Source organism: Stutzerimonas zhaodongensis (genome assembly GCF_003696365.1).
Lineage (GTDB): Bacteria > Pseudomonadota > Gammaproteobacteria > Pseudomonadales > Pseudomonadaceae > Stutzerimonas > Stutzerimonas zhaodongensis.
The window spans coordinates 1712187-1769409 of the sequence record NZ_RFFM01000001.1 but is presented as its reverse complement, the minus strand read 5'-3'; the positions used below and the strand labels follow the sequence as shown (position 1 = coordinate 1769409).

Sequence of the window (57223 nt, the reverse complement as noted above, 5' to 3'; positions counted from 1 at the left end):
CCTGACGTGCCTTTGCGGGTGACGCCTCGGGAGTGGCTCGGCCAACTACGACTCACTACCGAGGTGACAATGATCGAATGCCATGGTTTGCAATGGGGTGCTGGCGGGCGCGCCCTTACACCACGGCTGGACCTGCGGCTGACGGTTGGCAGCCTGACCGCTGTGATCGGCAGCAATGGCTCGGGCAAGAGCAGCCTGCTCAAGGTGTTGGCCGGGTTGGATCGTCCGCTGGCTGGGCGGGTCGATGTGGGCGTACCGCGCATGGGCGGGGTGGCTTATCTACCGCAACAGCAACATGTGGATCGGCAGTTCCCCATTCGCCTGGCGGAATTGGTCGCTGCGGGGTTCTGGCGCAGCCGGCTCGGGCGTAGCGAGCGGCAGGCGCGGATGCGACAGACCCTGAAGGACTGGGGGCTGCTCGAACTGCAAACCCAGGGGCTGCATGCACTGTCCGGCGGCGAGCTGCAGCGCGCATTACTGGCAAGGCTGAGCCTGACCGATGCCAAGGTGCTGTTGCTCGACGAGCCCGAGGCGGCGCTGGACGATGTTGGCCTGGATCTGCTTTGGCAACACATCGAGCGTTGGCAGCGCGAAGGAAGGACGCTGGTACTGGTCAGCCATAACCTCGCCGGGTTGAGCCAACACAACTGTGACGGGTTGTTGATCGCTCGCAGCGGCTGCATCAGGGCGCCGATCCGGCAGTTCGCAGCCGAGCGCCAAGGGCTCGGGCAGGTCGCGTGACACCGGATATTCTCTGGGCGCCTTTCATCGAATTTGCATTCATGCGCCGGGCGCTGTTCGGCAGTGTTGCGCTGGCTTGCAGCGCCGGGCCGTTGGGCGTCTTTCTGATTCTGCGTCGAATGAGCCTGATGGGGGATGCCATCGCCCACGGCATCCTGCCTGGTGCAGCGCTGGCATTCTGGCTGTTCGGCCTGAGCCTGCCAGCGCTGACTGCTGGCGGTCTGGTGGCTGGACTCGGCATGGCTGGCGCGGCGGCGTGGGTCACCCGACGCACCGGGCTACGCGAGGACGCCAGCCTGGCCGCGCTGTATCCCATATCTCTGGCCAGCGGCGTACTGCTACTCGGGCTGGCCGGGCGAAAGCTGGATCTGTTGCACCTGTTGTTCGGCTCGGCGCTGGCTGTCGATACGACCACGCTGTACGGCATGCTCGGTACTGCAGGGTTCAGCTTGTTAGTGCTTCTGGTGATCTTTCGCGCCTTGGCGCTCGACAGTCTAGATCCGCTTTTTCTGCGAAGTATCAGCCGTTTCGGTCCGTTGGCGCACGCCGCGTTTCTGACGCTGGTGGTACTCAATCTGGTGATCGGCTTTCAGGCCATCGGCGCGCTGATGGTGGTGGGGCTGATGATGCTGCCCGCTGCCGCAGCTCGCTTCTGGAGTCGTCGATTGCCGGTCCTGCTACCGCTCGCTGCGCTGATCGGCGCGGTGTGTGTATGGCTGGGGTTGCTGCTTTCCTTCTACGCAAGTTTGCCCAGCGGGCCGTGCATCGTGCTTTTGGCTGGCGCTTTCTATCTTTTCTCGTTGGTAGCCGGCCCGGTTCACGGCCTGTTGCGCTCGACGTCTTTTCCAATGACCGTTTGAGGTGTTGATCATGCGTTACCTGCTTTTCGCGCTCGCTTTATGGCTCCCGCTCTCACTGCATGCGGCTGACAAGCTCAACGTGGTGACGAGCTTCAGCATCCTGGCGGACCTGACCCGCGAGGTCGGTGGTGATCGTATCGAGCTCACCAATCTGGTCGGTGCTGACGCCGACGCTCACCTCTACGAGCCCAGCCCGGACGATGCCAAGGCGCTGCTGCGTGCCGACCTGATCATCGCCAACGGATTGGGTTTCGAGCCTTGGCTGGAGCGCGTACTTGCCAGCAGCGAGCCCAAGGGCAAGCGCATCAATGCCAGTGCGGGTGTGGTTCCGTTGATGCTGGATGAGGACGGTGAGCGAGTACCCGATCCGCACGCCTGGCAGAGCCTGACCAATGCCGAGATCTACGTGCGCAACATTGCCAAGGCACTCAGCGAACTGGACCCGGCCAATGTCGATGCTTACAACCAGCGCCGCGACGCTTACCTGACCCGTCTGCATGCGCTGCTGAAAAAAGCGGACGCCCAGATTGCTGGTTTGCCCGCAAGCCAGCGCAAGGTTGTCACCAGCCATGATGCATTTGGTTATCTGGGGCAGGCCTGGCAGCTGAGCTTCATCGCACCGCAAGGGCTATCCACCCATGACGAACCTTCTGCGGCTGAAGTCGCGGCCTTGATTCGGCAGATACGCAGCGAAGGGGTACGGGCGGTTTTCGTCGAGAACATTCGCGACCCGCGACTGATCCAGCAAATAGCCGACGAGGCCGGCGCCAAGGTCGGCGGCACGTTGTATTCGGATGCGCTGGCCAGCGAAGGGCCGGCCAGTACCTATCTCGGCATGTTCGAGCACAACCTGGAAACGCTGATGGCCGCGCTCAAGCCGTAAAGTCGAGCGCGAGTCATTGATCGCTGCTCACCAAGCTCCGTGCGATCCGGCGGTGGATGTAAAAGCGACATCCACCCTACGAACGACGGTTGTGGTTCCGGCCCGTAGGGTGGATCGCGCTTCACCGATCCATGCGCTTATCAAGCATGGAAACGACAGTTGATGCTCACGTTCGTGATCGGCTGGTCAGCAAGCCTTGCGGTGAACTGAAACGCCGGCGGCGTAGGTCTCCTTCACCGCGCGGTCGTCGCCGAGGATCATCAGGGCGAAGAGCTTTTCCTGCAGGGTCGTCGCCTGGCTCAGGCGATAGCTGATCAGCGGCGTCGCCTTGTAGTCGAGCACCACGAAGTCGGCGTCCTTGCCGGGCTGCAGGTTGCCGATCTTGTCGTCCAGATAGAGCGCCCGTGCACCGCCCAGGGTGGCCAGATACAGCGCTTTGAACGCATCGAGCTTCTGGCCCTGCAGCTGCAACACCTTGTACGCCTCGTTGAGGCTGGCAAGCTGCGAGAAGCTGGTGCCGCCGCCCACGTCCGTACCCAGACCGACGCGCACGCCATAGCCTTCCACCTTGGCCAGGTCGAACAGACCGCTTCCGAGGAACAGGTTGGAGGTGGGGCAGAAGGCAACGGCCGAACCGGTCTCGCCGAGGCGCTTGCACTCGTCATCGCAAAGGTGCACGCCGTGGGCGAACACCGAGCGCGCGCCGATCAGGCCGTGGTGATCGTAGACATCCAGATAGCCTTTGCGCTCAGGGAACAGCGCCTTGACCCACTCGACCTCCTGCTTGTTTTCGGAGATATGGGTGTGCATGTACAGGCCGGGGAATTCGGCGAAGAGCTTGCCGGCCAGGGTGAGTTGCTCCGGCGTGCTGGTCGGGGCGAAGCGTGGGGTCACGGCGTAATGCAGACGGCCCTTGCCGTGCCAGCGCTCGATCAGTTCCTTGCTGTCGGCATAGCCGGATTCGGCGGTGTCGGTGAGAAAGTCCGGCGCGTTGCGATCCATCAGCACCTTGCCGGCGATCATCCGCAGGTTGAGCTTTTCCGCCGCTTCGAAGAAGGCGTCTACCGATTGCTTGTGCACCGTGCCGAATACCAGTGCGGTGGTGGTGCCATTGCGTAGCAGCTCGCCGAGGAACAGGTCGGCCTGCTCGCGAGCATGTGCCATGTCGCTGAAGCGGCCCTCGTTGGGGAAGGTGTAGGTTTCCAGCCAGTCCAGCAGCTGCGCGCCGTAGGAGCCGATCACGCCGACCTGTGGGTAGTGGATATGAGTGTCGATGAATCCAGGGGTAATCAGCGCGTCCGGGTATTCGACAATCTCTGTGCCGGCTGCCAGGGTCGGCAGCAGCTCGGAGGCGTGGCCGATCCGCGCGACCTTGCCATCCTCGACGACCAGAAGGCCGTCCTCGAAATATTCATGGGATTGCTCGATGCCCACGTCCCGCGGGTCGGCGAGGCAGTGGAGCAGGGCGGCACGGTAGGCTTTGGCTTGGGACATGGTGGTTCTCAAAATCCTGGTGTAAATGTATCGGCCCGGGAACAACAAGTGATTCCAGCGGCTCGGTGATATTCGTCGGAGCCAACCTGCTGGCGCTCCTTGTCTCGTGGAGCCTGTTCATAGGCAATCGCGCGTCTACGCTACGAGCTGTGCTATTGGCCCGGATTCATTCCAGAGGCTTCCGGTTCTCGGTAGGAGCCAGCTTGCTGGCGACCCTGTCTCGTAAAGCTCATTCGTAGGAAAACGCGTGCTTTCGCTGCAAGCTGTGATGTCTTGCGACATCAGCCAATACGCGAACGCCTTGATGCCGGAACCAGCATGGGCACCGGTTTTTCGCCATCACTGGCTTGCTCGCCGAAGTTGGCGTTGTATGTGGCAATCACTTCCCCGGCAATGGACACTGCAATCTCGATAGGCAGTTTGCCCTTCACTTCGGCAATGCCCATCGGGCAGCGCATGCGCTGTACCGTTTCCGGCAGGAAGCCGCGGTCGCGTAGACGGTGCTCGAACTTGGCGCGTTTGCTCTTCGAGCCAATCAGTCCGTAATAGGTGAAATCGTTGCGCGAAAGGATCGCGGCGGTCAGCTCCAGATCAAGCTGATGGTTGTGGGTCATGACGATGAAGTAACTGCCGGCAGGCATGCTTTCTACTTCGTCGACCACGTCGTCGCTGACTACCTTCTCCACCCCGGCGGGGAGCTGTGCCGGGAATTCGTTATCGCGAGAATCGATCCAACGAACCCTGCACGGCAGGCTAGCTAGCAATGGCACCAGGGCGCGGCCAACGTGACCGGCACCGAAAACCGCAATATGCGCCTGCGGTTGACCCATGGGTTCGAACAGCAACACAGTGGCGCCACCGCAACACTGGCCGAGACTCGCGCCAAGGGAAAAACGCTCCAGGCGGGTATCGCGGCTGCGCTTTTCCAGCATTTCACGGGCGATCTGCTGGGCCTTGTATTCCAGGTGGCCGCCGCCGATGGTGTCGTACAGGCGCTCACGACTGACAACCATCTTCGAGCCGGCATTGCGCGGCGTTGAGCCGCGCTCTTCGATGATAGTCACCAGTACGCAAGGTTCGCCTTGGTGTTGCAGGTCGGCGAGTGCTTCGATCCAGGCCGTGTTGCTCATGTCTGTGTCCCTAGTAGTTCGGGCGGCCGCTCCGTGGAAAAAGCCGCGAAGCGTCTTCCACCCGAACGATCAAGTTGTGTTGATGGTGGACAATCACAGGGTTGTCCACCCTTGGTCAGGCCGGGGTGGTCTCCGTTGCCGCAGACCTGCTCGCGGTCTGCTTCAACCTATGCATCTGCTCCACACCCCACAGCACCCGCTCCGGCGTCGCTGGCGCGTCGATCTTCGGCTGAACCTTGTAATCCGCCAGGCTCGCCACGGCGTCTTTGATCGCGCACCAGACGGATATCCCGAGCATGAACGGCGGCTCGCCGACGGCCTTGGAATGGAACACGGTGTCCTCGGGGTTCTTGCGGTTCTCGACCAACTTCACCCGCATATCCAGTGGCATGTCCGCCACTGCCGGGATCTTGTAGCTGGCCGGGCCACTGGTCATCAGCTTGCCCTTGTCGTTCCAGACCAGCTCTTCCATCGTCAGCCAGCCCATGCCCTGAACGAAGCCACCCTCGACTTGGCCGATGTCGATGGCTGGGTTCAGCGAGGCACCGACGTCATGCAGGATGTCGCTGCGCAGCATCTTGTACTCACCGGTCAAGGTGTCGACGATTACTTCCGAGCACGCCGCGCCGTAGGCGTAGTAGTAGAACGGCCTGCCGCGCGCCAGGCTGCGGTCGTAGTAGATCTTCGGTGTGCGGTAGAAACCGGTAGACGACAGTGAAACCTGGCCGAAATAGGCCTGCTGGATCAGCTCGTCGAACGACACGTACTCGTCGCGGATGCGCACCTGGCCGTTCCTGAACTCAACATCCTCCTCAGTGACCTTGAAGTGCCGGGCGGCGAATTCGATCAGGCGCTGCTTGATGGTCTGCGCTGCGTTCTGCGCCGCTTTCCCGTTGAGGTCGGTACCGCTGGACGCCGCTGTAGGCGAGGTGTTCGGCACCTTGTCGGTGTTGGTCGCGGTGATCTGAATGCGATCGATATCGACCTGGAATACCTCGGCCACCACTTGGGCCACCTTGGTGTTCAAGCCCTGACCCATCTCGGTGCCGCCATGGTTCAGGTGGATGCTTCCATCGGTGTAGACGTGCACCAGCGCGCCACCCTGGTTGAGAAAGCTGGCGGTAAAGCTGATGCCGAACTTCACGGGCGTCAGTGCCAGGCCCTTTTTCAGGATCGGGCTCTTGGCGTTGAACGCGCGGATCTCTTCGCGGCGTTTCGCATAGTCGCTGCTGGCTTCGAGCTCGGCCGTCATCTCCTCAAGCATGTTGTGCTCGACGGTCTGGTAGTAGGGCGTGACGTTGCGCTCGGTCTTGCCGTAGTAGTTGCGCTTGCGCACGTCCAGCGGATCCTTGCCCAGCTCGCGTGCCACTGCGTCCATGATTTCTTCGATGGCGACCATGCCCTGCGGCCCGCCAAAGCCGCGGTAGGCGGTGTTGGACGCCAGGTTAGTCTTGCAGCGATGGCCGTTGATGGTGGCGTCGCCCAGATAGTAGGCGTTGTCGGAGTGGAACATGGCGCGGTCCACGATAGACCCGGAAAGGTCCGGCGAGTAGCCGCAGTTGCCGGCAAGGTCGATCTCGATGCCGCGTAGCAGGCCGTCGTCATCGAAACCGACGTCGTACTCGACATAGAACGGGTGACGCTTGCCGGTCATAGTCATGTCTTCCATGCGTGGCAGACGCATTTTGGTCGGGCGGCCGGTCAGGTGAGCGATCACGGCGCACATGCACGCAGGGCCCGCGGCCTGGGTTTCCTTGCCGCCAAACCCGCCGCCCATGCGGCGCATGTCGATGACGATCTTGTTCATCGAGACGCCAAGCACTTCGGCGACCAGCTTCTGCACTTCGGTGGGGTTCTGCGTCGAGGTATAGACGATCATGCCGCCGTCCTCGGTCGGCATTACCGACGACACCTGAGTCTCCAGATAGAAGTGTTCCTGGCCGCCGATATGCAGGCTGCCCTGCAGGCGGCGCGGCGCAGTGGCCAGAGCGCCGGCCGAATCGCCGCGCTTGTGGGTATGACTGTCGAGCACGAAATGCCTCTTGCGCAGCGCGTCGACCACATCGATTACAGGCTCCAGGTCCTCGTATTCGATGATCGCAGCCATGGCGGCCTTGCGCGCGGTTTCCAGGCTGTCTGCGGCGACGGCGATCACCGGCTGGCCGACGTATTCGACCTTGCCGTCGGCCAGTAGCGGATCACCGGGCATGACAGCACCGATGTCCAACTGGCCAGGTACGTCCTTCGACGTAATGGCGATGGCGACGCCTGGCACGTTGTAGCAGGGGCTGGTATCGATACTGACGATGCGGGCGTGGGCACGATCGCTCATGCGGGCATACACGTGCAGCTGGTTGGGAAATTCCAGGCGGTCATCGACATAGACCGCCTCGCCGGTGACGTGCTTGGGCGCACTGTCGTGCTTGACGCTGCGACCGACGCCAGTGACCAGATCCTGGGTGAACAGGGCGGCGAGCTCTTCCTGAGTTTTGGTTGGCTTATGCATAGGAAGTGACCCTCGTCTCGTACGCCGGCGCTTGTTGCTCGTGGAAGCATTTGCGCAGCAGGTTCTGTGCGACCAGCAGGCGGTACTCGCGGCTGGCACGGAAGTCTGTGAGCGGTGTGAAATCTTTTTCCAGCACCTCGCAGGCCTTTTCGATGGTGTCGGCGCTGAACGGCGCGCCGATCAAAGCGCGCTCGCAGGCAACCGCCCGTTTCGGGATGGCTGCCATGCCGCCGAAAGCGATTCGGGCGTCGTCGATCAGCCCATCCTCCAGCTTCAGATCAAACGCGGCGCAAACAGCGGAGATGTCGTCGTCCAGACGCTTGGAGACCTTGTAGGCGCGGAACACCCGATTGGGCTGAGCCCGCGGCACGATGATCTTCTCGATGAATTCGCCCTGTTCGCGTGCAGTGACCTTGTAATCAATGAAGTAATCCTGCAGCAGCAGGGTGCGGCTGTTGGCGCCCTTGCGCAGCACAACCTGCGCACCCAGCGCGATCAGAAGGGGTGGAGAGTCGCCGATTGGTGAGGCGTTACCAATGTTGCCGCCCAGGGTGCCCTGATTGCGGATCTGCAGCGAGGCGAAGCGATGCAGCAGTTCGCCGAAGTCCGGATATTCGGTGGCCAGTGCTTCGTAGCAATCGGTAAGCGCAGTGGCGGCGCCGATCTCGATGCTGGTATCGGTGATCTCCACTTTTTTCATTTCGGCGATATGCCCGACGTAGATCATCGCCGGCAGTTCGCGGTGAAATTGGGTGACTTCCAACGCGAGGTCGGTGCCGCCGGCGAGCAAGCGTGCGTCCGGGTTGGCACTGTAGATCTCCGCCAGATCTCCCACCGTCAGCGGCGACAGGCAGCGCTTGTCCCCGCTGTTCAATTCAGCAGTTTCACGCGGCTCGATGGCTTTCAGTTGCGCGATGGTCTCGGCTTCACAGGCATCGAACTGGTCTGGCTGCTTACCGCAGCAGGCCTGTTCGGCGGCTTCGAGAATTGGACGGTAACCGGTGCAACGGCAGAGATTGCCGGCCAGGGCTTCATGGGTGTCAGCCTTGTCGTAACCGTCCGCCGATTTTTGAAGGGCAAACAGGCTCATGACGAAGCCCGGCGTACAGAAGCCGCACTGCGAACCGTGGCAGTCGACCATAGCCTGCTGAACGCTATGCAGTCGGCCCTGGTGCTTGAGGTCCTCCACGGTGATCAGTTGTTTACCGTGCAATGCGGAAACGAATGTCAGACAGGAATTGAGCGTGCGATAGCGCAGCTTTTCTCCGTCCAGCTCGCCAACCACGACGGTACAGGCGCCACAGTCACCAGAAGCGCAGCCTTCTTTGGTGCCGGGCTTGCCGCGATATTCGCGCAGGTATTCCAGCACGGTGGTATTCGGATCGAGTGTCTGCTCACGGCGCAGTTCTCGATTGAGTAGGAACTGGATCAAAGAGGGCCTCCGGGGCGTTTTTGTTCTGGGCTCTGGCGGTGGAAATTAGCCGTATCTGACTTTCTGGTCAACTAATTCTTGACTCAAAAGTCAACGCGGCAGGCGGACGCACGCCCTCAGCAAATGCCAGCAAATGCCAGGCCACTGTTCTGATCGCTAAAGTATGGTTCAGGATGGCAATTGTTGATTGGAAAGGGTGCACTAGCAGCCCATTCGCTGCTAGTGCACCCAGCCCCAGGGGAGGGCGCTGGCTGTCAGCCTGCTATGAGATCCCGCGCAGCCTGGCTGTGGTTGGCGATCAGCTGCGCCACGTCCAACCCTTCGATCTGCCCATCGATGACTCGCCATCTGCCGCCAACCATGACTCGGTCGGCCCGGTCGGCACCGCACAGCAGCAATGCGGCAATGGGATCGTGGCTGCCGGAGAAGCGCAGTTCGTCTAGCTTGAACAGCGCGAGATCGGCCTGCTTGCCGATCGCCAACTCACCTACATCAGTGCGACCGAGCAGGTTGGCGGAGCCCCGGGTTGCCCAGCCGAGAACGCGGTCTGGAGTGATCTGCTCTGCCCCGTAGCGTAGCCTCTGGATGAAAAGGGCCTGCCGCGCTTCGAGCATCATGTTCGACGCATCGTTTGAGGCGGAGCCGTCCACGCCCAAGCCGATGGGCGCGCCTGCGGCCTCCAACGCCAGTGTTGGGCAGATGCCTGATGCGAGCCGCATGTTGGAGCACGGGCAATGACAGATCCCCGTGCCGGCTTTGCCCAGACGTGCAATCTCATCGTCATTGAAGTGAATGCCGTGCGCCAACCAGGTGCGTTTCGAGAGCCAGCCGACACTATCCAGATAATCGACGGTACGCAGGCCGAAGCGCTGCTTGCAGAACTCTTCTTCGTCGAGCGTCTCGGCCAGGTGCGTGTGTAGACGCACGTCGTGGTACTCGGCGAGGGCGGCACTGGCGCGCATGATTTCCGGTGTGACCGAGAAGGGGGAGCAGGGCGCCAGGGCGATCTGAATCTGCGCACCATCGCCTCGTTGGTGATAGCGTGCGATCAGCCGCTCGCTGTCCTCCAGAATTGCTTCCGCGGTCTGTACCGTATGTTGCGGTGGCAGCCCGCCATCGGCTTCGCCGAGGCTCATGGAACCCCGGGTCAGCATCGCGCGCATCCCCAGCTCGCGTACAGCCTCGATCTGTATGTCGATGGCATTCTCCAGGCCATCCGGGAACAGGTAGTGATGGTCAGCCGCGGTGGTGCAGCCGGACAGCAACAGTTCGGCAAGTGCCACCTTGCTGGCGAGCTCCAGGCGCTCTGGCGTCAGGCGCGCCCAGACCGGATAGAGAGTCTTGAGCCAGGGAAACAGTGGCTGGTTGACCACCGGGCCCCATGCACGAGTAAGGGTCTGATAGAAGTGATGGTGGGTATTGATCAGTCCCGGAAGCACGACATGCTCACGGGCATCGAAGGTGCTGTCGACTGGTGCTGATGGCGATTGCCCGACATCGAGCAGCTCGACAATAACGCCGTCATCGATGACCAGGCCGCCAGGGGCAGGCACATCATTGGCGGTGAAAATGGCGAGGGGTTTTTTGATCCAGATACGGCTGGCAGTCATGGCCGGCTTCTCCTGAGTTAAGTTCAGAAATTAGCCAGCTCAGTTATGCCCTGTCTGCTGATCCAGGGGCTCGCATGCAGTGAGGCAGCGCACAGGCAGCACCATAAAGGCTCGCTAGGAAGTTGTCACCTCCTCTCGAGCGGGCATGAAAAAACCGGGCAGGTGCCCGGTTTTTTCGATCACTGGATCAGCCGCCCAGGTAGGCGTCGCGGACCTTGGGATTGACCAACAGCTCCTCGCCGCTGCCCTGCATGACGATATGCCCGTTCTCCAGCACGTAGCCACGATCGGCCAGCTTCAGCGCCTGGTTGGCGTTCTGTTCGACCAGGAAGATGGTCACGCCATCCTCACGCAGCTGCTCGATGATCTCGAAGATCTGCTGGATGATGATCGGCGCCAGGCCCAGCGATGGCTCATCCAGCAATAGCAGCTTGGGTTTGCTCATCAGGGCACGGGCGATGGCCAGCATCTGCTGCTCGCCGCCAGACATGGTGCCGCCGCGTTGCTGGAAACGCTCCTTCAAGCGCGGGAACAGCAGCAGGACCTTGTCGAGTTGCTCCTGAAAATCCGCCTTGCTGGTGAAGAAGCCACCCATGGCGAGGTTTTCCTCGACGGTCAGCCGGGCAAAGATGCGCCGTCCTTCAGGCACCACGGCAATGTCCTTGCGCATGATGTCGCAAGTCTGCTTGCCAACCAGCTCTTCACCCTCGAAGCGGATACTGCCTTCCGAGGCCATTGGCGTGCCGCAAAGGGTCATCAAAAGGGTAGATTTACCGGCCCCGTTGGCGCCGATAAGCGTGACGATTTCGCCTTTGCGGACCTCTACATCGACGTTATGCAGCGCCTGGATCTTGCCGTAAAAGGTCGAGACGTTTTCGAAATACAGCATGGTTACGCCTCTCCCAGATAGGCTTTGATCACGTCCGGATTATCGCGGATCTGTTCCGGTGTGCCGTCCGCGAGCGGGCAGCCCTGGTTGATCACGACGATGTGGTCGGAAATGCTCATCACCAGTTTCATGTCGTGCTCGATCAGCAGGACCGTAACGTTGTGCTGGTCGCGCAACATGCCGATCAGGGCCTTGAGATCCTCCGTTTCCTTCGGGTTCAGACCTGCTGCGGGTTCATCGAGCATGAGGATGCGAGGGCGGGTCATCATGCAGCGGGCGATTTCGAGACGACGTTGCTGCCCGTAGGCGAGGGTGCCCGCCGGACGATTGGCAATATCGGTCAGGTTGACCTGCTCTAGCCAGTGCGCGGCGAAATCCATCGCTTCGTGCTCGCTCTTGCGGAAGGCTTTAGTCTTCAGCAGACCGGACAGGAAGTTGGTGTTGAGATGACGATGCTGAGCGACCAGCAGGTTTTCCACCGCGGTCATGTCCTTGAACAGGCGGACGTTCTGAAAGGTACGCACCACGCCCTTGCGAGCGATCTTGTGCCCGGGAAGGCCATGGATGGCCTCACCATCGAGGAGGATTTCGCCAGAGGTCGGCTGATAGAAACCGGTCAGGCAATTGAACACGGTGGTCTTGCCGGCGCCGTTGGGGCCGATCATGGACACCACTTGTTTGTCATGGACTGTCAGCCCCACCCCGTTGACGGCCAGAAGGCCGCCGAAGCGCATGGTCAGGCCGCTTACTTCGAGAATCGGGCGGCTCATCGCTTAAGCTCCAGGTGAGGGCGTTGCATGGGCAGCAGACCCTGCGGACGCCAGATCATCATCAGCACCATCAGGGCGCCGAACATCAGCATGCGGTACTCGCTGAACTCGCGCATCAGCTCAGGCAGCAGGATCATCACGACGGCGGCGAGTATCACGCCCAGTTGTGACCCCATGCCGCCAAGCACGACGATAGCGAGGATGATGGCCGATTCGATGAAGGTGAACGACTCCGGCGAAACCAGACCCTGGCGTGCTGCGAAGAAGCTGCCGGCAAAGCCTGCGAACGTCGCGCCGAGGGTAAAGGCCGAAAGCTTGATCACGGTGGGGTTCATGCCCAATGCGCGGCAGGCGATTTCGTCTTCGCGCAAGGCTTCCCAGGCCCGACCGATTGGCATGCGCAGCAGGCGGTTGATCACGAACAGGGTCAGCAACACCAGCAACAGTGCGATCAGGTAGAGAAAGATCACCTTGTTGATGGATGAGTAATCCACGCCGAAGAACTCGTGGAAGGTCTGCATGCCCTCGGCAGCACGGCGATCGAACGACAGGCCGAACAGTGTCGGTTTGTCGATGCCACTGATGCCGTTCGGGCCACCGGTAACCTCGGTCATGTTGCGCAGCAACAGGCGGATGATCTCCCCGAAGCCCAGGGTCACGATCGCCAGATAGTCACCCCGCAGCCGTAACACCGGGAAACCCAGCAGGAAGCCGAACAGTGCGGCCATCGCCCCCGCGATCGGCAGACTGATCCAGAACCCCATGCCGTAGTAGTGCGACAATAGTGCGTAGGTGTAGGCACCGACCGCATAGAAGCCGACGTAGCCCAGGTCGAGGAGGCCAGCGAGTCCGACGACGATGTTAAGGCCGAGGCCCAGCATCACGTAGATCAGGATCAGCGTGGCGATGTCCACTGCGCCGCGCGAGCCGAAAAACGGCCATGCGAGCGCGACCAGGATCAGCCCGATAATGATGTAGCGTTGGGTCGACGGCAGGGTCAGGAAATTACCCGCACCGGCCGGGATGGCCGGTAGGCTGGGGCTGGCAGCCCAGCCGGCGGCCGCGTGATGGCGGAACAGTTGCCAGAAGAACATCGCCACGGCGCACGCCGCGATGATCCAGAAGGTCTTGGCGTCACTGCCGTGAACTTCCAGCCGAATACCCACGGTGGTGAGCTTCAGACCGAACACCGGTACCGCGACGGCGATGACCAGCAGAGCGCTGAAAAACGCGGTTCGAAGATTGCGGGTCATACCTTTTCGACCTCCGGGCGACCGAGAATGCCAGTCGGGCGGAACAGCAGCACCAGTACCAGCAGGCTGAATGCCACGACATCCTTGTACTGGTCACCGAAAATGTCGGCCCCGAATGCTTCGGCTACGCCGAGCACCAGTCCGCCGAGCATCGCGCCGGGAATGCTGCCGATGCCGCCGAGCACCGCGGCGGTGAACGCCTTGATTCCGGCGAGGAAGCCGATGTGCGGATTGATCACACCGTACTGCATGCTGATCAGTACCGCGGCGATGGCGGCAAGCGCGGCGCCGATGACGAACGTCAGGGCGATGATGCTATTGGTGTTGATACCCAGCAGGTTGGCCATCTTCAGGTCTTCAGCGCAGGCGCGACATGCACGGCCCAGGCGAGAGCGGGAGATGAAGAAGGTGAGCCCCATCATGGCAACGATGGTGACCACGAAGATCAGCACCTGCATGTAGGAAATCACTACGCCATTCATGGCGCTTTCACCAAAAACGAAGTTGCCCGGCATCAGATTGGGGATCGCTTTGTCCTTCGAGTCCTGCGAGAGCAGCACGACGTTCTGCAGGAAGATGGACATGCCGATGGCCGAGATCAGCGGGATCAGACGGTTGCTGCCGCGTAGCGGTCGATAGGCAACCCGCTCGATGCTGTAGCCGTAAGCGCTTGTGACGATCATCGCGGCGGCGAACGCACCGATCATGAGGATGGGCAGTGAGTCGAGCCCCATCATGGTCAGGCCGACGATGGCGATGAACGTGACGTAGGAGCCGATCATGTACACCTCGCCGTGGGCGAAGTTGATCATGCCGATGATGCCGTAGACCATCGTGTATCCGATGGCTATCAAGGCATAGGTGCTGCCAACGGTAAGGCCGTTGATCAGCTGTTGGAAGTAGTGGTAAAGCTCAGGCATTACGTTCTCCTGAACACCCGCACTCCTTGCTAGCACGCCGCTGAAAACCTATCTGCGCTGGCTGTACTTCGTTGAAAACAGTCTCAGTGGCTGACCCGATCAGATGTTCATGGTGAACATCCGAGCGGCGCTTCTTCGGCTGGTGATCTACGCGTCCTGCCTGTCTCGCCTATGGTTCAAACGGTCTGCTCGACCGCAATGCGGACCTGCTTCGAACACGCAGCATGAAAAATGCAGCGCCAAGGGCTTGGTGCGGATCACGCACACGCCAGGTTCGAGGCGGGCCAGCTGTGCAGGCCACTCGCTTGGTTGAAGGTGTTGCTGGGCGTCCCGTGCTTGTGGCCGGGTTGGCCCCGATCAGCTAAAACAAAGCCCACAGCGGATGCCGTGGGCTTCGGGTCGGTTGGTTATAGGTTCACTTGGCTTCGGTCTTGGTGCCGTCCTGGTGCCATTCGTAAACCACGAAGTTGAAGTCTTTCAGGTCACCCTTCTCGTCGAACGAGAGGTTACCGGTCGGGGTGTCGAAGCTGTTGCTGCGCAGCGCCTCGGCCACCTTGTCGGTGTCGGTGCTGCCAGCTTTTTCGATACCCTCGGCAATGACCTGAACGGCAGCGTATGCCGGGAACACGAACGGGCCGCTCGGATCCTGCTTCTTCGCCGTGAACGCCTCCACCAGCTTCTGGTTGCGCGGGTCCTGATCGAAGGACTTCGGCAGAGTGACCAGTAGGCCTTCGGACGCCGGACCGGCAATCGCGGAAATTTCTTTGTTGCCGACGCCTTCCGGCCCCATGAAGCGGACGTTCAGTCCTTTTTCCTTGGCCTGGCGCAGCAGCAGACCCAGTTCAGGGTGGTAGCCGCCGTAGTAAACGAAGTCGATGTTTGCCTGCTTCAGTTTGGAAATCATCGAGGAGAAGTCCTTGTCGCCGGCATTGATGCCTTCGAACAGACCCACCTTGACGCCTTTCTCTTCCAGCGTGTTCTTCACGGCGGTGGCGATGCCTTCACCGTACTGCTGCTTGTCGTGGATGACCGCAACATTCTTCGGCTTGACGCTATCGGCGATGAAGTTGCCAGCGGTCGGGCCCTGCAGGCTGTCCAGACCGATGGTGCGGAAAATCAACTCGTAACCGCGGGATGTGATGTCCGGGCTGGTGGATGCCGCGGTAATCATCAGAATGCCTTCGTCTTCGTAAATGTCAGACGCCGGCTGGGTGGAGCTGGAGCAAAGGTGGCCAACGACGAAACGCACGTCATCGTTGACGATCTTGTTGGCCACCGCCACGGCCTGCTTCGGGTCGCAAGCGTCGTCGTAGACGATGCCTTCAAGTTTCTGACCGTTGACGCCCCCGTCCTTGTTGATCTGTTCGATGGCCATTTGCGCACCGATGAATTGCATTTCCCCGTACTGCGCGACAGCCCCCGTTACCGGGCCGGCCAAACCGATCTTGATATTGTCGGCGGCCAGCGTGTAGCTCGCTGCACCCGTCAAAGCGATAGCCATGAATAGTTTGGAAAGACGCTGCTTGGTCTTCATATGCGCTCCACTTGCATCATTATTGTTTGGATCCTGCGGGCTGCAGTGTCGTTAAGGGCTAAACGTCCCCAAACGGTACGGCAACTGTACCGGCACAGTGTAGAAGCGTCAGCACCTGTTTGCACAGTCAGGAATTCCATCCGTTTGATGAGATTCACCCGAGCGCTATCATTGCGCCCTTTACGAGCCGGGTGGTACTCATGAGCGAAGATTCAAGCACTCTCTATGCCAAGCTGCTGGGCGAAACGGCATCGATCTCCTGGCAGGAGCTTCAGCCCTTCTTCGCCCGCGGTGCTTTGCTGCGAGTCGCCAGTGAATTCGATCTGATCGAGGCGGCGCAGGCCGTGGCGCAGGATGATCGGGAGAAGGTCGCAGCCTGGCTGGCCGCCGGCCATCTCGCCAAGCTGGAAGCAGAAGAGGCTCAGGACTGGTTTGAGCGGGACCCGTCGCTCTGGGCGGTCGTCGTGGCCCCCTGGGTGCTGGTGCAGGAAAGGGCAGACAAACCCAGTCTGCACTGAATCAAGTCAGCGTTAGCCGCGCACCCAGCGCATTCGAGCCCAGCCGCTGAGTGCGTCCACGGCCAACACCATCAGCAGCATCGCCGTAATGATCGTCGACGCCTGGGCCTCCTGAAACAGGCTGAGGCTCATGTAGAGCATCTGTCCCAGACCTCCGGCGCCGACGAAACCAAGCACGCTGGCCATGCGAATATTGTTTTCCCAGCGATAGAGGGTGTAGGCCATCAACTGCGGCCAGAGCATGGGTAGGGTGCCGTAGCAGAAAGCGCTGATTCGGCCGCTGCCGGACAAACGCAGCGCATCGGCGGGAGCCGTCGGGGTGTTTTCCAGTGCTTCGGCGAACAGCCGCCCCAATACACCGGCGGTGTGCAGCGCCAGGGCAAGGGTGCCTGCATTGGGTCCCAGGCCTGCGGCCAGAACCATCAGTGCGGCCCAGACCAGCTCCGGTATGGCGCGAAGGGCATTGAGCAACAGTCGCGACGCGCCCTTTGCGACAAGACCGAAACGGCCCGATGCCGGCAGCGCCAGCAGCAGGCCGAGTACAGCGGCCAGCAGGGTGCCCATGGCCGACATTGCCAAGGTTTCCAAGGCGCCAAGGCCGATCGCCCTCAAATGAGCGGGCGACAGGTCAGGGTCAAGAAAGCCGGAGGCGTAGCTGGCCATCTGACGAAGTCCGTCGTGGCTGAACAGCGCCTTGGCTTCCAGTTGCAGGTAAGCGAAGGAGGCAACCACAACCAGGATCAGCAGCAAGGGCAGGGCTGCGCGCGACAGCGATTTCATACGAATCTCCGGCGCAGCAGCTGGCTGATCAGATCGGCTATCAGCACCAGTACCAGGAAGGTGAGCAGCATGCTGGCGACTTCTCCGCCGGCGAACATACGCATCGACAAGTCCATTTGCTGGCCCAGGCCACCGGCCCCGACGAAGCCCATCACCACCGACGCGCGCACCGCACACTCCCAGCGGTAAACGGTATAGGACAGCATCTCGCCAGTCGCCTGAGGTAGCACGCCATACGCGAAAGCCTGCAGCCGTGAGGCACCTGAGCCGATGAGTGCGCGCGTCGGTAACGGGTCCACCGATTCGAAAATCTCTGCGTAGACCTTGCCCAGCATTCCGGCATAGGTAATGGCTATCGCCAACACCCCGGCGGTTGGCCCTAGCCCCACCGCTCGGACGAACAGCAGCGCCCAGACGATCTCCGGGATGCTGCGTAGGACGATCAACAAGCCTCTCACTGGCCAGCGCAAAGCGTGCGCCAATGGCTTGGGGCGCCCTCCACGACTCAGTGCCGAGACGGAAAGCGCACGTGTCGCCAGCAGCGCGCAGGGCAGAGCGACTGCCAGTGCCAAAGCCATGCCGGCGGTTGCGATGGCGAGCGTTTCCAGCGTTGCGAGCAGCAACAGACTAAGGAAGTCCTGGTCGTGCGCGGGCGGCCAGAAGCCAGAAACAAAGGTGCCCATGGTGCCGGCATTGGTGCCGTCGAACAGCACGCCGATATCCAGTTCGCTCAGATGCAGTCCAGGCCACAGCAAGGCCAGCGCCAGCACGGTCAAGATCAGGCGGGAGGCTGCCGCAGGGTCGCGCTGGGATTGGACAGGGTTCAGCATCGCGGGATATGAAGGCTCTGGTCGACGCGCGGCAGTGCCTGGGGTTCGCCGCTCAGCTGCACGTTGGCGTACAGCGCATCCAGCTCATGGCGGCTCAGCTGACTGGCAGGCTTGTCGAAAAGGATGCTGCCGCCTCGCACACCTATGACGCGCGGGAAGTGCTCGAGTGCCAGGTCGACCGCATGCAGACTGGCCAGTAGCGTCGCCTGTCGCTGCGAAGCGTCCCGCGTCAGCACGCCCAACGAATGGCTGGCGAGCACCGGATCCATGGCCGACACCGGCTCGTCAGCCAGGACCAGTTCAGGTCTCTGATAGAGCACGCGGGCAATGCCTACGCGCTGCAGTTGGCCACCAGACAGTTGGTCGCAACGCTCATAGAGTTTGTCCGCCAGATCCAGCCGGCTCAGCGCCTCTGATGCGCCGCTTCTGTCCAGGGGGTACGCGAGGCTGATCAGTCCTCGAGTCAGTGACCATTGGCCAAGCCGTCCGGCCAGAACCGAGGTGATGACTCGCTGCCTCGGTGGCAGCGGCGGTGCCTGATGAATCAAGCCTATCCGCGCGCGAAGCCTCTTTCGGGAAGCCGTGGACAGCTGCCAGGGATCAAGTTCGAGAATGCCAAGCTGGCCTTCATGAGGCTGCAGATGGCTCGCCAGCAGGCGCAGCAGGGTGGTTTTCCCGGCCCCGGACGGTCCGATGATCGCCACGCGTTCACCGCGACCGATGGTAAGCGCTACGTCCTGCAGCGCTCTCTGGCCATTGGCGTGGCGATAGCCCACGCCCTTGAGCGTCAGCGCAGGCACGCGACCCTGCATATCCTGTGGTTCCGAAGCCAGAGAGACCGAGGCGCGCAATGCGCCATCGCTCACTTCAGAAGGCCTGCGGCGCGGGCGGCTTCCTCGATGCTCTCGTAATTTTCCGGACGGGTCTCTATGAAGCGACTGGCTGCCTGCAAGTCGAGAATTTCCTTATGTTCCGGATTGGCCGGGTCGAGTGCCAGGAAGGCGTTCTTGATCTTGTTGGCGAGCGCCGGGTCGAGTGAGCCGCGCACTGTCCAGTTGTAGTCGTAGTACGGCGGCGTGGTGGAAATTACTCGCACTTTGTTGGTGTCGACCTTGCCACTGGCAACGAGCTTGTCCCATACCGATGCGTTGAGCACCCCGGCGTCGGCCTTGCCGGCTTCCACCCAGGCTGCGGTGGCGTCATGTGCGCCCGAATAGGCGATGCGCTTGAAGAACTGCTCAGGGTCGATGCCGTCGCGCAACATGAAATAGCGTGGCATCAGGCTTCCGGATGTCGAAGACACCGAGCCGAAAGCAAAGGTTTTGCCTTTGAGGTCCTGCAGGGTCTTCACTTCGGGATCGGCGGTGATGAATTTGCTGGTGAACTGTTGATCCTGCTCGCGCTGAACCAGCGGAACTGCATCGCCGGTCTTCAGGCGGGTCTGGACGAAGGTGAAGCCACCCAGCCAGGCAAGGTCGAGACGATCTGAGGCGAGGGATTCCACCACCGCGGCGTAATCGGAAACCGGCGTGAATTTCACCGGCATGCCCAGTTCTTTTTCGAGGTATTTGCCCAGCGGTTCGAACTTGCGGATCAGTTCGGTAGGGGCTTCGTCGGGGATTGCCGAGACGCGAAGGGCGTCGGCAGCTTGTGCGGTAACAATAGACAAGGAAAGGGCAAGGCCGGTGACGGCTGCCAGAGTGCGCTTCAGCATTGTGGTTCTCCGGTTCAATAGCGGAAAAAGCGCGCGGATTATAGGGGCAGATCATGTTGGGCAAGCAAGCTGCGTCTTGCTAACTGGCAAATATTCGGCGCGGAGGGGTGGCCGGGCGAAGCGGCGTTCGGCTGAACAACGATCTGTGATGTGTGTCTCAGTTCCACTAGACTCCAATCCTATATGGAAGAAGGCTTGTGGCCATGAATGAACAACACGAATTGCGCAGGTTTCACTCGCTTCGAAAGCATGTCGACGAATTGCTGTCAGAAGGGGCTGTGATCACGGATCGCGATCCCACCACGTTGCTGTGCGACGGGCAGGCCCTCAAGGCCAGGCATGGAATGTTGGTTGGACACACTGATGTCGATGAGGCGTCCGAGCTGCTTCATGGAAATGACGAGCCATCGCCTGCCGAGACAGGTGGGCAGTACTAACAGATGAATTTACGTACCCCTTAGCGTGCAGGCTCATCAGCCCTGCACCCGGGCGTCATCTGGCCGTATGCAGAGAAGCGAAGCTGCCCGGCCGCGTTCACAGAGGTGTAAGGAGACCCTGGCAGCATCCACGTTGGTCTAAGGAGGCGCAATGTCCGTTCGAACTCCGCACCTGGGTTTCATCCCGCCCTACATCCTCAGCCGTATCATCGATAACGGTTCCGAACGCCAGCGTGAGCGTGCGCTCGGTACGCTGAGCCATGTACGCAACCTGCTGCATAACCCGGGGCCGCCCAATCGTCAGCCGATTGCCAGTGTGCTACCGGAGCGTGGCCGGCCGGGAGAGCCGCGCCGCAGTATTCATGATGCCCAGCAGCAGATGTTGCTGCCCGGCGTTCTCGCGAGGATAGAGGGTCAGCCGCCTGTAGCCGATGCTGCAGTCGATGAGGCCTACGATGCGCTCGGCCGGACGCACGCGTTCTTCTGGCAGGTTTTCGGTCGGGACTCCATCGACAATCACGGTTTCCCGCTCATTGGAACGGTGCACTACGGCGTGGGCTACGAAAATGCCTTCTGGAACGGCGCTCAGATGGTGTTCGGTGATGGTGATGGCGAAATCTTCAATCGCTTCACCCTGTCGCTTGACGTCGTGGCTCACGAGCTCGCGCATGGCATCACTGAGAGCGAGGCGGGGCTGGTGTATTTCAACCAGTCCGGCGCTCTGAATGAGTCTGTGTCCGACGTGTTTGGGGTGCTGGTCCGGCAGTTCAGCCTCAGACAGACCGCTGACCAGGCCGATTGGCTGATTGGCGCCGAGTTGCTGACCGACAAGGTTCAGGGTTCGGCGATGCGCTCCATGGCCAACCCAGGCACCGCTTACGATGACCCGTTGCTGGGCAAGGATCCGCAGCCAGGCCACATGCGGGACTTCATCGATACACGCGACGACAATGGCGGCGTGCACCTGAACTCTGGCATCCCCAATCGCGCGTTCTATCTGGCGGCCACAGCCATGGGCGGTTATGCCTGGGAGCGAGCGGGACATATCTGGTACGACACCCTGTGTGACCGGCGTCTGGCCAACGACTCAGATTTCGCCGCTTTCGCCCGGCTGACGGTGGTCAACGCGGCCACTCGTTTCGGTCAGGGCAGCGGCGAGGCGCTGGCGGTCGAGCAGGCCTGGGCGGACGTCGGCGTAACGCTGGAGGCGCTATGAGAAAACTCCCCCCTTTGGGCCGCGACGCGACTGTCCGCCTTTCCCGCCAGGGTGGCTTTGCCACGATTCAGGCGCTGAGCCGCCCACGCGAGATCGACTTTGCCGCTTGCGACGAACAGCAGCGCGGGCAGATATGCAACGTGCTGGAAGGCTGTCTGCCGCTTGCCGCGCCAGATAGCGGGCGAGGTGATCGCCGCTATTACCGAATCGAGTTGCGCTTCCGGGAAAACGAGCAAGAGGATGAGATGGTGCTGCAGGTGCCAGAGGAGCAGGCGCCCGGCGAACTGGTCAGGCTGTGGGATAAAGGCCAGGTACTCTGATCCTTGCTTGGCCGCCGGCCATGTCGGGACGCTAGAATCCCTGCTCCGCCTATCTGGAGCCAACTGCATGTCCGAACTGCCATCCATCGCCTTTGCCGGCATCGGCTTGATGGGCCTGCGCATGTGCCGCCGCCTGCTTGCCGCCGGCTACCCACTCACGGTCTGGAACCGCTCGCCGGAAAAATGCACGCCCTTGATAGATGCAGGTGCCCGCCAGGCGAGCACTCCTGCCGAGCTGTGCTCGCACGCGGACATCGTTCTGCTCTGCCTGGCCGATACCGCCGTGGTACGTGAAGTGGTATTCGGCACTGGAGGCATCGTCGAAGGTGCACGGGCAGGGCAGTTGCTGGTCGATCACTCCAGTCTGGAGCCCTCTGCAACGCGCACCATGGCAGCGGATCTGGAGGCGCGAAGCGGCATGCGCTGGGTCGACGCGCCCGTCTCCGGCGGCACTGCTGGAGCGGAAGCGGGCAGCCTGGCGATCATGGCCGGAGGGCACAGCGACGACGTCGAGCGAATCCGGCCTGTTCTTGCACATCTCGGCCAGCGCCTGACACACATGGGTGGCGTCGGCACCGGGCAGGTGACCAAGGCTTGTAACCAGATGATCGTGGCCTGCAACGCGCTGGTCATCGCCGAGGTAATGGCGCTGGCCGAGCGCGCAGGCGTCGACGCCAGCCTCATTGCCCCAGCCCTGGCTGGCGGGTTTGCCGATTCCAGACCCCTGCAGATTCTTGCTCCGCAAATGGCCATGAGCGAGTTCGAGCCGGTGAAGTGGCACGTTCGTACCCTGCTCAAGGATCTCGATACCGCCGTTCAGCTGTCCCGTGAAGAGGGCAGCTCCACGCCAATGACCGGGCTCGCTGCGCAGTTGATGCGGCTACACGGCAGCAATGGCAACCTGGAAAGCGATCCATCAACGCTGGTAAACATGTTTCGGGAGCAGTAACCATGAAGATCGCAGCCAACCTTTCCATGCTCTTCACCGAATCGCCGCTTGCCGAGCGAATCATGGCGGCGCGTATTGCCGGATTCGAGGGTATCGAGATCCAGTTTCCCTACGAGCTGCCAGCCATACAGCTGAAGGAATTGCTCGAACGTGCCGACCTCCCGCTGGTACTTATCAACCTGCCTGCAGGGGATTTCATGCAAGGCGGTGCGGGGCTGGCGGCGGTTCCGGCACGGCAGGCGCAATTCGATGCCGCCCTGCAGGACGCGCTTGCCTATGCCGCCATGACGCGGCCCGCCTGCGTAAACGTGCTGCCTGGACGCTTGGCCGAAGGTGTAACGCGCGAACAGGCGCTGCAAACGCTATCGAATAACTTGCGCAAGAGCGCCGAGGCGTTTGGCCTGCTCGGAATTGGTGTCGTGTGCGAGGCGATCAACCCATTGGACATGCCCGGGTTTTTGATCAATACACCTGAAGACCTGCAATCACTGCTGGAGCGGGTCGATCATCCCAACTGTCATGCACAGCTGGACCTCTACCATATGGCACGACAGGAGCTGGACGTGGCCGCCGGCATACGCCTGCTCGGCACTCGAATCGGCCATGTGCAGTTCGCCGATCATCCGGGTCGGGGTGCTCCCGGAACGGGTTCGATGGCGTTCGGGCTGCTGATAGACGCGCTGCGGGAGGCTGGATATGCCGGCTGGCTGTCTGCCGAGTATCGTCCCGGCGACTCCGGGACTACCGCTGGGCTAGGTTGGCTGAGTGAGTGGAAGCAGCGCTGAGCCGTTGCATCGTCCGGCATAAGCGCAGGTGATGGTGACAGACAGACAGGCGATAGAACTCTACAGTCAGCTCCGAGCATCGGTCGCCCGGCGACCGGCCTATAACAATAAATCGAGAGCGACGTCATGCAGCCATCCACTCAAGCCGCGAACGCCTGGCGCGTCCTGTTTCTGCTATTTCTAGCCAATCTTTTCAATTTTTTCGATCGGACCATTCCCGCCATTATTGCCGAGCCAATCCGTCTGGAGTGGAACCTCAATGACTTCCAGCTGGGCTTGATTGGCACTGCGTTCACCATTGTCTATGCGATTGCCGGCGTGCCGTTGGGGCGCATGGCCGACGTCGGATCGCGGCGCAAGATCATGGGCTGGGGATTGACGGCCTGGAGCGGGCTTACCGCCGTAAACGGGCTGGCCTGGAATTTCTGGACATTCTTGCTGGTGCGCATGGGTATCGGCATCGGCGAAGCCAGTTATGCCCCGGCGGCCAATTCGCTGATTGGCGATCTGTTCCCGGCACACAAGCGCGCACGGGCGATGGGCATCTTCATGCTTGGGCTGCCCCTGGGGCTGCTGCTGGCATTTTTCACCATCGGCTCGATGGTCCAGTATTTCGGCACCTGGCGTGCTCCCTTCTTCATAGCCGCGGTGCCTGGTTTGGTGCTGGCGCTGTTCATATTTCTGATCAAGGAACCGCAGCGGGGCGCGGCGGAGACGGTCAAGGTGTCCCAGGCCCGCGTCGAGCAGCCGATCCGCAAGGTCCTGGCGATTCGGACTTTCTGGTGGCTGGTGCTGGCAGGCCTTGCGTTCAATTTCGCCACCTACGCCTGCAACGCCTTCATGGTGCCACTGCTGATGCGCTACCACGCGGTGCCCTTGGTGGAAGCTTCTATTGCCACCGGTGTGATCGTCGGTCTGACTGGCCTGATCGGCCTCACGTTGGGCGGCTGGGTCGCTGACAAGATCCATCAGCGCTTCGCCCGAGGCCGGCTGATCTTTGCAGCGGTCAGCATGCTCATTGCGACCTTCCTGACCGGATATGCCTTGCTGGCCGGCCGTATCGAAGTGGGCGTTTTCGTTGCGGTGTTCAGTATCGGCTGGCTGTTCTCATACAACTTCTACACCTGCGTCTACACCGCTATTCAGGATGTCGTCGAGCCGCGTCTGCGGGCGACTGCCATGGCACTGTTCTTCGCCGGCCTCTATCTGCTCGGAGGTGGTATGGGCACCGTCGTGGTGGGGCTGCTCTCCGACCACTTCGCCGAGTCGGCAATGCTCGCCGCAGGCGCCAGCGAGATGAGCGAGGTCTTCCGTGCCGAGGGCTTGCACGGTGCGATGTATCTGATTCCGGGCTCGCTGCTGCTGACCATGGTGTTCCTGTTCCAGGCTTCGCGCACCTTCTGCCAAGATGCCAAGCGCATGAACGACGGTATGACCGATTCCGCTGCTGCCGAGGCGGCGCTGGCCTGAAGGATTGCATTGCGGCTGCATACGGCCGCCGCGGTGCGCCCCGGTCATTTCGAGCAGCAGGCGACGATTGGCCAGCATTTGCCGGCAGGCTCGCATAAACTGCGCGGCCGTTTTTGGTAGTCCGGACAGCTCATGCACAATCCGTCTCCTGCCCGCGCTTGCGGCATCGACTTCGGCACCTCCAACTCCACTGTCGGTTGGTGGCGCCCCGCCGCCGAACCACTGATCGTGCTGGAGGGCGATCAGCACACCCTGCCTTCGGTGGTGTTCTTCAACTCAGAGGAGCGTCGTCCGGTATATGGACGTCTGGCCTTATCCGAATACCTAGAGGGGTACGAAGGCCGCTTGATGCGCTCGCTCAAGAGCCTGCTGGGTTCGAAGCTGTTGAAGAGCGAAACCACGGTGCTGGGTAGCGCCATGCCGTTCAAGGAGATCCTCGGCTTGTTCCTCGGCACGCTCAAGCAGCGCGCCGAGACCGAGGCCGAGCGCTCGTTCGATGACGTGGTGCTGGGGCGTCCGGTGTTCTTCGTCGACGATGATCCTCAGGCCGATCGGGAGGCTGCACAAACCTTGGCGGCTGCCGCGAACAAGATCGGCTTCAAGGACGTTTCGTTTCAGTACGAACCGATTGCCGCGGCGTTCGATTACGAGTCGCGCATCGAGCGTGAGGAGCGTGTGCTGATCGTCGATATCGGCGGCGGTACTTCGGACTTCTCCCTGGTGCGGTTGTCACCGGAGCGCCGCCAGATCGATGACCGCCAGGAAGACATTCTCGCCACCTCGGGCGTGCACATCGGCGGAACGGACTTCGACAAACAGCTCAGCCTGCAGGGCGTCATGCCGTTGTTCGGCTATGGCAGTCGGATGAAAAGCGATGCGCCTATGCCGACCAGCACTCACCTCAACCTTGCCACCTGGCACACCATCAATGCGGTGTACGCACCCGCTTCGCTGCGTGCGTTGCAAAGCATGCGCTATGACATCGTGGACCCAACCGGGATCGATCGGCTGTTCAGCTTGATCGAACAGCGCGCCGGACATTGGCTGGCGATGCAGGTGGAGCAGGGCAAGATCGAATTGACCGAGGGTGATCGCTATCTGATCGACTTCGCACGGTTCGAGGCCGGGCTGGAAGCAAGCCTGTCCAGGGACGGTTTCGAGACGGCGATAAACCCGCTGCTCGAACGAATCCGTGGCAATGTCAGTCAATTGCTGACCAGCGCCGGGTTGCAGCACACGGATATCGATACGGTGTTCTTCACCGGCGGTTCCAGTGCGATTCCGGCGTTGCGCCAGAGCATCGCGCGATTGTTGCCCAACGCGCGCCACGTGGAGGGTAATCGCTTCGGCAGTATCGGCAGCGGCTTGGCCATCGAAGCGAAGAAACGTTACGGCTGATTCCCGCGGCTGCCCCCTGGCACGCTGTGCGGGCTGTTCGGGGAGTTTTCATGGGTTACAAGTTACGTCCTAAAGATCCTGCCGAGGAAATACGCAAGGTAGCCCGGCAGGGCATCGACAAAGCCATCGAGGCGCTGAGCGCTCCATCCGAGGAGCGCGCCGAGGGTGTGCATCAGGCGCGCAAGCGCTTCAAGGAGCTGCGCGCACTCCTGCGCCTGGTGCGCAAACCCCTTGGGGGCGAGTTCAAGGCTGAAAATCAACGCCTGCGCGACCTGGGTCGAGCGCTCGCCGAGTCGCGTGACGCGGCGGCGATGCTCGAGAGTTGGGACCTTCTTGCAAAGCGCTTCGCCGAGCCCTTCGCTGAGGAAAGTTTCAAGCTGGCGCGGCGCCGCCTATACGACCGAGCACGGCGTGGAGAGGCGGACACCAGCGGGCTCGATCAACGTATCGACGCGGTCAAGACCGAGCTTGAATCGTTCCGGGAGCGGGTCGAGAACTGGAAGCTGACGGCGAAGGGTTTCGATCTGTTCGCCGCCGGTGTCAAGCGCACCTATGCCGATGGCTGTGCCGAGTTGGCCAAGGTGCGGGTGGACCTGAGCGATGAGCAGCTTCACGAGTGGCGCAAACGGGTCAAGGATCATTGGTATCAGACGCGGCTGCTGACACCGGGTTGGCCGACCCTTATGCAGTTGCGTAGCGATACCCTCAAGCAACTGGCAGACATGCTCGGCGATGACCATGATCTGGCGATGATGCGTGAGCTGATGCAGCAGCAACCGGATCTGTTCGGTGAGCCGCAGCAACGTGAGCGGCTCGAGGTAATGATCGCTGAACGCCGTAGCGAGCTGCAGAGCGGGGCGCTGAAGCTCGGCGGCGAGATCTATCTCGATGCACCGGATGAGCTGGTGGCACGCTGGCGCCGCTATTGGGATGGCGCGCAACACTGACCGTCGTCCTTTCACGAGCTACTGTCAGTGGGTGATGCGGCTGAAGCCGAGCCAGTTTCACTCTCGCCTGATCATGCTGTCAGGTCTATGAGCCGTCCGGGCGAGCCGGGGCGGACAGGTGCCGCCCGGCTCGATTGGTCAGCGAATGCTCAGAGCTTTTTCGCAGATACGATCTTCACCGGGGTCAGCGGCACGTTCTGCATCATGCTGCGGTTGCCTGTCGGCACCTGGGCGATCTGGTCGACTACGTCCATGCCGCGTACCACCTTGGCGAATACGGCATAGCCGAAATCCCGGGTGCCATGGTCGAGAAAGTCATTGTCGCGATGATTGATGAAAAACTGGCTGGTCGCCGAATTTACGTTTTGCGTGCGCGCCATGGCCAGTGTGCCGCGAACATTGTGCAGGCCATTGTCCGCTTCGTTCTTGATCGGCTCACCGGTCTTCTTCTGTCCAAGTCCTTCATTGAAACCGCCGCCTTGAATCATGAAGCCGGGAATCACGCGGTGGAAGACGGTGCCATCGTAGAAGCCGCTTTCTACGTAGTGGAGGAAGTTGGCTACGCTAATAGGCGCTTTTTCGGCCTCCAGCTCGATTTCGATTTCTCCCATGCTGGTGTTCAGCAGCACATGGGGCTTTTCAGCGGCGAGCAGGTTGCCAGCGAGCAATAGCGAACAGGCGGCGAGTACGAGTCGTTTCATGATGCTTTCCTGGTTGGATAAGTCTGGTCTGCCCGTGGGGGCCGGATGAATTCTGCTCGGTCGGCTCTTCAAGTTTTAGCCGAGTCCTCAACCTGGGCGAACGGGCGATTGCGCCTGGGCATCGTACGTTCTGATCAGGTCGATGAGAATCTGCGTGGCCGGCCCGAGCGGTTTGTCAGGGTTAGTGTAAAGGTAGAACAGCGGCCGTCGAATGCTGCCCTGGACCAGTGGCAAGGGTTTGAGCGCGCCTTCGTCGAGCTCGCGAGCGATCATGTGCCTGGGTAGCCAGGCGAAGCCCAGCCCACTGCTGACGAACGCCGCCGAGGTGCCAAGGCTGCCGACTGTCCAGCGCTGTTCGGCGCCCAGCCAGCCACTGTCGCGTGGCTGACGCTGGCCGGAATCGCGCACCACTACTTGCATCTGACTTTGCAGGTCCTGAACGCTGAGCTTGCGCTGTAGCTGGTGCAGCGCATGTGCAGGATGGGCGACTGCGATGAACTCGACGGTGCTCAGTTCCTCGCCGAGATAGCCGGTGATGTCCAGGCCGCTGATGGCGAGGTCGGCAGTACCATCTTTGAGTACATCCTCGACACCGGAGAGGACCTCTTCGCGCAGGCGCACTCGGCAGCCTCGGCTCTTGGGCATAAAGGCCGTCAGTGCCTTAATCAGCTTGGCGCTGGGGTAGGCGGCATCCACCACCAGGCGCACCTCGGCTTCCCAGCCCTGTTCCATGTGATGGGCCAGCTCTTCCAGCTGCCCGGCCTGGTGCACAAGTTGCCGTGAGCGGCGCAACAGCACTTCGCCTGCGTCGGTCAGCACAGCTTTGCGCCCGTCGATGCGCAGCAAGGGCACGCCCAGCTGTTCCTGCATGCGGGCCACCGTGTAACTGACCGAGGACTGCGAGCGATGCAGTACTTCGGCCGCCTGGGCGAAACCGCCATGGTCGATCACCGCTTGCAGGGTTCGCCATTGATCGATGGTGACACGTGGCACTTTCATTCCATTGTTTCCCTGTTGCGTCTGTCTGATACGCTGGCACGCCTTCACGAGGAGCCTGCACAAAAATGAAAACAATCTGCATCGCCGCGCTCGTTTCGTTCGCCATCATCCCACTGAGCGCTCTGGCCGTCAGCTATCCGGTCGAACTCGAGCAGGAACTCAATGGCGCAGAGGTGCTGGCCAGCACAGAAACCATCGATCACGACATGGCCGGCTTGGTTTTGCAGAACTTCGGCGACCGCCCCGTCGAGTGCACGGCGGTCTTTCGCAACGGGCCTGAGGCGCCGCGAACCCGACGTACAACACTGCAGGCGGGCGAGCGCAAGCCGATGACCGCCAAGTTCAAGCGCGACGTCATCCGGTTGCGGATCAAGCTGACCTGCGAGACGCAGTAGCGCCCGCGCATCCGCGTCCGGTATCGAATTCGCTCCAGTGGATTCCCAAACCGCGACTGTCTCCACTCAGTCCAGAAATTCGTGCGATAACGCAGCCCCATCAGGCAGGCTGTCGAGCACAAAGACGCCTCTCCATCGGCTGGACGCGTTAATCTATGCGACGTTTTTTCGATCTGCTTGAGGTGTCACCCTTGTTTGACCAATTCGCCCTGCATGAACGCCTGCTCAAGGCGGTCGCCGAACTCAAATTCGTCGAGCCGACACCCGTGCAGGTGGCGGCCATCCCTCCGGCACTGGAGGGGCGGGATCTGCGCGTAACGGCGCAGACCGGCAGCGGCAAGACCGCGGCATTCGTGCTGCCGATGCTCAATCGGCTGATCGGCGATGCGGTGGTGCGTACCGATGTACGTGCGCTGATCCTGCTCCCGACCCGCGAGCTGGCTCAGCAGACGCTCAAGGAGGTCGAGCGCTTCTCGCAGTTCACCTTCATCAAGTCGGCCATGATCACAGGCGGCGAAGATTTCAAGGTCCAGGCGGCCATTCTGCGCAAAGTGCCAGACATACTCGTCGGCACACCCGGACGGATGATCGAGCACCTCAACGCGGGCACTCTGATCCTCAAGGACGTGGAGCTGCTGATTCTCGACGAAGCCGACAGAATGCTGGACATGGGCTTTGCTGATGATGTGCAGCGCCTGGTCGGAGAGTGCGCCAACCGCCAGCAGACCCTTCTGTTTTCCGCCACCAGCGGCGGAGCAGCATTGCGCGAGATGTCCGCCGCGGTTCTTCGCGATCCCTTGCACCTTCAGCTCAACCGAGTGAGCGAGCTCAACGAAGGCACGCGTCAGCAGATCATTACCGCTGAGAACATCGAACATAAGGAAAAGCTCATTCATTGGCTGCTTGCCAACGAGACGTACAAAAAAGCGGTGATCTTCACCAATACTCGGGTTCAAGCCGACCGCCTCTACGGCCGTCTGGTGGCCGAGGGCGTAAAGGCGTTCGTGCTGCATGGCGACAAGGATCAGAAGGACCGCAAGCTCGCCATCGACCGTGTCAAAGAGGGCGGAGTCAAGGTGCTGGTCGCCACTGACGTCGCGGCGCGCGGTCTGGATATCGAGGGTCTGGACCTGGTGATCAACTTCGATATGCCGCGCTCAGGTGACGAGTACGTGCATCGTATCGGTCGCACTGGCCGTGCAGGCGCGGAAGGGCTGGCAATCTCGCTTATCTGCCATAACGACTGGAACCTGATGTCCAGCATCGAGCGTTATCTCAAGCAGCGTTTCGAGCGGCGGGTCATCAAGGGTTTGAAAGGCAGCTATGGCGGGCCGAAAAATCTGAAGGCGTCGGGCAAGGCAGCCGGCACCAAGAAGAAAAAAGACGACAAGAAGAAGGCCACGGACAAAAAAGCGAAGCCGGCAGCCAAGCCAACCGCCAAGCGCCCGAAGAATGCCAAGCGCGAAGCACCGTCTGAACTGGTGAGCCAGGACGGTATGGCACCGCTACGGCGTAAGAAGCCGGACGCAGAATAACGCGATCAAAAAAGGGTAGCGTCACTGCTACCCTGTCTTCACGGCTTCTGGTTTAAGGCTCAATCAACGCTCTTTCGCCGGTGCAATATCGGCACCTTTTTCTGCCTGCTCAACGTGTTTCAGGCGCTTGTCGTATGTTTCGCATTCGTCTCCGAGCTGTTCTGCCGTCCTCTTGACCTCCATGTCCTTCAATTCTTCGTTGATCTCTGCTGCACGCTTTGGATCGTTTTCGGTCAGTTGGTTGACGCGTTCGGCCAGTTGCTCGGCCTTGGCGTTGATTTCGTCAGTAGTGCATTGGGCGAATACCGGCTGGCTCGCCAGAAGTGCCGCGGTCAGGGGAATCATCAGGTATTTCATGGTGCGCTCCTTCTATGGGCATGAACGGTGGATCACCGCCGAAGCGCTTTAGTTCAGCCTTTACGGGTCGCGCTGGATCGAACCTTGCTGCTCCGGGCAGGGTCCCAATAGCAAGAGCCATCGTCCCTGATCGATGGCCAGCTACGGGAGAACGGACATGACGTATGACTGGGATCTGATGCTGCGCCTGCTGCGAGAAGCGCAAAAACCCGGCAATGAAGCATTTGCGCCTCGACAGTATGCCGACGAGCATGCGATGGCTATGGAAGAAGCTGGCAAGCCAATGCCAAACATGGACTCGCTCAAGGCCGAAGCGCAGAACTATGAAAGTCTGCTATTCGAAGGTGGCTTTATTGTTACCCGCCCGGAAGAAGAGGGCGGTAATGGCGAGAACTTCGTCCTGACCGAACGAGGGGTACGTCTGAGAGACATGCTGGAAGGTGATGCTACCTATCGCCAGCGTCTGGACGAAAAGGGCGAAGCGGTGCTTGTGCCGGAAGTCTTTGACGGGGTTGCGGCTAGCTGACACTGGGCAAACGCCCCGCGGTTGGCGGGGCGTTGCTGTCGGTCTATTTCAGCGGGCCGATTGCCCCGCATGATTTGTTCGCTGCATGCTTTAGCAGTATCGGTAGTTGGGGGCGTGACTTACCGCTTTTCACGTCCAGCGCTAGAGCATATTCACCCCACCAGGGTCCACCTGCCCAGTAGGTGCTGGGAATGCAGTTCTGGTTCAGGTACTTCAGCAGGTTATCGGTTGCAACGATGGCGGAGGGTGAGAAATCAGGCGCTCCGTGCTCGCCGATGAATCCTCGCAGCTTGTACTTGGTCAACCACTCGACGAAGGGCTTGGCGCGTTTCACGCCCTCCATCGGATCGTATACGGCCTTGGGATCCCTGTATTTTCCGGAGTAATCCGCGTCGAGATACAGGTGCGCCTCATAAACCAGGTTGTTCTTGGGATCACGCATCCACGGATCGTTAATCAGCTGGATGTTGTAAGAGGGCCAATGGAACGCGCTGGACCAACGGTCGCCAGCCACGTAGATCCAACGCTTCGAGTCAACCATGCGGATCGCCTTGGCAGCGGCTAATGCGGCATCGGGCCATTTGCCATTTGTGGCGTGTGGCTCATTCATCAACCCATAGCCATATACAGCCGGGTGGTTGACGACCTTTTTGGCGATACGCGTCCAGCTATCAGCGAACGCCGAGATAGGAACGTCCTTGGATGCGATCAGCTTGTCGTAGTAACGATAGTAGTTGTGCATATCCAGAATCACCTGGATGTTGTGCTTTTTCGCATGATCAAGCGTGGCCATTAATCGCGTGACTTCAGCGCCATTAAGGTCGCTGTTCAGTTTCGGCTGAATACGCTCCCAGCGGAATGGAAGCCGTACCAGCTTCATGTTCAGATTGGCGTAGCGCTTGAAATCATCTTCGCCCGGGTAGATGTAATGGATCGTGTACTTACCCGGCAGGGCCTCGCCGGCGCCGAATTCTGCCCCGGCGAGGTTGATGCCGATGAGGTTGATCGGGTTTGCGGGCGCTGCGTTGTCTGCAGGGCTGTTAACGTTTCCGCTCCCTGCAGCAGGCTGGCTGCTGAAGCCGGTGCTGCTAACGGATATGGTTCGTGGGTAACCAACCTCATTGCCGTTGACCTGGGCACCGTCCAGGAGAACCGTCATGTTTCCACCGAAGCGATACACCATGTTGACCGTGCGGATCTGGCCGTTAGCGAAGCGGACCTGTGCCCCTTTGTGAAAGGCGGCTCGGTTGGCCTCGGTATCCTGGACCGAGATACCTGGCGAGCTGAGATAGATGCCGCCAAGAAAATCCTTGCCGTTGAACGAGTTCAACGCGACTGTCATCGCAGGTTTCGACGCGGGCGCGCTCGGTGCGGTTACTACCGGTGCGGCTGGCGCGCTGGGAGCTGCGGGCGCGCTAGGCGCGACAGTCGAAGGCGTTGCTGCGTAGAGTTTGTTTGGATAACCCAAGTTGCCGCCGAGGGTGCTGCCCGCCAGCATCACGCTCATGTTCTGACCGGAGGTATAGATGGCTGTGATCTGCCGAACCTGCCCATCGGCGAGTTTGACCGACGCACCGGGTTTGAAAGCTGCAGTATTGGCGGTGCTGGTGGGGATCGAGAACCCGGCAGATTTGCGCCAGACCCCGTTCAACCAGTCATTGTTGGTGTAGTTGTTGATAGCACTGCTGTGAGCGGCGCTGGTGCTGGCGGCTGGTGCGGCAGCAGGGGCGGAAACAGGGGGCTGTACGGCGCTGTTCGACAGGGCGGAGACTGAGTGCGGGTAGCCGGTTTTGGATGCGTCCAGAGTCGATCCGGAAAGCATCGGGCTCATATGTGCGCCCGAAAAATAGACCGCGTTGATCGTGCGTACCTGCCCATCGGCCAGCCTGACTTGAACGCCTTTTTTGAACGCGGCCTTGTTTTGAGCGGTGGCCGGAATCGAGAAGCCAGCCGATCCACGCCAGGTTCCTTTCAGCCACTCTGACGTGGTGAAGTTGTTTATCTGAGCGGTAGCTATTGCGCTCACTGCAACTGGCGAAGTGGTAGCTGCGATCACAGTCTGAGGTAGTACGGCGAATGCAACCATTGAGCTGAATATAGCCGTGCTCAACAACAGGCGATGCGAGCCTGTAATGGCAATTTTGATGGACATAGAGTCTCCGGAACTTAATACGTCAAAAGGCCTAGCCTTTTAAAAAGTGCGGAAGCATCCGAGGATCCATGCCACATACGAAGCACTGATCGGTGACGCTACCCACAACGCTACTGCCACTTGGTTTACCCAGTGACTCAGCGTGCATAGGCTTTATATAGGTCAAAAGTTAAGTTTTGAAGTTATTTTGGCGTCAAAAAAGCAATCCGAAGATCATCCGTTATCGAAAGGATTATATGGCCACCACAAAATGGCCTTTTAATATCTAAATGATATTAGGTATTAAGTGCCTGTTTTTAGCGTGGTTTAACTAACGCGGAGGGAATATAAAGGCGGGGCGAACGAGCGTTAGCCGTTTCGCTTGATTTCGCGAACTGCTTATCAATAAGTTTTATAAGTTATTGCGAAATATTTCGATGGAGCGGGAAGGCAGCTAATTTGTGCAGTGTGATGCCATTAATATGCTATTGCGGTTGGAGTGACGGTGGGCTGAATCGCCCACGAAGGGTCAGCGGGTCTGCTGCAGGCTGTCGACAGTCAATTCCAGGGCCTTGCGCATGTCCAGCCTAGCCGAGCGTCCGATGTCCTGGTTATTGAGTTGGTAGCCGCGCTCGGACGGAAGAATTGGCGCGGTCAGGTCATCGGCTTCAACCGCTTCGAAGTCGTTGTTACGCCCGATGGTCAGTGCGCTGCGGCGTAGCAGCTCGCGCAGTTGTTCAGGCTCCAGAGCGGGGTTGATTGACAGCATGGCGCCTATCACGCCTGTGACCATAGGTGTCGCGTACGAGGTGCCGCAGTGCACATCGCCTCGCTTGCCCTTATCCAGGGTCGCGGCGCGTGTGCAAGCGGAGGCGGTGATGTCGACGCGCATGTCGATGTTGGAAGAGGGGCGCTTGGTCACGTAGTCGGGATGTTCTACAGGCACATCCTTGCTGAAGTCGCGCTGATGAGCGCCAACGACCATGAGTTGATCGGTGATGAAAGACGACGGTAGCCGATAGTCGTCCTGGCCGGAGTGAGCCGAGCCATTACCGGCCGAATTGACCACCAAGACGTCCGGATGTTCACGGCGCAGCCACAGGAAGAATTCCTCGAGCAGTTCCTCATAGCCGCTCATGGCGACGCCGGAGCGCACCAGCGAGTCGATTTGTTCGCCGTCCACGTCGAGCGTGCCGACGCGATGGATACCCCAACTCCAGTTCAGTACCCGTACGCCGTCCTCGACCAGATTTACCGACGCGGCAACATTGGCGATGATGCCGGCATCGGAATTGCGCTCGACGATGACTTCGAATCCGGAACTGGCGGGTTCCAGTGCGCTGAGAAAGCCATTGTCGCCAGGCTCGATGCTGCGGGCAGCGAGTATGCCGGTGACACTGGTGCCATGGCCCGAGGGCGATTCGGCATCGCGTGCATACACGCACGTTCTCGGTTTGGCTGGATCGCAATCGCCAAGATAGGCTGCAAACTCCGGGGAGTCGAAATCGACATCACGCTCGATGATGCCGATCCGTACAGGATGCGTCTGGATTTCCGCCTGCTTGGCGGGCAGGCGGTGCAGGTAGAAGTCCACCGCGTCGAGAAAGCGATTGGCGACCCATTCGCTGTTGCGTGGCTTGCTTTGCTTGTCTTCTTCGAGCGGCTCCTCGGCCCCCGACTCCTCAACTACAACGGCGTCTACACTGGTCTCGCTGCCCAGGCGCAGCACCAGTGCGTCGCGCTCGGTGAGGTTGTTCACGGGCAAACGCAGCTGGTATGTGTTGAGAGGCGCAATAGCGCCTACTACTTCAGCGCCGTACTTCTTGGCCAGGCGCCGCGACTCGTCCAGCCCATCGTGATCTTCCTCGATTATGACGCTGACCAGATCCACGTAGGTGGTCAAGCCATCCATGTTCTTGGCGACCTGGTCGGGCCCGGCTGCCAGCACATGGCTGGCGTTGAGCGTAAGCCAGACAGGATTGCTGCGTCGTTCGCCCTGTTCCAGCCATAGCGGGCCACTCTGATGATCCTTTCTGTTCAAGGCCAGCCGTAACTGACCATTCCCGTCCCGGCTGACGTCGATGGGCTTTGCGCGAAGCATCACTTTCAGATCATCGTCATCGACGCCTTCTCCGCGCAGGCAGAACGTCAGCTGCTCGGTGGAGAACAGATCCCCGCAACGCTGGAGATCCTTAATCCGCAGGCCCGATTCCTCGGCTGTTGCTGTACTCAGGGTGAGAACGAGGGCGAGAGCGGTTAGAAAGTGGGTAGCTGATTTCATGGACGACGTTGTAGGTAGTGAACGCTGAACAGATCCTGCGCATCGGTCCATTGCCCGCTGCAGTCGAAGCCGGCGCTGTTGGCCAGATCGGCGAAGGACTTCAGGGTGTACTTATATGAGTTTTCGGTATGCAGGCTTTCGCCGGCATCGAAGTGGAAGCGCTGGCCTTCGATGGTGATGTCCTGCGCCTCGCGGCTTATCAAATGCATCTCGATGCGTGAATCCTGTTCGTTGAAGAATGCACGATGGGTGAAGCGGGACGGATCGATGTCGCTGTCCAGTTCCTGGCGAATGCGCTGTAGCAGATTCAGGTTGAAGGCGGCCGTGACATGGGCACGATCGTTGTAGGCCGCTTCGAGCACGTCCCTATCCTTGACCAGGTCTACGCCGATCAACAGGCCACCGCCAGGTGGAAGGATCTCGTGCAGATGACCAAGCAGCTTGCGCGCTTCCAGCGGCGTAAAGTTGCCAATGCTGGAGCCTGGAAAGAACACCAGGGGGTGATGGATGGCGAAGTCGTCCGGCAGCTTCAACTCGTCCGAGAAGTCCGCGCACGCTGCATGCACCTCCAGCCAGGGATAATCGGCGGCGAGGCGCTGAGTGCTGGTCAGGAGAAAGTCTTCAGAGATATCAATCCCCAGGTAACTGACCGGTCGCAGCCCTTCGAGCAACAGGCGTACCTTGCGGCTGGCACCGCTGCCCAGTTCGATCAAGTCGGTCTGTGGTCCGGCAATCTCGAGAATGTCGTTTGCCGCTGCGGCGAGGATCTTCTCCTCGGTGCGGGTGACGTAATACTCCGGCTGCAGACAGATCTGCTCGAAAAGCTCCGAGCCGCGCCGGTCATAGAAGAATTTCGGCGAAATCCGTTTGGGCGATGCTGCGAAACCTTCCAAGGCTTCGTCACGCAGCGAGCTCTCGTGGGTAGGCTGCGTCTGGTCATGAAAGTGTACGGCTAGTGCCATGTTTCATAGCTCCCTTGCCAGGCGCAGCCCGGCGAACTGCCAGCGCATCGCCGGCTGAAAGAAGTTGCGGTAGGTTGCGCGGATGTGGGCCTCAGGGGTGGCACAGCAGCCGCCGCGCAATACCATCTGGCCTGACATGAATTTCCCGTTGTACTCGCCCAGGCTTCCTTCCAGAGGACGAAACCCTGGGTACGGCCGATAGGCGCTGGCGGTCCATTCCCACACGTCGCCGAACAGTTGCGCCGGGCCTGGATGAGGGATGCTGGCAGCCACGGGTTGCAGATGGTCGTTCTCGAGGAAATTTCCACGACGGGGCTGGTCGGTAGCTGCTACTTCCCATTCGGCTTCGGTGGGCAGCCGGGCCCCGGCCCAGCGTGCGTAGGCATCGGCTTCGTAAAAGCTCACATGGCAGACAGGCGCTTCCAGGTCCAATGGTTGCAGGCCGCTAAGTGTCATCTCATACCAGCCGTTTTCGTCGCGGTGCCAATAAAACGGTGCGTTCCAGCCATACTGCCGAATCAGTGCCCAGCCATCGGATAACCAGAGGTCGCTGCGTGCATAGCCACCATCGGCAATGAAGGAGAGGTACTCGCGGTTGCTTACCGGCCGGTCGGCTAGCTGGAAGGCTTCGACGAATTGCCTGTGCCGTGGCGTTTCGCAATCAAAGGCAAAACCGCCGCCCGCATGGCCAATGTGGTAGACGCCCTCGGCATAGTCGTGCCAGCGGATTCGGTCGTTATGCACCACGGGGGCGGGTTTCAGGTCGCTGCGGTAAGTCGGATGCAGCGGGTTTTGCGCAAGAATGTGTTTGATGTCCATCAGCAGCAATTCCTGATGTTGCTGCTCATGCTGCAAGCCCAGTTCCACACGCCGCATAATCTCGGCTGCATGCTGTTGGGGCGGATTGACCAGAAGCTCGCCCATTGCACGGTCGACGTGCTGGCGGAAGCGGTAGACGTCTTCGACGCCAGGACGCGAGATAAGCCCGCGCTGAGTACGCGGAAAAGGCGTGCTGTGGGTTTCGTAATAGGAGTTGAACAGGTGGTCGTAGGCATCGTTCAGCGGTTTGTAGCCCTTCAGGTAAGGCTTGAGCAGAAAGGCCTCGAAGAACCAGCTGATATGCGCCAGATGCCACTTGGGCGGGCTGACGTCGGGCATGCTCTGGATGACATAGTCCTCAATCTGCAGCGGCGCGCAGATCGCTTCGCTGGTAGCGCGAACCTGTCGGAAGCGTTGCAGCAGATAATCCAGTTCGGCCAGTGCCGGTTGTTGCGCCCGCGGTTCTGCCAGGTTGCCCATTGGCACACCCCCCTTGTTCGATGCGCGAATTTATCGACGTCCCGGCTCAACCGAAAACCGCCTCTATAGCGACCTGAAGCGAGACGTAAAAGTTTCTGCGCTACAAGCCAGTCGCCGGCCGCTTTCTGAGCAAAGCAGTACTTCGTACACGGCGAAAGGCCAGCCGACGACTGTCCGCTGGCAGCATTGGAGGGGGAGGGGAGCCTCGCTTAGCCGGTTTCGATCGGAGGCGTTGGGCGAATCAGGATCTCGTTGACATCGACATGCGCTGGCTGCGACAACGCGTACACGACGGCGCGACCGATATCTTCGGGCTGCATGGCGTATGCCGGTGGTTGGTCAAACAATGGCGTGTCGACCATGCCGGGTTCTATCAAGGTCACTCGCACGCCGGAACCACGCAATTCTTCGCGGACGCTCAGGCCCATCCCCGTTACCGCCCACTTGCTCGCGCTATACATGGAGCCGGGGATCACGAAGCGTCCCGCAGCGGAACCGGTCAACAGAAGGTGCCCGCGGCTGGCCTTGAGCGCCTCGAGGCTGCAGCGCAAGGTCAGGCCGAGGCCATAGACGTTGGTCAGCAGCATCTCGCGCCACACCTCAGGGTCTGCTCCGCTGAAGCCGCCTTCGCTGCCCGACATGCCGGCGTTGGCGTACACAGCATCAAGCCGGCCGAAGTGATCGAGCACTTGCTGCACCATGGCCTGCTGTTCGGCGTATTCCTTTACATCACAGCGAATGGCCAAGGCGCGATCAGGACCGCCAAGCTCGTTCACCAACTGGGTCAACTTGTGTTCGGATCTGGCTGCCAAGGCGATGCGGTATCCCGCCTGGGACGCCAGTCTCGCTGTGGCGGCACCGATCCCGGAGGAGGCACCGGTAATCAGAAGTACCGGATCACTCATGTTTATGCTCCTCTCCTGATGACCAGGTCAGCTGGTATGACCTGTAGGATCAATAGTTCGGCGGAGTTTCCGGGATGCCGGTGCCGTCGGTAATGGCTGGCATGGTCCAGGGCTCCAGGCGCTGATCTTTGTCTTCTACATCCAGGCGTGCCTGCTCGATCACGCCACCTAGGCGCTGCGGGCTGGTGTATTCCTCCTGCGATACGCTGGCCACACGCAACAGTTCGGAACCGCTACTCGACATCACGGTGAAGCCGAAACTGTCATCGTCCGGATTGGCGCTGGTGACGCAGCCGCACGGCAGGAAGGCTTCGGATACTAGCTGCATCGCTTCATCCAGGTTCAGGGCTTGGTTGTTCATGGTGTTCTCCATCGACGGGCTGTCTGAAGTGGACCGCCAAGCGGCGACGCCGTTTCCTTCCATACGACAGGCTGCGATCAGTCGGCCTTGTAGAGGAGCCGCTGCGGCAGCATATTCAGACGATGACAGACTACCCCGTACATGACGCGCTTGCGGCCTTTCACCCAGCGGTGGCCCTCTGGTTCAGTCGCAGCTTTGCGTCGCCAACCCCAGCGCAGGCCCGTGCCTGGCCCTTGATCCGGGCCGGCCAGTCGACATTGGTGGCAGCGCCAACCGGCTCCGGCAAGACGCTTACCGCCTTTCTCGCCGCGATCGATCAACTGGTACAGCAGGGACTTGCCGAGGGCGGCCTGTATGATCGAACTTCGGTGCTCTATGTATCGCCACTCAAGGCGCTGTCGAACGATATTCACGTCAACCTCGAGCAGCCGCTGGCCGGTATTTCTGCCGAGTTGCAGTCGTTGGGTTTTCCTGCGCTCGACATTCGCAGCGCCGTACGTACCGGTGATACGCCTCAGGCCGAACGTGTAGCGATGCGCAAGCGGTCGCCGCACATTCTGGTGACCACCCCCGAATCGCTCTATGTGCTGCTGGGGTCCGAGTCCGGGCGGCAGATGCTGACCGGCGTGCGCAGCGTGATCGTCGATGAAATCCACGCCATCGCAGGCAACAAGCGCGGCAGCCACTTGGCCTTGTCGTTGGAGCGACTTGAGGCGTTATGCGAAGGGCCGCTGGTGCGCGTCGGGCTGTCCGCCACGCAGAAGCCCATCGAAGCGGTCGCGAACTTCCTGGTGGGCGTCGGTCGGCATTGCGAAATCGTCGATGTTGGCCATGGTCGGGCGCGCGATCTTGCGTTGGAGGTACCGCCCGTTCCGCTGGAAGCGGTGATGAGCAACGATGTGTGGGAACTGGTCTATGACCGGCTCGCCGCGCTGGCAGGGGAGCACCGCACGACACTGGTTTTCGTCAACACGCGGCGAATGGCCGAACGGGCCGCCCGACACCTGAGCGAGCGTCTGGGCACTGCCGTGGTTGCGGCCCATCACGGCAGCCTGGCCCGAGAGCAGCGACTGGACGCCGAGCAGCGGCTCAAACGCGGCGAGTTGAAGGTGCTGGTGGCCACCGCCTCGCTGGAGCTGGGCATCGACATCGGTGACGTCGAACTGGTTTGCCAGCTGGGTTCGCCGCGGTCGATATCGGCCTTCCTGCAACGGGTAGGGCGCGCTGGACACCAGGTCGGTGGTGTCTCGAAGGGGCGGCTGTTTCCCAGTTCACGCGATGACCTGATCGAGTGCACCGCTCTGCTGGACAGTGTCCGGCGCGGCGAGCTGGATACGCTGGTGATCCCGAGCGCGCCACTGGATGTGTTGGCGCAACAAATCGTCGCCGAGGTTTCGTGCCGGGAATGGCAGGAAGATGAATTGTTCGCGCTCATCCGCTGCGCGATGCCATACCAGACGCTGGATGAGCAGCACTATCAGGCGTTGCTGGCGATGCTTGCCGAGGGCTATACAACCCGTCACGGCGCGCGAGGCGCCTACCTGCATCGCGATCTGGTCAACCGCAGCCTGAGAGGCCGACGCGGCGGTCGGCTGACGGCCCTCACCTCCGGCGGGACCATTGCCGATAACTCCGATTACACGGTGCTGCTCGAACCTCAGGGCTTCAACATTGGCACCGTGAACGAAGACTTTGCCGTGGAAAGCCTGGCCGGTGATGTGTTCCAGCTGGGCAACACCTCCTACCGCATCCTCAAGATCGAGTCTGGTCGCGTTCGGGTAGAGGATGCTCAGGGAATGCCACCGAACATCCCGTTCTGGTTGGGCGAGGCGCCTGGGCGCAGCGATGAGCTTTCGGCTGCAGTGGCGCGGTTGCGAGGGGAGATCGATGAGCGTCTGGCCGAAGCCGAAATTTGCAGGGGCCAGCTTGCTGGCGATGCTCTTGAGGCCGCTGGGATCGCCGGGGATCTGGCTCCTACAGAAGCGAACAACGAGGTGCAATCCAGACTCCAACCCGCTATCGATTGGCTCACCGACACCCTTGGCCTTCCCGACGCTGCGGCCCGTCAGATAGTCGAGTACCTGGCGCGTGCCCGTTCGGCATTGGGTGCGCTGCCGACGCAGCGCCGGCTGGTCATGGAGCGTTTCTTCGACGAATCAGGCGGCACCCAGTTGGTCATTCATTCGCCCTACGGTAGCCGGATCAACCGCGCCTGGGGCCTGGCATTGCGCAAGCGCTTCTGCCGCACCTTCAACTTCGAACTGCAAGCCGCGGCAACCGAGGATGCGATCATCCTTTCGCTTTCCACCAGCCATAGTTTCGCGCTGGACGAAGTCTGGCGGTACCTGCATTCGAATAGCGCCGAGGCTGTGCTGATCCAGGCATTACTCGATGCGCCACTGTTCGGCGTCCGTTGGCGCTGGATCGCGACCACCGCGCTGGCGCTGCCGCGGATGGCTGGCGGGCGCAAGGTGGCGCCACAGCTGCAACGGATGAAAAGCGAAGACCTGCTTGCGACGGTCTTTCCCGATCAGGTCGCCTGCCTTGAAAATATCGTTGGTGAGCGCGAGGTTCCGGACCATCCTCTGGTCGCCCAGACTCTGGACGATTGTCTGCACGAGGCCATGGACAGTCGGGGCTGGCTGGCGCTGCTGCGGCGCATCGAATCGGGCGAAACCGAGCTGCTCACCCGCGACCTCCCAGCGCCTTCACCGCTGGCTATGGAAGTTCTGAGTGCGCGGCCCTATGCCTTTCTCGACGACGCGCCACTGGAAGAACGCCGCACCCAGGCCGTTTTGAACCGGCGCTGGACCGATCCGGAATCCAGTGATGACCTGGGTGCACTGGATGCCGCCGCGATCGAAGCGGTAAGCGAAGAAGCCTGGCCGCAGGCAGGTAGCCCGGACGAGCTGCACGAGGCGCTGATGGGCCTGGGCTGCATCGCAGAGGGCGAGGCGACCAGCGAGCTGCATTGGCCAGCCTGGCTAGCGGATTTGGCCCAGGGAGGGCGTGCGACACGCATGCAGGTGGCGCAGGGCCGCGCCCTCTGGTTGCCGATCGAGCGGCTGAGTCTGTTGCGCTCAATTTACCCCAGCGCCACATGCGAGCCGGCCCTGAGACCCTTGCCGGGTCTCGATCAGCTGACTGGCGAGGATGAGGCGCTGGCCGAGTTGGTCCGCGCGCGGCTGACTGGCTTTGGCCCCTTGCCGATTCCGCTGATTGCGCGCCCTCTTGCATTGCCAGCATCAGCCGTCGCGTTGGCACTTACCCGCCTGGAGAGTGAAGGCTATGTGTTGCGGGGTCGCTTCACAGCCGGGGCAGACGAAGACGAATGGTGCGAACGGCATCTGCTGGCGCGCATTCACCGCTACACCGTCAAGCGCTTGCGGCGCGAGATCGAGCCGGTAGAGCGCGCCGACTTCATGCGCTTTCTTTTTGACTGGCAACACCTGTCCGAAGCCACCCGCATGGAGGGTCGTGATGCGCTCGGCACGGTGGTGGAGCAACTCGAAGGCTTCCAGGCCGCGGCCGGAGCCTGGGAAAGCGATCTGCTGCCTGCGCGCCTGAAGGATTACGGCGGCACCTGGCTCGATGAGCTCTGTCGCTCCGGTCGCTTCGTCTGGACGCGACTGGCCGGACGAATCAAGGCCAGCAGCGGGCCGGTGCGCGGCACACCCATCGTGCTCTTGCCGCGCCGACAACTCGCAGCCTGGTATGCACTTGCGAGCGACGCCGCGCCGCCCGAACTGTCCTCGCGCGCGCAGCGAGTACTGGAGACGCTGCAAAAGCAGGGCGCCCTGTTCTTCGATGAACTGCAGCAGGATGCGCGCCTGCTGCGCAGCGAACTGGAAGACGCGCTCGGCGAGCTGGTGGCCGTCGGATTGGTCAACGCAGACAGCTTTGCCGGGCTGCGCGCCTTATTGGCACCCGCGGCCAAACGCTCACGCGGTGGTCGGCAGAGTCGTGGTGGTGCGTTCATTGGCGGCATGGCTGATGCCGGGCGCTGGGCTCTGGTGCGCAAAGGGGCCGCGGTGACAGCCGAAACGGTGCCCGGCAGACAGCCCCGCCTTGACCCCGAAGCGCTGGAACACGTCGCCATGACCTTGCTGCGCCGCTACGGTGTAGTGTTCTGGAGGCTGCTGGAGCGTGAGGCCGACTGGTTGTCCTCATGGCGCGACCTGTTGCGCATCTATCATCGGCTGGAGGCGCGCGGCGACATCCGCGGCGGCCGGTTCGTCGCGGGCGTATCGGGTGAACAGTTCGCATTGCCGGAAGCCGTCGGCTTGCTGCGGGAAGTACGCAAACGGCCGTTGACCACTGAAATGATTGCGGTCTCGGCGGTCGATCCGCTGAATCAGATCGGTACCTTGCTGCCCGGTGAGCGAGTCCCAGCCGTGGCGGGCAACCGCATCCTCTATCGCGACGGTTTGCCCCTGGCGGTGCTGATCGCGGGCAAACCACAACTGTTGGCAGATTTGAATGAGGATGATCAACGCAAGGCACGACAACTGCTGGCTGTGGCGCGGCGTTAGGCAACTTGAGCCTGCGCTACGATCACTTGGCGGTAGAGGCGAACGCGCTTTGAGTGCCAGCCGTTAGTCGCTGCGGCGGTGCTCATTCGTACTCGCGGGCAGTGGACAGCAGATATGAAACCTTAAATGAAAAGGTCGGCTGCGATTGCTCGCAGCCGACCTTGTTTCGTCGCGCTGTTATCAGCCTGCAACCAGTACGCGAATCGCCTCCAGTCGCAGTCCTGCCTTGTCCAGCATTTCCAGCCCTTGCTCACGCTGCTGGCGCAGGGCTTCGATCTCGCTGTCACGCACGCTCGGATTGACTGCCTGAAGTGCCGTCAGACGGGCCAGCTCCTCGTCGAGGCTTGCCTTCAGCCTGCGCTGCCCCTCCGCCACGCGCTCGACATGGCGCGGCGCGACCTTGGCTTCGGCATCGGCGATCTGCTTGGCAAGAACATCGCGCTGGGCCTGAACGAACTTGTTGGCACTGGCACGCGGAACGCTTTCCAGCTGATCGGTGAGGGTTTCGAAGGCCACCTTCGGCGCCAGATCATTGCCATTTGCGTCCAGCAGACAACGCAGTGCGAGCGGCGGCAGGAAGCGATTCAGCTGGAGTACACGTGGTGCCACTACCTCGCTGACGTAGAGTAGCTCCAGCAGCACGGTCCCAGGCTTGAGCGCCTTGTTCTTGATCAGTGCCACGGCGGTGTTGCCCATGGAGCCGGAGAGCACCAGATCCATGCCGCCCTGCACCATGGGGTGTTCCCAGGTGAGGAACTGCATGTCCTCGCGGGCAAGCGCCTGCTCGCGGTCGTAGGTGATCGTTACCGCTTCGTCATTACCCAACGGGAAGCTGGCGTCGAGCATTTTCTCGCTGGGACGCAGGATCAGGGCGTTCTCGGAATGGTCTTCGCTGTCGATACCGAAGGCGTCGAAGAGTTCTTCCATGTAGATCGGCAAGGCGAACTGGTCGTCCTGCTCCTCGATGGCTTCGACCAGTGCCTTGCCCTGTTCACCGCCGCCGGAGTTGAGTTCCAGCAGGCGATCGCGCCCGGCATGCAGGTCGGCTTCCAGGCGCTCGCGTTCGGCGCGGGCCTCGGTGATGAGTTTCTGGAACTCGTCGTCCTCGCCTTCTTCCAGCTGGCTCAGCAGGCGCGGGCCGAACTGATGCTGCAGGGCGTTGCCGGTCGGGCAGGTATTGAGGAAGGCATTCAGCGCTTCGTGATACCACTTGAACAGACGTTCTTGCGGGCTGGTTTCTAGGTACGGGACGTGCAGCTGGATGACATGCGCCTGCCCGATCCGATCGAGACGGCCGATGCGTTGTTCCAGCAAATCCGGATGAGCTGGCAGATCGAAAAGCACCAGGTGATGGGCGAACTGGAAGTTGCGGCCCTCGCTGCCGATCTCGGAACAGATCAGCACCTGCGCGCCGAACTCCTCATCAGCGAAGTAGGCAGCAGCGCGGTCACGCTCAAGGATGCTCATGCCTTCGTGGAATACCGTGGCGGGAATGCCGGAGCGCACGCGCAATGCGTCTTCCAGGTCCAGCGCGGTTTCGGCGTGGGCGCAGATGACCAGCACCTTGAATTTTTTCAGCATCTTCAGGGTGTCGATCAGCCATTCCACGCGGGGATCGAATGTCCACCAGCGGTTCTGCGCATCCGGTTCTTCCTGCTGGCTCTGGAAGCTGACTTCCGGATACAGCTCGGCATGCTCGCCCAGCGGCAGCTCGAGGTATTCGGCAGGGCTCGGGAGTGGATAGGGATGCAGCTGACGCTCTGGGAAGCCACGCACGGCGGCGCGGGTATTACGGAACAGCAAACGCCCGGTGCCATGACGGTCGAGCAGCTCGCGGATCAGACGGCTGCTGGCTTCGATATCGCCATCGGTGGCGGCAGCGAGGAGCGCTTCACCCTCGGCGCCGAGGAAGTCGTGGATGGTCTGGTGTGCTTCCTGGGACAGGCGGCCCTCGTCGAGCAATTCCTGCACCGCGCGTGCGACCGGCTGGTAGCTGGCGCTTTCGGCACGGAATGCTTCGAGGTCGTGGAAACGATTTGGGTCGAGCAGGCGCAGGCGGGCGAAGTGGCTTTCCTGGCCGAGTTGCTCCGGCGTTGCAGTCAGCAGCAGAACGCCGGGAATCACTTCAGCCAGCTGTTCGACCAGCTTGTATTCGGCGCTGGCGTTTTCCGGATGCCAGACCAGGTGATGCGCCTCGTCCACGACCAGCAGGTCCCAGCCGGCAGCGAACGCAGCGTCCTGGGCGCGCTCGTCGTCTTTCAGCCATTCCAGCGAGACCAGTGCCAGCTGGGTGTCCTCGAAAGGATTGCTCGCATCGCTTTCGATGAAACGCTCGTCATCGAACAGCGCGACCTCAAGGTTGAAGCGGCGACGCATTTCCACCAGCCACTGATGCTGGAGGTTTTCCGGGACCAGGATCAGCACACGCTTGGCGCGACCAGAGAGCAGTTGGCGATGGATCACCAGGCCCGCTTCGATGGTCTTGCCGAGACCCACTTCGTCCGCCAGCAGCACGCGCGGGGCGATACGGTCGGCCACTTCACGGGCGATGTGCAGCTGGTGGGCAATAGGTTGCGCGCGAACGCCGCCCAGACCCCACAGCGAGGAAGTCAGCTGTTTGCTCTGGTTTTCCAGCGTGTGGTAACGCAGCTTGAACCAGTTCAGCGGGTCTATCTGGCCGGCGAACAGACGGTCGCTGGCCAGGCGGAACTGGATGAAGTTGGAAAGCTGGGTTTCCGGCAGGGTGCGGGCTTCGTTCTGCGCCGTCAGGCCGTGATAGACCAGCAATCCATCGACGTCGTCGACTTCACGCACGGTCATTTTCCAGCCTTCGAAGTGCGTGACCTCGTCGCCTGGAACAAAGCGTACCCGGGTCAGCGGCGCACTGCGTGCGGCGTACTGGCGGGTTTCGCCCGTCGCGGGATAGAGCACGGTGAGCATCCGGCCATCCAGCATGAGGATGGTTCCCAGACCGAGTTCCGCTTCGCTGTCGCTGATCCAGCGTTGCCCCGGTAGATACTGCTGCGCCATGCCCTGCCTCCGCTGTGAAAAAGCCCGCTATGTTAACGGATCACCGTCGATAGAGCGACGACAGATGCCGATTGGTCTAGGTTAGCCGCGCTCACGGGATCGACGAAACGAGCTGTGAGATAGGCAATATTACGATGCTGTTAAAGTTGGCAGTATTGCGGCCGATCAACTGGTGCAGGCTCGTATTAAGTCACCGGTTGTTCGGGCACTCATGGGGGAGAGCTAAGATGCTACCAGTCGTACCGCCCGGCACCGTTCAGGTCACCGCGCAACAGGATGTGGTCAAACCACGGCCCGAGATCGCGCCGGTTGCGCCTGTGCAGCCTAGCGCTAACGAAAGCTCGGTGAGTCTGGATCGCCGTCATCCGCAGGAAGCCGAGCAGATGCTGCGTGATGAGCAGCGCAGGCGCCAGCGCCGCCGTGGCTACACGCCCCAGGAACTGGCAGAAGGCGAGACCGCTGAAGAGGATCAGGACGCCATCGACGAGCTGCCTCGCCAAGGGCTCTGGGTAGATGTCGAAGTTTGAGCCGTCCCCCTCTACAACCGGCATTATGATCGAGCTGCCGGACGCCAAGCTTCAGTACCTACCGCAGTGGGTGGAGACTAATGTCGCTGACCTATGGTTGCGTGAACTGTCGCAGCAGACGCCATGGTCTCAACCTCAGATAAAGCTTTATGGCCGCAGCATAGCGGTGCCACGGCTGGTGGCCTGGTATGGCGACGTCGAGGCGAGCTATCGCTACTCCGGCCTATTGCACGAGCCGCTGCCATGGACCCAGTTGCTGACCGAAATCCGCGAGCGGGTACAACAGCAGGTCGCCCAGATGTTGAATGGGGTTCTGCTCAATCTTTACCGTGACGGCGATGACGCCATGGGCTGGCACAGCGATGACGAACCTGAGCTGGGTCAGCAGCCGCTGGTGGCGTCACTCAATCTGGGCGCGGCCCGACGTTTCGATTTTCGTCGCAAGGGTGGCAGCCGTATCGAGCATTCGATCGTACTGGAGCATGGCTCGTTGCTGGTCATGAGCGGTCCAACCCAGCATCATTGGCAGCACCAGATTGCCAGGAGCCGCAAGGTTTCCGAACCACGCCTGAACCTAACCTTCCGCCAGATCATTCGTGAGCCCATCGTATGAGCAATGAAGAGAAACTGATCGACTTCAGCGCCGAACGCGAAAAACGCATCCATGACATCAAGGAAAAGCGCCTCGCGGAAATGCGACAAGCATTCGAGCAAGCGCTGCCTCTGGGCAAGCCGAAAAAGAAGCCCAAGACCAAGCCGAAGAAGCGCTGACGCTCATACCTATCTTCGCCTGCCTCCTGGCTAGGTCCACCGGACCTATGGTTCGCCGACAGCCGCAGTCCCCCGCTGATACCCCTCTTTTTTGATCCAGATCAGGTTACGCGGCGCCTTTTTTCCAAAGGCGCTGCGCCCATTGATATCGGTCAATTTTTTTATCGAGGCGAGGGGCGACTATGTACCCATCAAACAGCGAAACAACGTCGGAGGTAGGAAATCATGTTCGTCGATAATGTGGTGCTCGCAGGGGTGGTCACGGTCGGCCTTATGGTCGCCTTCCTTGGCGGTTTCGGATATTTCATCTGGCAGGACGCGCACAAGAAGCAGTGACCTGCCAGAGCAACAGAGCACGCAAGGCATTTGGGCGACTTAGGTCGCCCTTTTTTATGCCTGCAAATCAGCGACCACGCTGCTCCGGCTGAATGAACACTGCGCTCGTGAAGGGCGGTACCTCGAATTCGCCGTCTGCAACCCTGGCTTGACGGCTGATCGGATCGCTCGAGTCTTGCAGGACCGGGTGTAGCTGATAGCCCGTTCCGCCGGGAAGGCGGATCCGCTCGGCAGACGCGTTGAGCACCACGGTCATGGACTGATACCTCCGGTCCAGATCGCGCCCGTCACGCAAACCATCGGCAATGCTGAACGCAATCACGCCTGGCTGTTGTTCTGGGCCGGTATTGTGAAATTGCAGACGGCGTTGGACTTCGCGAGCACTGTCCAGCTGAAATAGCGGGCTGTCGCTGCGGATCTTCAGCAACTCGAGGAAGCGTTGCTTCGCCGCGACGATATCGGTTGCGCTTGGCTTGGTGTTTGGATTGGCAATGACCTGGCGGATCAACGGCCAGTTGTCGCCATCCTTGTCAGCACGCGGCAAACCCTTGTTCCAGTTGTTGTCCTGGTAGCTGAAGTCCACTGCGTTGAACCAATCCCCTGAGTCGTAGCTGTCGCGCTGCATGGATTTGGAACGCAGGATCTCTGATCCAAGATGGATGAACGGCACGCCCTGGCTGAATAGCGGAACGGACAACGCGACTAACTGCAAGCGGACCCGATCGGTCACCGACATACTTGTGGGCAACTTGTACTGATTGTTATCCCAGAGCGTCTGGTTATCGTGTTTGGATACGTAGTTGACGGTCTCCTGCGGATCCAGCGTGTATCCGGCTGGTTGACCGTTGTAGTCGATCTCAGCTCCGCTGCGAACGGTGCCGTCGGCACTTATGAAGCTGAAATCACGCAGACCGCCTGCGATGCCGACGCGGATCAGGTCTGCTGCGTGCAGCAATTGAGTCTTTTCCTGCGTGCCCGTGCCGGCCAACTCGTTCGGACGGACGAACAGGCCGTTGGCGAAGCCCTGATTACGACGAATGTTCTCACCGCTGTCGAATGGGCTGCCACCACGGACCGCGTCGCGCTGTCGGTCATTGAACGTGCCGATACCGGTGCCCGCCATGTTCAGCTGAGTGGCATTGATGCCGCGCGCGTTGCCAGCAACCTCGCCGAAATCCCAGCCTTCGCCATAGAAGTAGGTGTCTCGGTCGATGCGACGAACCGCGCGATAAGCCTTGAGCACGTTCTCACGCATGTGGTGGCCCATCAGGTCGAATCGAAAGCCCGCGATCTTGTAATCACGTGCCCAGACTTCCAGTGAGTCCGTCATCAGCTTGGTCATCATGCGGTGTTCGCTGGCGGTGTTGTCGCAGCAGGTGGAGGTTTCTACCGCACCGGTTGCGGGGTTGCGGCGGTGGTAGTAGCCAGGCACCACCTTGTCGAGGACCGATTTGTCGCCCAGTCCGGACGCATTGGTGTGGTTGTAGACCACGTCCATCACAGTTGCCAGGCCCTGGTCGGCCAGTGCCTGGACCATCTGGCGGAACTCGACGATGCGTCGCACGCCCTCGGCATCGCTGGCGTAGCTGCCCTCAGGAACCGTGAAGTGAAAAGGGTCGTAGCCCCAATTGAAGCTGTCCACCGCACGTAGATCGTTATAAAGCGACTGTGCCTGGCCGCTGGATGGGTCGAAACCTTGCAGGACCTGGCGGATGCTTGCTGCGCCACAGTATTGCGACCAGCGATTACGCGCCGCCGGGGATGTTTCGCACAGTTTGGCGAAAGGATCGTCGATATCGACCTGGCGCGTTGGGTCTTCGTCGATGGTGGCGATGTCGAACACTGGCAGCAGTTGCACATGCGTCAGCCCGGCCTTGCGCAGATCGCGCAGGTGACGCATGCCGTCGCTGTCGGGCTGAGTGAACGCGCCGTAGGTCCCGCGCAGATCAACCGGAAGGCTGCCATCGCTCGCGCTGAAATCACGCAAGTGCGTTTCATAGATGATGTTCGCTTCCGGGCGATCCGGCCGCGGCGGACGCAAGGCGTCCCAGCCAGCCGGTTTCAGGTCTTCTGCATTAAGGTCGACCACTTGGGCGTACTGGCTGTTCTGCGAAAGGCTGAGGGCATAGGGGTCGCTGACCAATGTCGTCTCGATCTTGCCAGTGCTGGGTCGGTATGCCGTGACCTCGTACTGGTAATAATGCCGATCCAACGTGCGGGGGCCATCCAGGCTCCACACGCCGAGCCGTTCGCGCATCACCTTTGGATACCCGGGCAGCAGATTTTTGCTCGCATCGAAGACATGCAGGCGAACCCGCTGCGCCGTTGGCGCCCAGAGCTTGAAGGACACGCCACGCTCGTCCACTCGCGCGCCAAGGTCTCCGTTGTAGCCGAACAAAAGGTCGAGAATGCCTGCCGTCTGAACCTCGGTGGCGTCGATCACCCGATCCTGCGCGTCGTAGGCGACCACCACCAGCTGGCTCATCACTGCGCGGCGCAGGTCACGGGCCGCGGACTCAAGACGGAATGCGGGCGCGTCAGACAGATGGGGATGCTGACGTTTGAGGCCTTCGCGCATCGCTGCCGGGGAGAGCGCGAGCGCGGTGCCGCCGCTGACGGTACGAGCTTCGCCATCGATACGGATGCTCGCGTTGGTCGAGTAGCGAAGTTCGACTCTCGAGGCGTCGGACGCGCCGCCGTAAAGCGCCAGCGTGAATGGATCCAGCCAGTGGGCTCGCGCGCCCTTGATAGCTAGTGCAGCCCCGCTTAACGGCACGCTGGAGAGCTGCGCATTGCCGCTCAGCGTAAAGGCGCGACGGCCCATTTCGTCGAAACGCCATGTCAGGTCGCCGCCACCCAGATCCTTCTCATCACCCTTATGCATGATCAAATTCAGGCAGCCCGCATCAGCGGTAAGAGGGATGCGGTAATAGGCGCCATAGTCGGGGTCGGAGCCTGCCGGCGCCAAAGGCTGGTCCCAAGGGGTTTCGCTCTGGCTGCCATTGCAGTCGGGCGTGTTCCACAGGTGCGGGCCCCAGCCGGCATAGTTTCCGTCAGCTCTCTTGTAGTACAGCAACGCTTCTTCAGCGCCAGGTTCGAGAGGTTCGGCGCACGCGGAGTAAGTGGCCAGGGAAAGGCTGCCGATCATCAGCGCCGCCAAGTGCCGGTATGCAGTCGAGCGTATGAGCATGGTTGAGTCCCGATGTTGTTCTTGTTGTACTGCTGGCGGGATGGTCGACGGGTCATCTGTTGCGCGCATCCTCCACGGAGCCTGTGTTCGGGGCGTAGTTCAGGGCAGTAATGGCCTTGTGATTGCGCCCGGCCTCAACAGGATGCTTGAAGGCGGAGTCGGTTAATTGCCTTCACACCAAATGCCGACCCTCGCTCGAATATTTCCTGAGCTTGGCCTAGGGATTCACGGTATCAGGGATAAAAGCGTACAGCGTGCATCATGGTGCTCCTGCAGGCGGAGCGAAAAAAGGCGCCGAAGGCGCCTCTGGAGCTTGCTGTCAATCTCAGGTCGTAGTGGGGGCCTGAAAGAGCGACATTCTCGGCATCAGCCAATGCTGACCGGGGGCAGGGCTTTGATCTCGACTGTTTGAGCCTTGCGCGGCGCAAGGATTTCCGCCTCGCCGTCGACGACCATCTCATCACGCTGGTTGAATACCTGGGTGGCAATACGGACGCGAAACTTGGGCAGCTTCTCAAGAATCTCCAGGCGCACGGTCAAGGTGTCGCCGAGCTTGACTGGAAGGGCGAAACGCATCGTCTGGCCTAGATAGATGGTGCCCGGCCCCGGCAACTCGCAGGCCACTGCGGCGCTTATCAGCGCGCCGCTGAACATGCCGTGGGCGATGCGCTCGCGGAAGATGGTGGACGCGGCGAAGTCGGCGTCCAGGTGAACCGGATTGTGGTCACCCGACATGGCAGCGAACAACTGAATATCGCGCTCTTCAACGGTTTTGCTGTACGTCGCCTTCTGGCCGACTTCCAGATCGGCGTAGGGGGTATTGCTCAAGCTACTCATGCGTAAACCTCTGAATGCTGAAAAACGGAAAAAACCCGTCGGGACGGCAATCGCCACACTTCTGGACGGGTGCGCCATGCCAGGGCGCTCGGGTGGCTGCATTCTAGAGGTCCGCGACGGTGATGTCCCGCTCTGGGCTGCTTACTGCCGTGGCTGGAGATTCACATCACTGATTACGCTTACGCGCTATTGCGTGGCACAGCGGAGCTGTTAAGTTCGCCACAGCCCGCCGCAAGTGGGCCAGACACTTTCAGGTAAAGAGGCCAATAACAATGCAACCTGACTTCTGGAACGACAAACGCCCGACCGGCGTGCCCAATGATGTGGATATGGGCGGCTTCCGCTCGGTGATCGAAGTATTCGAGCGCTCCTGCAAAACCCACGCGAACCGCCCCGCGTTCAGCAATATGGGCGTAACGCTGACCTACGCTGACCTGGAGCGCTATTCTGCGGCCTTTGCGGCCTGGCTGCAGAATCACACAGATCTGCAATCCGGCGATCGCATCGCCGTGCAGATGCCCAATCTGCTCCAGTATCCCATCGCCGTTTTCGGTGCACTCCGTGCCGGGCTGATCGTCGTCAACACCAACCCGCTGTACACCGCGCGCGAGATGCGCCACCAGTTCAAGGATTCTGGCGCGCGTGCGTTGGTCTACCTCAATACCTTCGGCAAGCTTGTGCAGGAAGTGCTGCCCGACACGGGCATCGAGGTGCTGATCGAGGCACAGATCGGTGACATGCTGCCCTCGTTCAAGGGCCTGCTGGTCAACGCTGCAGTCAAGCATGTGAAGAAAATGGTTCCGGCTTACAGCCTGCCGCAGGCGCTTTCGTTCAAGCATGTTCTGCGCGACGGTGGGCGCCACAGCCTCAAGCCGGCGACGCTCAGCCTCGATGACACCGCGGTGTTGCAATACACCGGAGGCACGACCGGCGTAGCCAAGGGCGCGATGCTGACTCACGGGAACCTGGTTGCGAACATGCAACAGGTTCGCGCCAATATGCAGCAGTTGGATGAGAACGGTCAGACGATCATCAAGGAAGGTCAGGAGATCATGATCGCGCCGCTGCCGCTTTATCACATCTATGCATTCACCGTGAACTGCATGTGCATGATGGTGACAGGCAACCACAACGTGCTGATCACCAATCCCCGAGACATCGACGGCTTCGTCAAGGAGCTGCAGAAGTGGCAGTTCACCGCCTTTCTCGGGTTGAACACCCTGTTCGTCGCGCTCATGTCGCACCCCGAGTTCAAGAAAATCGATTTCTCATCGCTCAAGGGCACCAACTCCGGTGGTACTGCGCTGGTTTCGGCTGTTGCTGAGCGCTGGAAAAGCATGACAGGGGTTACCGTCACCGAGGGCTACGGGCTGACTGAGACATCGCCAGTGGTGTGTGCCAACCCGCACGGGCCGAGCTCGCGGCTGGGCACGGTCGGACTGCCGGTGCCTGGAACGACTTTGAAGGTCATTGACGACGATGGTAACGAGCTCGGTGTGGGTGAGCGCGGAGAGCTTTGTGTAAAAGGGCCGCAGGTGATGAAGGGCTATTGGCAGCGTCCGGACGCCACTGCCGAGGTTCTCGATAGCGAGGGTTGGCTCAAGACCGGTGACATCGCAGTGATCGACGCTGATGGATTCGTGCGGATCGTGGATCGGAAGAAAGACCTGATCATCGTTTCGGGCTTCAATGTCTACCCCAACGAGATCGAGGACGTGGTCATGGCGCATCCGAAGGTGACCGCTTGTGCAGCCATCGGTGTGCCGGATGAAAAGTCGGGCGAGGCGGTGAAGCTCTTCGTGGTGCGCAACGACACCAGCCTGACCATCGAAGAACTACAGGCTTATTGCCGCGAGAACTTCACCGGTTATAAGGTCCCGCGCCACTTTGTCTTCCGTGATTCCCTGCCGATGACCCCAGTGGGCAAGATCCTTCGACGTGAGCTGCGCGACCAGGCCTGAGCAGGCATCTACCCAAGGGCGCCTGCTCGGCGCCTTGAGCGTGACCGCAGTCAAGTATACGGTCACTTTGTGTCCACCTGGCTCGGGGTGGACACTGTTCGGCCAGTTTCAAAACTGCTAACCTCGAACTCGCATTTGGCCGGATATTCCGTACAAAACTTAACAAAACACAACAAAACAGCTGCTTTATGCAGTAAAGCTGTCGCTTAGGAGTGGGGTTTCATGACCGATAACTTCTGGAAGGATAAGTATCCTGTCGGGGTCAAGAGCGAGATCGATCCTGATGAGTACCAGAACATTCAGGCTGTGCTCAAACAGTCCTGTGAGCAATTCGCGGACAAGCCGGCCTTTAGCAATCTCGGCAAAACCCTGACCTATGGCGAGCTGTACAAGCTGTCCGGAGAATTCGCAGCTTACCTTCAGCAAAACACTGATCTGCAACCAGGCGATCGCATCGCGGTGCAGCTGCCCAACCTGATCCAGTACCCCATCGTCGTGTTTGGCGCCATGCGCGCCGGCCTTATCGTGGTCAACACCAACCCGCTGTATACCTCGCGGGAGATGGAGCACCAGTTCAACGATTCCGGCGCCAAGGCACTGATCTGCCTGGCCAACATGGCACATCTGGCCGAAAGCGTGCTGCCGAAGACGGGCATCCGCCATGTCGTCATCACCGAAGTCGGCGATATGCTTCCGACCCTCAAGCGCTTGCTGGTCAATGCAGTAGTCAAGCATGTGAAGAAGATGGTGCCGGCGTACAACCTGCCAAAAGCCGTCAAGTTCAACGATGCCATGTCTCTCGGCCGTGGCAAGAAACCCCAAGAAGCCAACCCTGGCAGCGATGATGTAGCAGTACTGCAATACACCGGTGGGACGACCGGCGTCGCCAAAGGCGCCATGCTGACGCACCGCAACATTGTCGCCAACATGCTGCAATGCCGCGCTCTGATGGGCTCCGAGCTGGGCAATGGTTGCGAAACCATGGTCGCGCCGTTGCCGCTGTACCATATCTACGCATTCACCTTCCACTGCATGACCATGATGCTGATCGGCGCCCATAATGTGCTGATCACCAATCCACGCGATCTGCCGACCTTCGTCAAGGATCTTGGCAAGTACCGTTTTACCGGATTCGTCGGGCTCAACACCCTGTTCGTGGCACTGTGCAACAACGAAGACTTCCGCAAACTCGACTTCTCATCCCTGAAAGCCACTTTCTCAGGTGGTATGGCATTGCAATTGGCAGCAGCCGAGCGCTGGCAGCAGGTCACCGGATGCGAGATCTGCGAAGGTTTCGGCATGACCGAAACCAGCCCTGTTGTTTCGGTCAACCCGTTCGGTGGCATTCAGATCGGCACCATCGGCATCCCGATGCCTTCGACTCAATGCAAGGTTATCGATGACGAAGGCAACGACCTGCCCATGGGCGCCATCGGCGAGCTGTGCGTCAAAGGCCCGCAGGTGATGAAGGGCTACTGGCAACGCCAGGATGCAACCGACGAGATACTCGGTGCGGACGGTTGGCTGAAGACCGGCGACATCGGGATCATCCAGGAAGACGGTTACATGCGGATCGTCGACCGCAAGAAGGACATGATTCTGGTGTCTGGATTCAACGTCTACCCGAACGAGCTCGAAGATGTACTCGCAACCCTGCCGGGCGTATTGCAGTGCGCCGCGATTGGTGTCCCGGACGAGAAGTCGGGTGAAGCGATCAAGTTGTTCGTCGTGGTTAAACCGGGCGAGAGCTTGACCAAAGAGCAGGTCATGCAGCACATGCACGACAACGTCACGGGCTACAAGCGGCCCAGGACCGTCGAGTTCCGCGATAGCCTGCCTACCACCAATGTTGGCAAGATCCTGCGTCGCGAACTGCGTGATGAAGAGCTGAAAAAGCTGGGTCACAAGTAAGCGATCCCGCATAAAAAACCCCGCCTCGGCGGGGTTTCTAGTTTCTGTGCTGGCGTCACATCGACACTTCGCCCACTGGTTCAGCTGAAGTGATTGACCTCGCGCTCCAGTGCATCAGCCAGACTCTTCAGCTGCTGCGCCGTTGTGGCCAGTTCAGCTCCGGCCTTGCGTCGAGATTGATTGTCCTGCGCAACCACGTGGAGGTTCTGACTAAGTACCGATGCGCTCGCGCTCTGCTCGCTGGTGGCGCGAGTGATGTCAGCGAACTGATCGAGAGTCTGCGCGGTATG

General features: G+C 60.7%; 49 protein-coding genes (1 of these 49 running past the window's edge). 22 read left to right on the top strand and 27 right to left on the bottom strand.

Annotation, left to right across the window (positions count from 1 at the left end):
* Positions 1 to 69: 69 nt before the first annotated feature.
* From EA797_RS08075 to EA797_RS08065, 3 genes are read left to right on the top strand one after another with little or no spacing between them, the layout of a single operon-like run.
* Positions 70 to 741, top strand: coding sequence for a metal ABC transporter ATP-binding protein (locus EA797_RS08075; RefSeq protein ID WP_167468788.1), 672 nt, complete (start codon positions 70 to 72; stop codon positions 739 to 741).
* 41 nt (positions 742 to 782) lie between these two features.
* The gene (locus EA797_RS08070) at positions 783 to 1601 is read left to right on the top strand and encodes a metal ABC transporter permease (RefSeq protein ID WP_167468787.1); all 819 of its coding nucleotides are present in this window, start codon (positions 783 to 785) and stop codon (positions 1599 to 1601) included.
* Between the two features lie 10 nt (positions 1602 to 1611).
* Positions 1612 to 2484 (top strand): metal ABC transporter substrate-binding protein, encoded by an 873-nt coding sequence (locus EA797_RS08065; protein ID WP_122164747.1) that lies wholly within the window; start codon positions 1612 to 1614, stop codon positions 2482 to 2484.
* A gap of 186 nt (positions 2485 to 2670) precedes the next feature.
* On the opposite strand, the gene guaD is transcribed toward EA797_RS08065, so the two are convergent.
* The 10 genes from guaD to EA797_RS08015 form a co-directional block, all read right to left on the bottom strand.
* Positions 2671 to 3978 carry a guanine deaminase gene (gene guaD, locus EA797_RS08060; RefSeq protein ID WP_122164583.1) on the bottom strand — a complete coding sequence of 436 codons (1308 nt, stop codon included), beginning with the start codon at positions 3976 to 3978 and terminating at the stop codon, positions 2671 to 2673.
* A 281-nt stretch (positions 3979 to 4259) separates the two neighbouring features.
* Positions 4260 to 5108: a xanthine dehydrogenase accessory protein XdhC gene (xdhC, locus tag EA797_RS08055; protein WP_122164582.1), complete on the bottom strand. Its 849-nt coding sequence runs from the start codon at positions 5106 to 5108 to the stop codon at positions 4260 to 4262.
* 115 nt (positions 5109 to 5223) lie between these two features.
* Entirely contained in the window at positions 5224 to 7614 is a 2391-nt protein-coding gene (xdhB, locus tag EA797_RS08050) for a xanthine dehydrogenase molybdopterin binding subunit (protein ID WP_122164581.1), read from the bottom strand.
* Positions 7607 to 9046: a xanthine dehydrogenase small subunit gene (xdhA, locus tag EA797_RS08045; RefSeq protein ID WP_122164580.1), complete on the bottom strand. Its 1440-nt coding sequence runs from the start codon at positions 9044 to 9046 to the stop codon at positions 7607 to 7609. The genes xdhB and xdhA overlap by 8 nt, the downstream gene beginning before the upstream one ends.
* 254 nt (positions 9047 to 9300) lie before the next feature.
* Positions 9301 to 10656, bottom strand: a complete 1356-nt coding sequence (locus tag EA797_RS08040) for an 8-oxoguanine deaminase (RefSeq protein ID WP_122164579.1) — start codon at positions 10654 to 10656, stop codon at positions 9301 to 9303.
* A gap of 187 nt (positions 10657 to 10843) precedes the next feature.
* Positions 10844 to 11545, bottom strand: a complete 702-nt coding sequence (locus tag EA797_RS08035; RefSeq protein ID WP_122164578.1) for an ABC transporter ATP-binding protein — start codon at positions 11543 to 11545, stop codon at positions 10844 to 10846.
* Positions 11546 to 11547: 2 nt separating this feature from the next.
* Positions 11548 to 12315, bottom strand: a complete 768-nt coding sequence (gene livG, locus EA797_RS08030; RefSeq protein WP_122164577.1) for a high-affinity branched-chain amino acid ABC transporter ATP-binding protein LivG — start codon at positions 12313 to 12315, stop codon at positions 11548 to 11550.
* Positions 12312 to 13568, bottom strand: coding sequence for a high-affinity branched-chain amino acid ABC transporter permease LivM (locus EA797_RS08025; protein WP_122164576.1), 1257 nt, complete (start codon positions 13566 to 13568; stop codon positions 12312 to 12314). Before EA797_RS08025 ends, livG begins: the two co-directional genes overlap by 4 nt.
* On the bottom strand, positions 13565 to 14488 hold the full coding sequence (gene livH / locus EA797_RS08020) for a high-affinity branched-chain amino acid ABC transporter permease LivH (protein WP_122164575.1): 924 nt from the start codon (positions 14486 to 14488) through the stop codon (positions 13565 to 13567). Before livH ends, EA797_RS08025 begins: the two co-directional genes overlap by 4 nt.
* A 415-nt stretch (positions 14489 to 14903) precedes the next feature.
* The gene (locus EA797_RS08015) at positions 14904 to 16022 is read right to left on the bottom strand and encodes a branched-chain amino acid ABC transporter substrate-binding protein (protein ID WP_122164574.1); all 1119 of its coding nucleotides are present in this window, start codon (positions 16020 to 16022) and stop codon (positions 14904 to 14906) included.
* Positions 16023 to 16222: 200 nt separating this feature from the next.
* Here EA797_RS08015 and EA797_RS08010 point away from each other — a divergent pair, with 200 nt between their 5' ends.
* Positions 16223 to 16540, top strand: a complete 318-nt coding sequence (locus EA797_RS08010) for a DUF2288 domain-containing protein (RefSeq protein WP_122164573.1) — start codon at positions 16223 to 16225, stop codon at positions 16538 to 16540.
* Positions 16541 to 16552: 12 nt separating this feature from the next.
* Here the strand turns inward: EA797_RS08010 and phnE (EA797_RS08005) are convergent, their stop codons facing one another.
* The 4 genes from phnE (EA797_RS08005) to EA797_RS07990 are packed head-to-tail and all read right to left on the bottom strand — an operon-like array spanning position 16553 to position 19864.
* Positions 16553 to 17320, bottom strand: a complete 768-nt coding sequence (phnE, locus tag EA797_RS08005) for a phosphonate ABC transporter, permease protein PhnE (RefSeq protein WP_122164572.1) — start codon at positions 17318 to 17320, stop codon at positions 16553 to 16555.
* Positions 17317 to 18150 carry a phosphonate ABC transporter, permease protein PhnE gene (gene phnE / locus EA797_RS08000; protein WP_122164571.1) on the bottom strand — a complete coding sequence of 278 codons (834 nt, stop codon included), beginning with the start codon at positions 18148 to 18150 and terminating at the stop codon, positions 17317 to 17319. The genes phnE (EA797_RS08005) and phnE (EA797_RS08000) overlap by 4 nt, the downstream gene beginning before the upstream one ends.
* The gene (locus EA797_RS07995) at positions 18144 to 18962 is read right to left on the bottom strand and encodes a phosphonate ABC transporter ATP-binding protein (RefSeq protein ID WP_122164746.1); all 819 of its coding nucleotides are present in this window, start codon (positions 18960 to 18962) and stop codon (positions 18144 to 18146) included. The genes phnE (EA797_RS08000) and EA797_RS07995 overlap by 7 nt, the downstream gene beginning before the upstream one ends.
* A 50-nt stretch (positions 18963 to 19012) precedes the next feature.
* Positions 19013 to 19864 (bottom strand): putative selenate ABC transporter substrate-binding protein, encoded by an 852-nt coding sequence (locus EA797_RS07990; protein WP_122164570.1) that lies wholly within the window; start codon positions 19862 to 19864, stop codon positions 19013 to 19015.
* Between the two features lie 203 nt (positions 19865 to 20067).
* Here EA797_RS07990 and EA797_RS07985 point away from each other — a divergent pair, with 203 nt between their 5' ends.
* From EA797_RS07985 to EA797_RS07950, 8 genes are all read left to right on the top strand, one after another.
* On the top strand, positions 20068 to 20301 hold the full coding sequence (locus tag EA797_RS07985; RefSeq protein WP_122164569.1) for a hypothetical protein: 234 nt from the start codon (positions 20068 to 20070) through the stop codon (positions 20299 to 20301).
* Between the two features lie 151 nt (positions 20302 to 20452).
* Positions 20453 to 21517, top strand: a complete 1065-nt coding sequence (locus tag EA797_RS07980; protein ID WP_122164568.1) for a M4 family metallopeptidase — start codon at positions 20453 to 20455, stop codon at positions 21515 to 21517.
* Positions 21514 to 21837 (top strand): protealysin inhibitor emfourin, encoded by a 324-nt coding sequence (locus tag EA797_RS07975; protein ID WP_122164567.1) that lies wholly within the window; start codon positions 21514 to 21516, stop codon positions 21835 to 21837. Before EA797_RS07980 ends, EA797_RS07975 begins: the two co-directional genes overlap by 4 nt.
* A 67-nt stretch (positions 21838 to 21904) precedes the next feature.
* Positions 21905 to 22786 carry an NAD(P)-dependent oxidoreductase gene (locus tag EA797_RS07970; RefSeq protein ID WP_122164566.1) on the top strand — a complete coding sequence of 294 codons (882 nt, stop codon included), beginning with the start codon at positions 21905 to 21907 and terminating at the stop codon, positions 22784 to 22786.
* A gap of 2 nt (positions 22787 to 22788) precedes the next feature.
* Positions 22789 to 23571 carry a hydroxypyruvate isomerase family protein gene (locus EA797_RS07965; protein ID WP_122164565.1) on the top strand — a complete coding sequence of 261 codons (783 nt, stop codon included), beginning with the start codon at positions 22789 to 22791 and terminating at the stop codon, positions 23569 to 23571.
* A gap of 126 nt (positions 23572 to 23697) precedes the next feature.
* A complete protein-coding gene (locus EA797_RS07960; protein ID WP_122164564.1) occupies positions 23698 to 25041 on the top strand; it encodes a spinster family MFS transporter in 1344 nt (447 codons plus the stop codon).
* A gap of 132 nt (positions 25042 to 25173) precedes the next feature.
* Positions 25174 to 26439 (top strand): Hsp70 family protein, encoded by a 1266-nt coding sequence (locus EA797_RS07955; RefSeq protein WP_122164563.1) that lies wholly within the window; start codon positions 25174 to 25176, stop codon positions 26437 to 26439.
* A 50-nt stretch (positions 26440 to 26489) separates the two neighbouring features.
* Entirely contained in the window at positions 26490 to 27386 is an 897-nt protein-coding gene (locus EA797_RS07950) for a CHAD domain-containing protein (protein WP_122164562.1), read from the top strand.
* A 149-nt stretch (positions 27387 to 27535) separates the two neighbouring features.
* Here EA797_RS07950 and EA797_RS07945 read toward each other — a convergent pair whose 3' ends face one another.
* Both EA797_RS07945 and EA797_RS07940 read right to left on the bottom strand, forming a co-directional pair.
* Positions 27536 to 28090 (bottom strand): peptidylprolyl isomerase, encoded by a 555-nt coding sequence (locus EA797_RS07945; RefSeq protein WP_122164745.1) that lies wholly within the window; start codon positions 28088 to 28090, stop codon positions 27536 to 27538.
* A gap of 84 nt (positions 28091 to 28174) precedes the next feature.
* On the bottom strand, positions 28175 to 29086 hold the full coding sequence (locus EA797_RS07940; RefSeq protein WP_122164561.1) for a LysR family transcriptional regulator: 912 nt from the start codon (positions 29084 to 29086) through the stop codon (positions 28175 to 28177).
* Between the two features lie 65 nt (positions 29087 to 29151).
* On the opposite strand from EA797_RS07940, the gene EA797_RS07935 reads away from it, so the two are divergent.
* Together EA797_RS07935 and EA797_RS07930 are read left to right on the top strand one after the other, a co-directional pair.
* Positions 29152 to 29481, top strand: a complete 330-nt coding sequence (locus EA797_RS07935; RefSeq protein ID WP_122164560.1) for a 3-phosphoglycerate kinase — start codon at positions 29152 to 29154, stop codon at positions 29479 to 29481.
* Positions 29482 to 29672: 191 nt separating this feature from the next.
* On the top strand, positions 29673 to 31016 hold the full coding sequence (locus EA797_RS07930) for a DEAD/DEAH box helicase (protein WP_122164744.1): 1344 nt from the start codon (positions 29673 to 29675) through the stop codon (positions 31014 to 31016).
* A 63-nt stretch (positions 31017 to 31079) separates the two neighbouring features.
* On the opposite strand, the gene EA797_RS07925 is transcribed toward EA797_RS07930, so the two are convergent.
* Positions 31080 to 31373, bottom strand: coding sequence for a hypothetical protein (locus EA797_RS07925; RefSeq protein WP_122164559.1), 294 nt, complete (start codon positions 31371 to 31373; stop codon positions 31080 to 31082).
* Between the two features lie 157 nt (positions 31374 to 31530).
* On the opposite strand from EA797_RS07925, the gene EA797_RS07920 reads away from it, so the two are divergent.
* Complete coding sequence (locus EA797_RS07920; RefSeq protein ID WP_122164558.1) at positions 31531 to 31899, top strand: transcriptional regulator; 369 nt, start codon at positions 31531 to 31533, stop codon at positions 31897 to 31899.
* A gap of 43 nt (positions 31900 to 31942) precedes the next feature.
* Here the strand turns inward: EA797_RS07920 and EA797_RS07915 are convergent, their stop codons facing one another.
* The 6 genes from EA797_RS07915 to EA797_RS07890 all read right to left on the bottom strand — a co-directional run bounded on the left by EA797_RS07915 (position 31943) and on the right by EA797_RS07890 (position 39838).
* The gene (locus tag EA797_RS07915; RefSeq protein WP_122164557.1) at positions 31943 to 34051 is read right to left on the bottom strand and encodes a cellulase family glycosylhydrolase; all 2109 of its coding nucleotides are present in this window, start codon (positions 34049 to 34051) and stop codon (positions 31943 to 31945) included.
* A gap of 508 nt (positions 34052 to 34559) precedes the next feature.
* Complete coding sequence (locus EA797_RS07910) at positions 34560 to 36311, bottom strand: S8/S53 family peptidase (RefSeq protein WP_122164556.1); 1752 nt, start codon at positions 36309 to 36311, stop codon at positions 34560 to 34562.
* Positions 36308 to 37273: an L-histidine N(alpha)-methyltransferase gene (gene egtD, locus EA797_RS07905; RefSeq protein ID WP_122164555.1), complete on the bottom strand. Its 966-nt coding sequence runs from the start codon at positions 37271 to 37273 to the stop codon at positions 36308 to 36310. The genes EA797_RS07910 and egtD overlap by 4 nt, the downstream gene beginning before the upstream one ends.
* A 3-nt stretch (positions 37274 to 37276) precedes the next feature.
* Positions 37277 to 38572, bottom strand: a complete 1296-nt coding sequence (egtB, locus tag EA797_RS07900; RefSeq protein WP_122164554.1) for an ergothioneine biosynthesis protein EgtB — start codon at positions 38570 to 38572, stop codon at positions 37277 to 37279.
* Positions 38573 to 38781: 209 nt separating this feature from the next.
* The gene (locus EA797_RS07895; RefSeq protein WP_122164553.1) at positions 38782 to 39477 is read right to left on the bottom strand and encodes an SDR family oxidoreductase; all 696 of its coding nucleotides are present in this window, start codon (positions 39475 to 39477) and stop codon (positions 38782 to 38784) included.
* A gap of 49 nt (positions 39478 to 39526) precedes the next feature.
* A complete protein-coding gene (locus tag EA797_RS07890; RefSeq protein ID WP_122164552.1) occupies positions 39527 to 39838 on the bottom strand; it encodes a hypothetical protein in 312 nt (103 codons plus the stop codon).
* A gap of 122 nt (positions 39839 to 39960) precedes the next feature.
* Here EA797_RS07890 and EA797_RS07885 point away from each other — a divergent pair, with 122 nt between their 5' ends.
* On the top strand, positions 39961 to 44370 hold the full coding sequence (locus EA797_RS07885; RefSeq protein ID WP_122164551.1) for a DEAD/DEAH box helicase: 4410 nt from the start codon (positions 39961 to 39963) through the stop codon (positions 44368 to 44370).
* 180 nt (positions 44371 to 44550) lie between these two features.
* On the opposite strand, the gene rapA is transcribed toward EA797_RS07885, so the two are convergent.
* On the bottom strand, positions 44551 to 47400 hold the full coding sequence (gene rapA / locus EA797_RS07880; protein WP_122164550.1) for an RNA polymerase-associated protein RapA: 2850 nt from the start codon (positions 47398 to 47400) through the stop codon (positions 44551 to 44553).
* Positions 47401 to 47627: 227 nt separating this feature from the next.
* Between rapA and EA797_RS07875 the strand changes: the two genes are divergently transcribed.
* The 4 genes from EA797_RS07875 (at position 47628) to ccoM (ending at position 49034) form a co-directional block, all read left to right on the top strand.
* Positions 47628 to 47927 (top strand): aspartate-semialdehyde dehydrogenase, encoded by a 300-nt coding sequence (locus EA797_RS07875; protein WP_122164549.1) that lies wholly within the window; start codon positions 47628 to 47630, stop codon positions 47925 to 47927.
* Positions 47914 to 48540: an alpha-ketoglutarate-dependent dioxygenase AlkB family protein gene (locus EA797_RS07870; RefSeq protein WP_122164548.1), complete on the top strand. Its 627-nt coding sequence runs from the start codon at positions 47914 to 47916 to the stop codon at positions 48538 to 48540. The genes EA797_RS07875 and EA797_RS07870 overlap by 14 nt, the downstream gene beginning before the upstream one ends.
* A complete protein-coding gene (locus EA797_RS21795; RefSeq protein ID WP_167468777.1) occupies positions 48537 to 48698 on the top strand; it encodes a hypothetical protein in 162 nt (53 codons plus the stop codon). The genes EA797_RS07870 and EA797_RS21795 overlap by 4 nt, the downstream gene beginning before the upstream one ends.
* Before the next feature lie 225 nt (positions 48699 to 48923).
* Positions 48924 to 49034, top strand: coding sequence for a cytochrome c oxidase subunit CcoM (ccoM, locus tag EA797_RS22110; RefSeq protein ID WP_279635033.1), 111 nt, complete (start codon positions 48924 to 48926; stop codon positions 49032 to 49034).
* A gap of 67 nt (positions 49035 to 49101) precedes the next feature.
* On the opposite strand, the gene pulA is transcribed toward ccoM, so the two are convergent.
* A complete protein-coding gene (gene pulA, locus EA797_RS07865) occupies positions 49102 to 52224 on the bottom strand; it encodes a pullulanase-type alpha-1,6-glucosidase (protein ID WP_122164547.1) in 3123 nt (1040 codons plus the stop codon).
* A gap of 366 nt (positions 52225 to 52590) precedes the next feature.
* Positions 52591 to 53061: a MaoC family dehydratase gene (locus EA797_RS07860; protein ID WP_122164546.1), complete on the bottom strand. Its 471-nt coding sequence runs from the start codon at positions 53059 to 53061 to the stop codon at positions 52591 to 52593.
* Between the two features lie 272 nt (positions 53062 to 53333).
* On the opposite strand from EA797_RS07860, the gene fadD2 reads away from it, so the two are divergent.
* Together fadD2 and fadD1 are read left to right on the top strand one after the other, a co-directional pair.
* Positions 53334 to 55022: a long-chain-fatty-acid--CoA ligase FadD2 gene (gene fadD2 / locus EA797_RS07855; protein WP_122164545.1), complete on the top strand. Its 1689-nt coding sequence runs from the start codon at positions 53334 to 53336 to the stop codon at positions 55020 to 55022.
* 222 nt (positions 55023 to 55244) lie between these two features.
* Entirely contained in the window at positions 55245 to 56933 is a 1689-nt protein-coding gene (gene fadD1 / locus EA797_RS07850) for a long-chain-fatty-acid--CoA ligase FadD1 (RefSeq protein WP_122164544.1), read from the top strand.
* Between the two features lie 80 nt (positions 56934 to 57013).
* Here the strand turns inward: fadD1 and EA797_RS07845 are convergent, their stop codons facing one another.
* A protein-coding gene (locus tag EA797_RS07845; RefSeq protein WP_122164543.1) for a methyl-accepting chemotaxis protein crosses the window boundary here: on the bottom strand, positions 57014 to 57223 show its 3' end. The gene runs 1746 nt beyond the window's last position; the window shows 210 of its 1956 coding nt (coding positions 1747–1956); its start codon lies off the right edge, out of view; its stop codon occupies positions 57014 to 57016.

What these genes read in the sequence shown, in the direction of transcription:
- EA797_RS08075 (WP_167468788.1), top strand. Translation starts at nt 70, where the DNA reads ATGATCGAATGCCATGGTTTGCAATGGGGTGCTGGCGGGCGCGCCCTT.
- EA797_RS08070 (WP_167468787.1), top strand. Translation starts at nt 783, where the DNA reads ATGCGCCGGGCGCTGTTCGGCAGTGTTGCGCTGGCTTGCAGCGCCGGG.
- EA797_RS08065 (WP_122164747.1), top strand. Translation starts at nt 1,612, where the DNA reads ATGCGTTACCTGCTTTTCGCGCTCGCTTTATGGCTCCCGCTCTCACTG.
- guaD (WP_122164583.1), bottom strand. Translation starts at nt 3,978, where the DNA reads ATGTCCCAAGCCAAAGCCTACCGTGCCGCCCTGCTCCACTGCCTCGCC.
- xdhC (WP_122164582.1), bottom strand. Translation starts at nt 5,108, where the DNA reads ATGAGCAACACGGCCTGGATCGAAGCACTCGCCGACCTGCAACACCAA.
- xdhB (WP_122164581.1), bottom strand. Translation starts at nt 7,614, where the DNA reads ATGCATAAGCCAACCAAAACTCAGGAAGAGCTCGCCGCCCTGTTCACC.
- EA797_RS08040 (WP_122164579.1), bottom strand. Translation starts at nt 10,656, where the DNA reads ATGACTGCCAGCCGTATCTGGATCAAAAAACCCCTCGCCATTTTCACC.
- EA797_RS08035 (WP_122164578.1), bottom strand. Translation starts at nt 11,545, where the DNA reads ATGCTGTATTTCGAAAACGTCTCGACCTTTTACGGCAAGATCCAGGCG.
- livG (WP_122164577.1), bottom strand. Translation starts at nt 12,315, where the DNA reads ATGAGCCGCCCGATTCTCGAAGTAAGCGGCCTGACCATGCGCTTCGGC.
- EA797_RS08025 (WP_122164576.1), bottom strand. Translation starts at nt 13,568, where the DNA reads ATGACCCGCAATCTTCGAACCGCGTTTTTCAGCGCTCTGCTGGTCATC.
- livH (WP_122164575.1), bottom strand. Translation starts at nt 14,488, where the DNA reads ATGCCTGAGCTTTACCACTACTTCCAACAGCTGATCAACGGCCTTACC.
- EA797_RS08015 (WP_122164574.1), bottom strand. Translation starts at nt 16,022, where the DNA reads ATGAAGACCAAGCAGCGTCTTTCCAAACTATTCATGGCTATCGCTTTG.
- EA797_RS08010 (WP_122164573.1), top strand. Translation starts at nt 16,223, where the DNA reads ATGAGCGAAGATTCAAGCACTCTCTATGCCAAGCTGCTGGGCGAAACG.
- phnE (WP_122164572.1), bottom strand. Translation starts at nt 17,320, where the DNA reads ATGAAATCGCTGTCGCGCGCAGCCCTGCCCTTGCTGCTGATCCTGGTT.
- phnE (WP_122164571.1), bottom strand. Translation starts at nt 18,150, where the DNA reads ATGCTGAACCCTGTCCAATCCCAGCGCGACCCTGCGGCAGCCTCCCGC.
- EA797_RS07995 (WP_122164746.1), bottom strand. Translation starts at nt 18,962, where the DNA reads ATGCAGGGTCGCGTGCCTGCGCTGACGCTCAAGGGCGTGGGCTATCGC.
- EA797_RS07990 (WP_122164570.1), bottom strand. Translation starts at nt 19,864, where the DNA reads ATGCTGAAGCGCACTCTGGCAGCCGTCACCGGCCTTGCCCTTTCCTTG.
- EA797_RS07985 (WP_122164569.1), top strand. Translation starts at nt 20,068, where the DNA reads ATGAATGAACAACACGAATTGCGCAGGTTTCACTCGCTTCGAAAGCAT.
- EA797_RS07980 (WP_122164568.1), top strand. Translation starts at nt 20,453, where the DNA reads ATGTCCGTTCGAACTCCGCACCTGGGTTTCATCCCGCCCTACATCCTC.
- EA797_RS07975 (WP_122164567.1), top strand. Translation starts at nt 21,514, where the DNA reads ATGAGAAAACTCCCCCCTTTGGGCCGCGACGCGACTGTCCGCCTTTCC.
- EA797_RS07970 (WP_122164566.1), top strand. Translation starts at nt 21,905, where the DNA reads ATGTCCGAACTGCCATCCATCGCCTTTGCCGGCATCGGCTTGATGGGC.
- EA797_RS07965 (WP_122164565.1), top strand. Translation starts at nt 22,789, where the DNA reads ATGAAGATCGCAGCCAACCTTTCCATGCTCTTCACCGAATCGCCGCTT.
- EA797_RS07960 (WP_122164564.1), top strand. Translation starts at nt 23,698, where the DNA reads ATGCAGCCATCCACTCAAGCCGCGAACGCCTGGCGCGTCCTGTTTCTG.
- EA797_RS07955 (WP_122164563.1), top strand. Translation starts at nt 25,174, where the DNA reads ATGCACAATCCGTCTCCTGCCCGCGCTTGCGGCATCGACTTCGGCACC.
- EA797_RS07950 (WP_122164562.1), top strand. Translation starts at nt 26,490, where the DNA reads ATGGGTTACAAGTTACGTCCTAAAGATCCTGCCGAGGAAATACGCAAG.
- EA797_RS07940 (WP_122164561.1), bottom strand. Translation starts at nt 29,086, where the DNA reads ATGAAAGTGCCACGTGTCACCATCGATCAATGGCGAACCCTGCAAGCG.
- EA797_RS07935 (WP_122164560.1), top strand. Translation starts at nt 29,152, where the DNA reads ATGAAAACAATCTGCATCGCCGCGCTCGTTTCGTTCGCCATCATCCCA.
- EA797_RS07925 (WP_122164559.1), bottom strand. Translation starts at nt 31,373, where the DNA reads ATGAAATACCTGATGATTCCCCTGACCGCGGCACTTCTGGCGAGCCAG.
- EA797_RS07920 (WP_122164558.1), top strand. Translation starts at nt 31,531, where the DNA reads ATGACGTATGACTGGGATCTGATGCTGCGCCTGCTGCGAGAAGCGCAA.
- EA797_RS07915 (WP_122164557.1), bottom strand. Translation starts at nt 34,051, where the DNA reads ATGTCCATCAAAATTGCCATTACAGGCTCGCATCGCCTGTTGTTGAGC.
- EA797_RS07910 (WP_122164556.1), bottom strand. Translation starts at nt 36,311, where the DNA reads ATGAAATCAGCTACCCACTTTCTAACCGCTCTCGCCCTCGTTCTCACC.
- egtD (WP_122164555.1), bottom strand. Translation starts at nt 37,273, where the DNA reads ATGGCACTAGCCGTACACTTTCATGACCAGACGCAGCCTACCCACGAG.
- egtB (WP_122164554.1), bottom strand. Translation starts at nt 38,572, where the DNA reads ATGGGCAACCTGGCAGAACCGCGGGCGCAACAACCGGCACTGGCCGAA.
- EA797_RS07895 (WP_122164553.1), bottom strand. Translation starts at nt 39,477, where the DNA reads ATGAGTGATCCGGTACTTCTGATTACCGGTGCCTCCTCCGGGATCGGT.
- EA797_RS07890 (WP_122164552.1), bottom strand. Translation starts at nt 39,838, where the DNA reads ATGAACAACCAAGCCCTGAACCTGGATGAAGCGATGCAGCTAGTATCC.
- EA797_RS07885 (WP_122164551.1), top strand. Translation starts at nt 39,961, where the DNA reads ATGACAGACTACCCCGTACATGACGCGCTTGCGGCCTTTCACCCAGCG.
- rapA (WP_122164550.1), bottom strand. Translation starts at nt 47,400, where the DNA reads ATGGCGCAGCAGTATCTACCGGGGCAACGCTGGATCAGCGACAGCGAA.
- EA797_RS07875 (WP_122164549.1), top strand. Translation starts at nt 47,628, where the DNA reads ATGCTACCAGTCGTACCGCCCGGCACCGTTCAGGTCACCGCGCAACAG.
- EA797_RS07870 (WP_122164548.1), top strand. Translation starts at nt 47,914, where the DNA reads ATGTCGAAGTTTGAGCCGTCCCCCTCTACAACCGGCATTATGATCGAG.
- EA797_RS21795 (WP_167468777.1), top strand. Translation starts at nt 48,537, where the DNA reads ATGAGCAATGAAGAGAAACTGATCGACTTCAGCGCCGAACGCGAAAAA.
- ccoM (WP_279635033.1), top strand. Translation starts at nt 48,924, where the DNA reads ATGTTCGTCGATAATGTGGTGCTCGCAGGGGTGGTCACGGTCGGCCTT.
- pulA (WP_122164547.1), bottom strand. Translation starts at nt 52,224, where the DNA reads ATGCTCATACGCTCGACTGCATACCGGCACTTGGCGGCGCTGATGATC.
- EA797_RS07860 (WP_122164546.1), bottom strand. Translation starts at nt 53,061, where the DNA reads ATGAGTAGCTTGAGCAATACCCCCTACGCCGATCTGGAAGTCGGCCAG.
- fadD2 (WP_122164545.1), top strand. Translation starts at nt 53,334, where the DNA reads ATGCAACCTGACTTCTGGAACGACAAACGCCCGACCGGCGTGCCCAAT.
- fadD1 (WP_122164544.1), top strand. Translation starts at nt 55,245, where the DNA reads ATGACCGATAACTTCTGGAAGGATAAGTATCCTGTCGGGGTCAAGAGC.